General features: G+C 72.1%; 48 protein-coding genes and 1 tRNA gene (1 of these 49 cut by a window edge). 24 read left to right on the plus strand and 25 right to left on the minus strand.

From position 1 onward, the window contains the following. Positions 1–159: the beginning of a hypothetical protein gene (locus tag ACFVS9_RS04560; protein ID WP_383118348.1), read on the minus strand. 1,374 nt of this gene lie to the left of the window's left edge; the window shows 159 of its 1,533 coding nt (coding positions 1–159); it begins with the start codon at positions 157–159; its stop codon lies off the left edge, out of view. A gap of 342 nt (positions 160–501) precedes the next feature. On the opposite strand from ACFVS9_RS04560, the gene ACFVS9_RS04565 reads away from it, so the two are divergent. From ACFVS9_RS04565 to ACFVS9_RS04620, 12 genes are all read left to right on the plus strand, one after another. Then, on the plus strand, positions 502–2,124 hold the full coding sequence (locus ACFVS9_RS04565; protein WP_383118347.1) for a phage tail sheath family protein: 1,623 nt from the start codon (positions 502–504) through the stop codon (positions 2,122–2,124). A gap of 76 nt (positions 2,125–2,200) precedes the next feature. Further along, a complete protein-coding gene (locus ACFVS9_RS04570) occupies positions 2,201–2,644 on the plus strand; it encodes a phage tail protein (protein WP_033298593.1) in 444 nt (147 codons plus the stop codon). Beyond that, entirely contained in the window at positions 2,644–3,126 is a 483-nt protein-coding gene (locus tag ACFVS9_RS04575) for a hypothetical protein (RefSeq protein ID WP_383118346.1), read from the plus strand. Before ACFVS9_RS04570 ends, ACFVS9_RS04575 begins: the two co-directional genes overlap by 1 nt. Continuing rightward, positions 3,123–3,281: a DUF6760 family protein gene (locus ACFVS9_RS04580; protein WP_383118345.1), complete on the plus strand. Its 159-nt coding sequence runs from the start codon at positions 3,123–3,125 to the stop codon at positions 3,279–3,281. Before ACFVS9_RS04575 ends, ACFVS9_RS04580 begins: the two co-directional genes overlap by 4 nt. A 3,425-nt stretch (positions 3,282–6,706) precedes the next feature. Continuing rightward, complete coding sequence (locus tag ACFVS9_RS04585; RefSeq protein WP_383118344.1) at positions 6,707–7,084, plus strand: hypothetical protein; 378 nt, start codon at positions 6,707–6,709, stop codon at positions 7,082–7,084. Positions 7,085–7,186: 102 nt separating this feature from the next. Continuing rightward, entirely contained in the window at positions 7,187–7,624 is a 438-nt protein-coding gene (locus tag ACFVS9_RS04590; protein WP_014153878.1) for a phage tail protein, read from the plus strand. Positions 7,625–7,627: 3 nt separating this feature from the next. Continuing rightward, a complete protein-coding gene (locus tag ACFVS9_RS04595) occupies positions 7,628–8,350 on the plus strand; it encodes a peptidase M23 (protein ID WP_383118343.1) in 723 nt (240 codons plus the stop codon). Next, positions 8,350–10,248 carry a VgrG-related protein gene (locus ACFVS9_RS04600; RefSeq protein WP_383118342.1) on the plus strand — a complete coding sequence of 633 codons (1,899 nt, stop codon included), beginning with the start codon at positions 8,350–8,352 and terminating at the stop codon, positions 10,246–10,248. Before ACFVS9_RS04595 ends, ACFVS9_RS04600 begins: the two co-directional genes overlap by 1 nt. Then, the gene (locus tag ACFVS9_RS04605) at positions 10,248–10,691 is read left to right on the plus strand and encodes a GPW/gp25 family protein (RefSeq protein ID WP_383118341.1); all 444 of its coding nucleotides are present in this window, start codon (positions 10,248–10,250) and stop codon (positions 10,689–10,691) included. The genes ACFVS9_RS04600 and ACFVS9_RS04605 overlap by 1 nt, the downstream gene beginning before the upstream one ends. Further along, positions 10,691–12,649, plus strand: a complete 1,959-nt coding sequence (locus tag ACFVS9_RS04610) for a putative baseplate assembly protein (protein WP_383118340.1) — start codon at positions 10,691–10,693, stop codon at positions 12,647–12,649. Before ACFVS9_RS04605 ends, ACFVS9_RS04610 begins: the two co-directional genes overlap by 1 nt. Positions 12,650–12,711: 62 nt before the next feature. Next, positions 12,712–13,308 carry a phage tail protein gene (locus tag ACFVS9_RS04615; RefSeq protein ID WP_383118349.1) on the plus strand — a complete coding sequence of 199 codons (597 nt, stop codon included), beginning with the start codon at positions 12,712–12,714 and terminating at the stop codon, positions 13,306–13,308. Further along, positions 13,305–14,600 carry an NADase-type glycan-binding domain-containing protein gene (locus ACFVS9_RS04620; RefSeq protein WP_389929987.1) on the plus strand — a complete coding sequence of 432 codons (1,296 nt, stop codon included), beginning with the start codon at positions 13,305–13,307 and terminating at the stop codon, positions 14,598–14,600. The genes ACFVS9_RS04615 and ACFVS9_RS04620 overlap by 4 nt, the downstream gene beginning before the upstream one ends. A gap of 95 nt (positions 14,601–14,695) precedes the next feature. On the opposite strand, the gene ACFVS9_RS04625 is transcribed toward ACFVS9_RS04620, so the two are convergent. The 11 genes from ACFVS9_RS04625 to ACFVS9_RS04675 all read right to left on the minus strand — a co-directional run bounded on the left by ACFVS9_RS04625 (position 14,696) and on the right by ACFVS9_RS04675 (position 25,358). Beyond that, positions 14,696–15,937, minus strand: coding sequence for a M23 family metallopeptidase (locus tag ACFVS9_RS04625; protein WP_389929990.1), 1,242 nt, complete (start codon positions 15,935–15,937; stop codon positions 14,696–14,698). A gap of 114 nt (positions 15,938–16,051) precedes the next feature. Beyond that, positions 16,052–16,918 carry a hypothetical protein gene (locus tag ACFVS9_RS04630; protein ID WP_389929992.1) on the minus strand — a complete coding sequence of 289 codons (867 nt, stop codon included), beginning with the start codon at positions 16,916–16,918 and terminating at the stop codon, positions 16,052–16,054. A 496-nt stretch (positions 16,919–17,414) separates the two neighbouring features. Continuing rightward, entirely contained in the window at positions 17,415–17,744 is a 330-nt protein-coding gene (locus ACFVS9_RS04635) for a putative quinol monooxygenase (protein WP_389929995.1), read from the minus strand. A gap of 171 nt (positions 17,745–17,915) precedes the next feature. Further along, entirely contained in the window at positions 17,916–18,632 is a 717-nt protein-coding gene (locus ACFVS9_RS04640; RefSeq protein ID WP_383118966.1) for an urease accessory protein UreD, read from the minus strand. Further along, positions 18,629–19,360, minus strand: coding sequence for an urease accessory protein UreG (ureG, locus tag ACFVS9_RS04645; protein ID WP_383118967.1), 732 nt, complete (start codon positions 19,358–19,360; stop codon positions 18,629–18,631). The genes ACFVS9_RS04640 and ureG overlap by 4 nt, the downstream gene beginning before the upstream one ends. Then, positions 19,353–20,018 carry an urease accessory protein UreF gene (locus tag ACFVS9_RS04650; protein WP_383118968.1) on the minus strand — a complete coding sequence of 222 codons (666 nt, stop codon included), beginning with the start codon at positions 20,016–20,018 and terminating at the stop codon, positions 19,353–19,355. Before ACFVS9_RS04650 ends, ureG begins: the two co-directional genes overlap by 8 nt. Further along, positions 20,018–21,721 carry an urease subunit alpha gene (locus ACFVS9_RS04655; RefSeq protein ID WP_383118969.1) on the minus strand — a complete coding sequence of 568 codons (1,704 nt, stop codon included), beginning with the start codon at positions 21,719–21,721 and terminating at the stop codon, positions 20,018–20,020. Before ACFVS9_RS04655 ends, ACFVS9_RS04650 begins: the two co-directional genes overlap by 1 nt. 1 nt (position 21,722) lies before the next feature. Continuing rightward, positions 21,723–22,052 carry an urease subunit beta gene (gene ureB / locus ACFVS9_RS04660; RefSeq protein ID WP_383118970.1) on the minus strand — a complete coding sequence of 110 codons (330 nt, stop codon included), beginning with the start codon at positions 22,050–22,052 and terminating at the stop codon, positions 21,723–21,725. Continuing rightward, complete coding sequence (locus ACFVS9_RS04665) at positions 22,049–22,351, minus strand: urease subunit gamma (RefSeq protein WP_383118971.1); 303 nt, start codon at positions 22,349–22,351, stop codon at positions 22,049–22,051. Before ACFVS9_RS04665 ends, ureB begins: the two co-directional genes overlap by 4 nt. A 416-nt stretch (positions 22,352–22,767) precedes the next feature. Further along, positions 22,768–24,138 carry a cellulase family glycosylhydrolase gene (locus ACFVS9_RS04670; protein ID WP_389930002.1) on the minus strand — a complete coding sequence of 457 codons (1,371 nt, stop codon included), beginning with the start codon at positions 24,136–24,138 and terminating at the stop codon, positions 22,768–22,770. Between the two features lie 590 nt (positions 24,139–24,728). After that, on the minus strand, positions 24,729–25,358 hold the full coding sequence (locus ACFVS9_RS04675) for a TetR/AcrR family transcriptional regulator (protein ID WP_383117850.1): 630 nt from the start codon (positions 25,356–25,358) through the stop codon (positions 24,729–24,731). Between the two features lie 70 nt (positions 25,359–25,428). Between ACFVS9_RS04675 and ACFVS9_RS04680 the strand changes: the two genes are divergently transcribed. After that, positions 25,429–26,301, plus strand: a complete 873-nt coding sequence (locus tag ACFVS9_RS04680) for a ketopantoate reductase family protein (protein WP_389930005.1) — start codon at positions 25,429–25,431, stop codon at positions 26,299–26,301. A gap of 332 nt (positions 26,302–26,633) precedes the next feature. On the opposite strand, the gene ACFVS9_RS04685 is transcribed toward ACFVS9_RS04680, so the two are convergent. The 3 genes from ACFVS9_RS04685 to ACFVS9_RS04695 all read right to left on the minus strand — a co-directional run bounded on the left by ACFVS9_RS04685 (position 26,634) and on the right by ACFVS9_RS04695 (position 28,184). Next, positions 26,634–26,993: a hypothetical protein gene (locus ACFVS9_RS04685; protein ID WP_389930008.1), complete on the minus strand. Its 360-nt coding sequence runs from the start codon at positions 26,991–26,993 to the stop codon at positions 26,634–26,636. 61 nt (positions 26,994–27,054) lie between these two features. Continuing rightward, positions 27,055–27,366 (minus strand): DUF397 domain-containing protein, encoded by a 312-nt coding sequence (locus ACFVS9_RS04690; protein ID WP_383117853.1) that lies wholly within the window; start codon positions 27,364–27,366, stop codon positions 27,055–27,057. Then, positions 27,363–28,184: a helix-turn-helix domain-containing protein gene (locus ACFVS9_RS04695; protein ID WP_389930011.1), complete on the minus strand. Its 822-nt coding sequence runs from the start codon at positions 28,182–28,184 to the stop codon at positions 27,363–27,365. Before ACFVS9_RS04695 ends, ACFVS9_RS04690 begins: the two co-directional genes overlap by 4 nt. Positions 28,185–28,295: 111 nt before the next feature. Between ACFVS9_RS04695 and ACFVS9_RS04700 the strand changes: the two genes are divergently transcribed. The 3 genes from ACFVS9_RS04700 to ACFVS9_RS04710 are packed head-to-tail and all read left to right on the plus strand — an operon-like array spanning position 28,296 to position 30,424. Then, positions 28,296–28,742: an ATP-binding protein gene (locus tag ACFVS9_RS04700; protein WP_383117855.1), complete on the plus strand. Its 447-nt coding sequence runs from the start codon at positions 28,296–28,298 to the stop codon at positions 28,740–28,742. A gap of 15 nt (positions 28,743–28,757) precedes the next feature. Further along, entirely contained in the window at positions 28,758–29,795 is a 1,038-nt protein-coding gene (locus tag ACFVS9_RS04705; RefSeq protein WP_389930014.1) for an NAD(P)/FAD-dependent oxidoreductase, read from the plus strand. Next, positions 29,792–30,424: an SAM-dependent methyltransferase gene (locus tag ACFVS9_RS04710; protein ID WP_389930017.1), complete on the plus strand. Its 633-nt coding sequence runs from the start codon at positions 29,792–29,794 to the stop codon at positions 30,422–30,424. The genes ACFVS9_RS04705 and ACFVS9_RS04710 overlap by 4 nt, the downstream gene beginning before the upstream one ends. 115 nt (positions 30,425–30,539) lie before the next feature. Here ACFVS9_RS04710 and ACFVS9_RS04715 read toward each other — a convergent pair whose 3' ends face one another. Continuing rightward, entirely contained in the window at positions 30,540–31,154 is a 615-nt protein-coding gene (locus ACFVS9_RS04715; protein WP_383117858.1) for a YceI family protein, read from the minus strand. A 240-nt stretch (positions 31,155–31,394) separates the two neighbouring features. On the opposite strand from ACFVS9_RS04715, the gene ACFVS9_RS04720 reads away from it, so the two are divergent. Then, entirely contained in the window at positions 31,395–31,919 is a 525-nt protein-coding gene (locus ACFVS9_RS04720) for a hypothetical protein (protein WP_383117859.1), read from the plus strand. 164 nt (positions 31,920–32,083) lie between these two features. On the opposite strand, the gene ACFVS9_RS04725 is transcribed toward ACFVS9_RS04720, so the two are convergent. Then, on the minus strand, positions 32,084–33,295 hold the full coding sequence (locus tag ACFVS9_RS04725) for a glycoside hydrolase family 64 protein (protein WP_389930091.1): 1,212 nt from the start codon (positions 33,293–33,295) through the stop codon (positions 32,084–32,086). 629 nt (positions 33,296–33,924) lie between these two features. Between ACFVS9_RS04725 and ACFVS9_RS04730 the strand changes: the two genes are divergently transcribed. Together ACFVS9_RS04730 and ACFVS9_RS04735 are read left to right on the plus strand one after the other, a co-directional pair. Next, positions 33,925–35,508, plus strand: coding sequence for an acyl-CoA carboxylase subunit beta (locus ACFVS9_RS04730; protein ID WP_383117860.1), 1,584 nt, complete (start codon positions 33,925–33,927; stop codon positions 35,506–35,508). Positions 35,509–35,562: 54 nt separating this feature from the next. Further along, a complete protein-coding gene (locus tag ACFVS9_RS04735) occupies positions 35,563–35,766 on the plus strand; it encodes an acyl-CoA carboxylase subunit epsilon (RefSeq protein ID WP_383117861.1) in 204 nt (67 codons plus the stop codon). Between the two features lie 92 nt (positions 35,767–35,858). Here ACFVS9_RS04735 and ACFVS9_RS04740 read toward each other — a convergent pair whose 3' ends face one another. The 8 genes from ACFVS9_RS04740 to ACFVS9_RS04775 form a co-directional block, all read right to left on the minus strand. Further along, positions 35,859–36,440 carry an ATP/GTP-binding protein gene (locus ACFVS9_RS04740; protein ID WP_014048542.1) on the minus strand — a complete coding sequence of 194 codons (582 nt, stop codon included), beginning with the start codon at positions 36,438–36,440 and terminating at the stop codon, positions 35,859–35,861. Then, positions 36,421–37,092: a DUF742 domain-containing protein gene (locus tag ACFVS9_RS04745; protein ID WP_383117862.1), complete on the minus strand. Its 672-nt coding sequence runs from the start codon at positions 37,090–37,092 to the stop codon at positions 36,421–36,423. The genes ACFVS9_RS04740 and ACFVS9_RS04745 overlap by 20 nt, the downstream gene beginning before the upstream one ends. Positions 37,093–37,181: 89 nt before the next feature. Further along, a complete protein-coding gene (locus ACFVS9_RS04750; protein ID WP_383117863.1) occupies positions 37,182–37,595 on the minus strand; it encodes a roadblock/LC7 domain-containing protein in 414 nt (137 codons plus the stop codon). A 10-nt stretch (positions 37,596–37,605) separates the two neighbouring features. Continuing rightward, positions 37,606–40,788, minus strand: a complete 3,183-nt coding sequence (locus ACFVS9_RS04755) for a nitrate- and nitrite sensing domain-containing protein (protein ID WP_389930022.1) — start codon at positions 40,786–40,788, stop codon at positions 37,606–37,608. Between the two features lie 349 nt (positions 40,789–41,137). After that, positions 41,138–41,719: an ATP/GTP-binding protein gene (locus ACFVS9_RS04760; RefSeq protein ID WP_015611636.1), complete on the minus strand. Its 582-nt coding sequence runs from the start codon at positions 41,717–41,719 to the stop codon at positions 41,138–41,140. After that, the gene (locus tag ACFVS9_RS04765) at positions 41,700–42,107 is read right to left on the minus strand and encodes a DUF742 domain-containing protein (protein WP_003966010.1); all 408 of its coding nucleotides are present in this window, start codon (positions 42,105–42,107) and stop codon (positions 41,700–41,702) included. Before ACFVS9_RS04765 ends, ACFVS9_RS04760 begins: the two co-directional genes overlap by 20 nt. Before the next feature lie 134 nt (positions 42,108–42,241). Continuing rightward, positions 42,242–42,655, minus strand: a complete 414-nt coding sequence (locus ACFVS9_RS04770; RefSeq protein ID WP_006127850.1) for a roadblock/LC7 domain-containing protein — start codon at positions 42,653–42,655, stop codon at positions 42,242–42,244. A 9-nt stretch (positions 42,656–42,664) separates the two neighbouring features. After that, positions 42,665–46,396 carry a nitrate- and nitrite sensing domain-containing protein gene (locus ACFVS9_RS04775; protein ID WP_383117865.1) on the minus strand — a complete coding sequence of 1,244 codons (3,732 nt, stop codon included), beginning with the start codon at positions 46,394–46,396 and terminating at the stop codon, positions 42,665–42,667. A gap of 608 nt (positions 46,397–47,004) precedes the next feature. Between ACFVS9_RS04775 and ACFVS9_RS04780 the strand changes: the two genes are divergently transcribed. From ACFVS9_RS04780 to ACFVS9_RS04800, 5 genes are all read left to right on the plus strand, one after another. Next, positions 47,005–47,190, plus strand: coding sequence for a hypothetical protein (locus ACFVS9_RS04780; protein WP_383117866.1), 186 nt, complete (start codon positions 47,005–47,007; stop codon positions 47,188–47,190). Positions 47,191–47,289: 99 nt separating this feature from the next. After that, entirely contained in the window at positions 47,290–48,066 is a 777-nt protein-coding gene (locus tag ACFVS9_RS04785) for a fumarylacetoacetate hydrolase family protein (protein WP_383117867.1), read from the plus strand. Beyond that, on the plus strand, positions 48,059–49,531 hold the full coding sequence (gltX, locus tag ACFVS9_RS04790) for a glutamate--tRNA ligase (RefSeq protein WP_389930027.1): 1,473 nt from the start codon (positions 48,059–48,061) through the stop codon (positions 49,529–49,531). Before ACFVS9_RS04785 ends, gltX begins: the two co-directional genes overlap by 8 nt. Positions 49,532–49,617: 86 nt before the next feature. Further along, complete coding sequence (locus ACFVS9_RS04795) at positions 49,618–50,337, plus strand: HAD family hydrolase (RefSeq protein WP_383118948.1); 720 nt, start codon at positions 49,618–49,620, stop codon at positions 50,335–50,337. 85 nt (positions 50,338–50,422) lie between these two features. Beyond that, positions 50,423–50,494, plus strand: a tRNA-Gln gene (locus ACFVS9_RS04800). Positions 50,495–50,518 lie beyond the last annotated feature (24 nt).

Here is a 50,518-nt window from a genome sequence, read left to right on the forward strand (position 1 = left end):
CGGCGGTTCCACCGAGACGTACGGTGCGACGTCGCCGACCGCCTCGAAGCGGTACTCATCGACGACGTCACCGGTGTTGCGCAGACGTAGCCGTACGGTGGTGCTGCTGCCCGGGTCGACCGTGGTCGAGGCGGGCTCCAGGGAAGTCCAGGTGGTCACCCGACGGACGCTACTGCGCAGCGCGGTGGCGGTGTCAGAGGCTGCGGGGTAGTACCGCTGCCCGAAAGGTAACGCCCGCTGCCCCGGATTCCCCCGTGCGCGGTCCGGGCCGCAGGACACGGGACCCGGCCCGTGGCCGCCCGCCCCGGTACGGAGCCCGGGGCCGCACCGCCGCGTCCCGACGGGAACCCTGGTGGACGGGGGAGACACCGGGCCGTGCCCGCGTTGCCCCTGGGGGCAGGTTCCGTGCCCTTGATGAGGCACTGGAGGACGTTTACCCGCCCGCGCCCCGCCCGCGAGGCTGAGTCTGGTCTTGTATCGGTACCCCGAGGAGAGCAGAGCATGCCGTCATACCTGTCGCCGGGCGTGTACGTGGAAGAGGTGGCCAGCGGCTCTCGTCCGATCGAGGGGGTCGGCACCTCGGTGGCCGCATTCGTCGGGCTGGCGCCCGACGGACCTCTGAACGAGCCGACGCTGGTCACCAACTGGACCCAGTACGTCGCCTCCTTCGGTGAGTTCACCGACGGCTACTTCCTGGCGCACTCGGTGTACGGCTTCTTCAACAACGGCGGTTCCGCCGCCTACGTCGTCCGGGTGGGCGGAGCGCCCGGCGGAGTCACCGGCTCGGCGGGCGAAGGCACCGACGAGGAGGCCGGCCGGCGCGGCCGCTCGGCCGTGGCCGGCGGTGCCGCGCCCGCCGCGCTGACCGCCGGGAAGGCCCAGGCCCTGGGCACGTTCAAGGTGTCGGCCGTCGCGCCCGGCGAGAGCGGCACGCTCAGCGTCGAGGTCACCGACGCCGAGGGCGAGGGCCCCGCCGAGCGTTTCCGCCTGGTCGTCAAGGACGGCGCGAAGGCCGTCGAGACGTTCGACGTCTCGGCGAAGAAGAGCGCCCGCAACTACGTGGTCACCCAGGTCAAGGAACGCTCCAAGCTGATCTCCGTGCAGGAGGCGGCCGCGGCCGCGCAGCTGGCCCGCCCCGACAACCAGACGGTCGCCCTGGAGGCGCCGGTGGCCGCGCAGGCCCCCGCCGTCCCGGACGCGGCCGAGAGCGGGTCGGTCGGGATCGCCGAGTACCTGGGCGACTCCTCGGACCGCACCGGCTTCGGCGGTCTCGAAGCGGTGGACGAGATCTCGATGGTCGCCGTCCCCGACCTGATGGCCGCCTACCAGCGCGGTGCGATCGACCTGGAGGCCGTGAAGGCCGTACAGCTCGGCCTGATCGCCCACTGCGAACTGATGGGTGACCGGCTGGCGATCATCGACCCGCCGCCCGGCCTCAACGCCAGGCAGATCCGGGTGTGGCGCCAGGAGACGTCCAACTACGACTCCAAGTACGCGGCGCTCTACTACCCGTGGATCAAGGTCTTCGACCCGGCCGGCGGCCAGACCCGCCTGATCCCGCCGAGCGGCCACGTCGCCGGCATCTGGGCCCGCAACGACTCCGAGCGCGGTGTGCACAAGGCCCCCGCCAACGAGGTCGTGCGCGGCGCGGTCGACCTGGAGATGCAGATCACCCGGGGCGAGCAGGACCTGCTCAACCCGATCGGCGTCAACTGCATCCGCACCTTCCCCGGCCGCGGCATCCGCGTCTGGGGCGCGCGCACCCTCTCCTCCGACCCGGCCTGGCGCTACCTCAACGTCCGCAGGTACTTCAACTACCTGGAGGAGTCGATCCTCAACGGCACGCAGTGGGTGGTGTTCGAGCCGAACGACCAGGCGCTGTGGGCCCGGATCAGGCGGAACATCTCCGCGTTCCTGGTGACGGAGTGGCGCAGCGGCGCCCTGTTCGGCGCGACGCCGGAGGACGCCTACTACGTGAAGTGCGACGCCGAGACCAACCCGCCGGAGTCGGTGGACCTGGGACGCGTCATCTGCCAGATCGGCGTCTCGCCGGTCAAGCCCGCCGAGTTCGTCATCTTCCGGCTGGCGCAGTTCTCCGGCGGCAGCGGCGAGCTGGAGGAGTAGACGTCACGCGCCTCCGACCCCCGCTTGATTTCGCGTACAGCCACAGGTCCCAGCACCAGCAGAAGGAACGGCTTTCATGAGTCTCTCCCAGGGTGATGCCCTCACTACCCACAACTTCGGCCTCCAGATCGACGGCGTGATGGTCGAGTACCTCCACGCCGTGGGCGAGGTGGGGATGGAGCAGGACGTCATCGAGTACCAGCAGGTCTCGGCGAACGGCCAGCCGATCACCAAGAAGATGCCCGGCGTGAAGAAGGCCGGCGAGACCACCGTGACGCGCGGCATGGAGCAGTCCACCGCCTTCACGGAGTGGATCAACGCCTCGCTGCGCGGCGACATGGGCTCGGCCCGCAAGAACGCGAGCATCATCTACATGGACTACCAGTACAACCCGGTCAGGCGTCAGCACCTGCGCAACGCCTGGTGCACCAAGGTGATGGGCGCGGCGGCGACCGCCGGCGAGGCGTCCGTGATGACCGAGACCGTCACGATCGTCTACGAAGAGCTGGTCACCGAGTAATGCGCCGCGGACCTGCCAGGCCCGCCACCGACGCCGTCGCCGCCCCGTCCGCACCCGCGGACGTGGCGGCCCCGGCCGTCGCCCCGGCGGAAGCACAGCCCGTACGGCAGCAGTTGCGGACCGAGTTCGCGTTCGAGCTGCCGCGCGGATACGTGGACGACATGGGTACGGTGCACCGCGAGGGCGTCATGCGGCTCGCGACCGCCCGGGACGAGCTGATCCCGCTGCGGGACATGCGGGTGCAGGAGAATCCCGCGTACCTCTCGGTGGTCCTGCTCGGCCGGGTCATCACCCGGCTGGGCACCGTGGCACACATGCACGACGGCGTGGTGGAGAACATGTTCGCCTCCGACCTCGCCTTTCTGCAGGACTTCTACCGTCAGGTCAACGCCGAGGGCCACACCCGGGCCGGCGTGTCCTGCCCGCACTGCGAGCAGCCGTTCGAGGTCGAGCTCGGCGGGAGCCGCCTGGGGGAATCGTGACGTACGCGACCGACCGGATCCATGAGGAGATCGCGTACATCGCCTACCACTTCCACTGGAACCTGGACGACATTCTGGACCTGGAACACCGTGAGCGGCGGCGATACGCCGACCAGATAGCCACGTTGGTGACGCGGGCTGCGACGGAGCGCTGATGGGCATGTTCGACCGGCTCAAGGGCCGGGGCCGAGGTGGCAGCCAGGGACAGGACCTGGGCCGAGGGCCGAGTGCGGGCGGGGACGGTACGGCACCGGGCCCCGCCCCCGAGGCGTCTCCCGGCGACGGCGGCCCCGTCGCCGGCCGGGGACAGGGCTGGGCCGGCCTCCCGCCGATCCGGCGCGCGATGATGGCGCCGGGGAGGCAGACGGTCGCGTCCGCGGAATTCGGCGGCGCGCTGGCCACCTGGCAGAACCACTCGTTCTCCGGGACCCTCTCGCACGCCGTCCTGGACGACGCGCCGACCGGGCTCATCAAGGACGTGGCGTCGTTCGCCCCGGGGTCCGGTCCCGCGGCCGTCGGCGAGGCCCGGGTGTCCCCGGCTCCCGCCGTCGGCGACGGCGCCGGTGACAGCGGCGCTCCGGGCGGCCGGGGCGAGTGGCAGGGACCCTCGGTCCAGCGCGCCCTGGGCCCGCGCGTCGCTCCCGTACGGCCGACGGCCGCCGCACCACCCGCCCTGACCCGGGCCTCCGCCCCGGCCGCGGTCCAGCGCAGAGTGCTGCCCGCCGCCCCGAGCAGGAAGACGCCCGTCCCGAAGCCGGTGTCCGCGTCTCCGGTGTCCCCGTCCCCTTCGTCCCCTTCGTCTCCGGCGTCCTCGCCCTCCCCGGCTCCCGCCCCGAAGCCGGTGTCCTCGCACGCCGTCAGCCCCGCACCGGGGCCCGTGCCGTCGCCCGGCACCGGATCCTCCCGGGCACCCGCACCCGCACCCGCACCCCGCCCTGTCCTCCCGCCCTCCTCCGTGACGCCGGCTCCGGTCCGTCGGCCGGAGGATGACCAGGACGGCCCCCGAGGGGGCTCCGCGCGGACCGAGCCGCCGGGCCCCCGCCGGCCCGGGCCGACGGGGGCGCCCGGCGCGGTGCGCCCGCCGGACCGGACCCCTGCGGCTGACACCACGTCATGGCCCGTACGGCGACGGGAGGCGAGCACTCCCGGCCGGGCGGCCGGGCCGACGGCCTCCACTCCGCCCAGGCGCCCGCTGCTCGGGTCCCCGCTGTCCGGGCCGGCGGTCCCCCCGGCCCCACCCACGGCACCGGCCTCCCCGGCGCAGCAGCGCCCCGGTGCCGCCGCCCCCGTCGTGCGACCGTCCCCGCGCACACCGGAGACGCCGTCAGCCACGCCCCCGGGCATCCCCGGGGGCGGCGTGCCGTCGGGGCGGGCTCCGGTGTCCGGTGCCGCGACGGGCGCGACACCCCCGGTGCGCGGCACAGCTCCGGCCGGCGGACCGGAAGCCGTGGTGCGCCCGGCCGGTACGCCGGGGACGGCCCCGTCCCGGCCCCTCGGGCCCGTCACGGCCGCACCCGCGTCGCGTCCGGCCGTCAGGCCCGGGCTGGGTGCCCCGTCGAGCCGGCCCGTCGAAGGACCGTCGGCGAACCCGGCCGCTCCCGTGGCGCGCCGCAAGGCCGCGCCCCCCGCTCCCGCACCCCACGTGCAGCGCGCACCGGCGTCCGGCGTCCGGCCGGGCACCCCGCCGTCGCCGCCCGCGCTGCCCGCGTCCGCGCCCGTGGCGCCGCCCGCTGCCGCACCGGCACCGCCCGTACAGCGGCGCGGTGGCGCCGACGCAGCGTCGGCGAACGGGCCCCGGCCTGCCGCGGGCACCGGGTCCGTCCCGGCTCCCGGTCCTGGCCCCTCCAGCACCGTCGGGCCCGCCAAGTCCCCCCGGCCGTCCGGCACGTCCGGTCCCCGTACGAGCGCCGGCCCTGTCACGGGCACCGGTACGAGCGGCACGGTGCCGGGCCCCGGCGCGGCCGCCGGGCGCCCCGTCGTCCAGAGCGTCGTCCAGAGGCGCGCTTCCACGGCGGCTGCCGATCCGGCTGCGGGGCGGACCGGCGGCTCAGCCCCGGTGCGGCGTCCCGCCACGCCGGGGCCCGGCGCCGTGCCGACGCCGAGCGCTCCCGCCGCCGGGTCCGGCCCCGTGGGCGGGACACCGGTGCGCCGGCTCTCCGCGCCCGGCCCCGCAGGTGGCCCCGCGTCCGTGCCTCTCTCCGTCTCCCGCGAAGTCTCCGGCTCCGCGCCCGTCACCGTCTCCCGCCCGGTCTCCGGTCCCGCACCCGGCCCGCGTGCCGGAGACGGTCCGGAGCCCGGGAGTCCGCCCGTGGTGCGCCCCGTCGGCCCGGCTGCCGCCGTACCGTCCGCTGACACCGGTGCGCCCGTGTCCGGCGCGCCCGTCCGGCCGCCGAGCGGCCCGTCGGGAGGCGCCCCCGCCGACGGCGCCTCCCAGCCGCCGCGTCCCGCCCGTCCCGTGGTGTCCGCAGGATCAGGGGCGGCCCGCCCGGTTGCCGCGCCGCAGGTACAACGGGCGGCCCTGCCCGCCGTGCCACCGCGACGGCGGGCAACGCCTCCGGCCGTCCCGCCGGTGACCCCCACCCGGTCGCTGCCCCTCTCCGGCGGCGGCCCCGCACCCGTGTCCGGCGCCGGGATCGCGCCTGTTTCCGGTACCGCTCCGGGGCCTGGCTCCGTGGGACCCGCGCCGGTTCGTGCCGTCCCCGCCGCACCCTCCGGACCCGGCCGTCCGGGCAGCGCGCCGCCCGTGCAGCGGTCGGCCCACACCCGGGCACCGTCCCGGCCCCGGCCTTCGACCCGGATCCCCGCCCCGGCTTCCGCCCCGGCCTCGGGCACCCCGGTGCGTTCCGCGTCGCCGGCCCCCGCGCCCGCGAGGAGCGCCCCGGCCGCCGCGCCCCCGGCGGGACGGCCGCGGACCCTGCCGGTCGCCCCGCTCGTGGGTTCCGCGCCGCCGGTCACCGCCGTCGGGTTCACGCCGGCACCCGGGGCAGCGGCCCCCGGCGGGACGGCGGTCGTCCAGCGGCGCGGCGACGGTGCCCCGCCGCCCGGTGGCTCTCCCGCCGCCTCGCGACGGGCCGCCGCTCCGGAGGCGCCCGCGCTCCCGGGCATGCGCGGTGCCGCTCCACGCCCCGCCCCGTCGCCGGCCCCTACGCCCGCGCCCGCGAGGAGCGCCCCGGCCGCCGTGCGTCTGCGCCGTGTCCGGGCCGACGGCGCGGCGGGCCCGGCGCCCGGGGCCACCGCCCCGGCCGGCGCCCCCCGCCCGGCGGTACAGCGTTCCCCGGCGCCGTCGTCCGCGCGGCCCGCTCCCGCCCGGCCGCAGCCCCGGCCGGCGGCCGTCCGCCCCGTGGCCCCTCCGGTCGTGACCCCCCCGCCCCCGCAGTCCGGCGGCGAGGGTCACCGACCCCACGGCGTCCCCGCCGCCGTCCCGGTCGTCCAGCGCTCCGCGTCCGCCCCGCTCGTCCCGGGCGGCGCGGCCCGCACGCCCGCGGCGGTGACTCCCGGAGCCTCCCGGATCCCCGGAGACCCCGGAGACCCCGGAGCCCCGGCCGCCCCGGCGGCCCGGCCTGTCCGGAGCAACCCCGTCGTGTCCCTGGCGCCCGCCCGGCCCGCACCGGCCGCCGCGCTCCCCGTGCAGCGGATGGCCGCGGCCCCGGCCGAGCGGCCCTCCGCGCCCGTGGCGCCGGTCCGGGCGCCCGCACCCGCGCGGGTGACCGCACCGGGCCGCGCCACGTCCGTCCCGGTGCAGCGCTCCGGCCTTCCGGTACAGCGCTCCGGCGGAGGCCAGAGCGCGCAGGACAGGCCCGTGCCCTCCGTGACGAGCCGGCTCAAACCGCGTGAGCTGAAGGAGGACCAGGTCGCGGAGCTGGTCAACCGGCTGATCGGCCCCATGACCCGGCTGCTGCGCACCGAGCTGCGGCTCGACCGCGAACGGATCGGCAAGCTGCGCGACCCACGCCACTGAGAGGCCCCACCGGAGCCGCCCCGCACCACCCGCAAGCCCGTCCGTCCGGCCCCGCCGGAACCCGCCCCGACCGTACGTGGAACCGCAGGAAGGCCCCACCCGATGCCCCAGGAACTCGACGCAGGCTCCACCATCTTCTTCAACCTCACCATCGACGGTGAGAGCCTGGGCAACTTCAACGGTTGTGAAGGGCTCTCCTCCCAGGTCGAGATCGAGCAGCGGCAGGAGGGCGGCAACAACGGATTCGTCTGGCAGCTGCCGTCGCGTGTCACCTTCTCCAACATCACGCTCACCCGGCCCCTCACCGAGGAGACCGCGAAGGTGGCGGAGTGGATCTCCTCCGTGACCACGGGCGTGACCCGGCCCACCGGGCAGATCGCCGCGCTGCGCGCCGACGGTTCGATGGTCGCCCAGTGGGGCCTGATCGACGTACTCCCGGTGAGCTGGCGCGGCCCTTCCTTCGACCCGGCGAGCCCCGCCGTCGCCACCGAGGTCCTGGAGATCGCCCACCACGGGTTCACGGACGCGGGGGAGGCGTAGCCGATGAACCTCTCCAGCTTCGGTATCGGTGACAGCCTGGTGCGGGCGACGCTCGCCATCCACCAGCCGCCGATCGGCAGCAGCACCAGCCCCGGCGCGCTCATGAAGACGTTCAACTTCGACTTCAACCCGTCCCAGCTGTCGCTGACCCGCCGGGCCCAGTGGAAGACGACACCCACCGCCGCCGTGCGCGACGGCGCCGTGCCGGAGTTCATGGGGCCCGAGCCCCGGGAGATGACGGTGGAGATCTTCCTCGACCGCTCCGACGACCCGGACAGCAACGACGTGCGCAAGAAGGTCGAAGCCCTCTTCTCCTGCTGCGAGACGACCACCGCCAGCATCGCGGCCAACCAGCCCTCGACCCCGTGGGTGGTCTTCGAGTGGGGCGCCTTCTCCACGGCCCGCTTCAACGCGTACGTCAGCTCCGTGGAGGCCCAGTACACCCTCTTCAACACCAACGGGATGCCGATCCGCGCCGTCTGCCAGGTGACCCTGCACGAGATCCCGAGCAGCACCCTCGGCCAGAACCCCACCTCCGGCGCGCTCACCACCCGCCGGGTCCACCGGGTGGTGGCCGGCGACACGCTGCCGCTCCTCGCCTGGCGCGAGTACGGGGACGCCACCGTGTGGCGCACGATCGCCGAGGCCAACGACATCGACGACCCCAAGGCGCTGACGCCAGGTGCCGAACTGATGCTCCCCGCGGCCGAAGAGGTCGGCGCCTGATGCCCGACATCGGTTTCTCCAACATCCTCACGGTGCAGATCGCCGGCACGAAGCTCAAATCACCGGAGAACACGAAGCTGGTCGCGGGACGCGTCGACTTCGGCGCCGGGGTGCCCGGAGCCTTCCAGCTCACCTTCCGTGACGAGAAGAAGGACATCCTCGCCAAGCTGAACGTCGAGATCGGCGTGCCCGTGGTCATCGCGCCCCTCTCCGACGGCCAGGGGACACCGCTGATCACCGGGGAGGTCACCGCCCTGGAGACGGACTACGACCGCACCGGAACCTTCACCGTCATCCGGGGGTACGACAAGGGCCACCGCATGCTCCGGCAGCGCAGGGTCGCCGCGTACCGGAACAAGACGGCCACCGAGATCGCCGTGGAACTGGCGCGCAAGAGCGGCATCCCGCTGGGCAAGACCCAGCGGACCAAGGGCCAGTACGAGTTCATCAGCCAGGCCAACGTCACCGACTGGGACTTCGTCCAGCGGCTCGCGGACGAGAACGAGATGGTGATGTCCATCAGTTCCAAGGGCCGGTTCCAGTTCGTCAGGCGGCAGCACGCGGCGCTCGCTCCCCCGGAGAGCATGCCGAGCCGGCAGAGCGCGCTCCTGCTGAAGGGCGGCGAGGAGATCCTGCGCTGCCGCGCGGCGGTCACCTCCGCCGACCAGGTGGCCGCGGTCGAGGCCCGCGGCTGGAACGTCACCACCAAGCAGCCGCTGGTCTCCAAGGCGCCCGCTCTGGACAACACGGGCTTCGCGATCGGCACGACGCCGGCCGAGGTGTCCAAGACGTTCGGCAAGGCCGAACTCGTCGTGACCGACACGCCCTACGACAAGCTGGACGAGGTCAAGCACGCCGCCGACGCCGTGGCGGACGACGTGACCTCCTCCTTCGCCGAGGTGGAGATCACGGCGCGGGGCAACACCGAACTGCGCCCCGGCGTCGCCGTCACCCTCAAGGACGTCGGCAAGCCCTTCCAGGGCAAGTACACGATCACGGCCGCCCGCCACAGCTTCGGCGACCAGGAGCACTACGAGACGTTCCTCAACGTCAGCGGGCGCCAGTGGCGTTCGCTCTACGGGCTGACCTCCGGAGGCGGCGGGGCGGGCCCGGCCGGCCTCCCGAGCGTCGCCAACGCGCTGGTCACCGACATCAAGGACCCGCTGCGCCAGGGCAGGGTCAAGCTGAAGTTCCCCTGGCTGGACGACATGTACGTCAGCGACTGGACCCGGACCGTGCAGCTCGGCGGGGTCAAGGGCGGCAGCATGATCTCCCCGGACGTCGACGACGAGGTGCTGGTGGCGTTCGACCGCGGCGCCCTGGACCACCCGTTCGTCATCGGCGGTCTCTACAACGGCGTCGACAAGCCGGACCCCGTGGACGTACCGGTGTACGACGCGACGCGCGGCAAGGTCACCCGGCGCACCCTGTCCGACCGCAGCAACAACCGCCTCGACCTGCTCGACCAGAGCGTCGGTCTCAAGCGCGGGGTGCGGCTCTCCACCGGCGACAACCGGCTCACCATCAACCTGGACCGGACGAAGACCGAGATCGTCGTCGACAGCAAGGGGAAGGTCTCCATCAGGGGGACCGGTGCCGTGGCCATCAACGCGGGTGGCAACCTGTCCCTGAACGCGGTGGGCTCCCTGACGATCCGCAGCGGCGGACCGATGAACATCAACGCGGCGAGCGCCCTCTCCGTGAAGACGGGCGGTGTCACCTCCGTGACCTCCGGCGGGGCGCTCAGCATGACGGCCGGCGCCGCCATGTCCCTCACCGCGGGGATGTCCCTCCAGATGACCGCCGCGATCAACATCGGGCTCCAGGCGGCCACGATCAAGTCCACCGGCCTCCTGACGTCCAACATGAAGCCGGTGCTGACGGTAGGAGGAATCTGATGGCCGAACAGTTCGTCGGCAGCGGCTGGGCGTTCCCGCTGCGCATCAGCCCCACCGGCGGCATCGCCATGGTCAGCGGGGAACGCGAGGTCGAGGAGGCCATCCGGCTCGTCCTGTCCACCGCGCCCGGTGAACGGCCGATGCGCCCCGAATTCGGCTGCGCCATCCACGACATGGTCTTCGCACCCGTCAACGAGGCCACCGCGGGCCGGATCCAGCACGAGGTGCACACGTGCCTGGACCGCTGGGAACCGCGCATCGAGGTGGACGAGGTGACGGTGACCGCGGGCGCCGAACAGGGCGTCCTCTTCATCGACGTCCGCTACTCGATCACGGGCACCAACAACCCGCGCAGTCTGGTATTCCCGTTCTACGTGATCCCCTCCCACGACGGGCCCGAGGGGTCCGGCACGTCCGACGAGCACCTTGGAAGCGACCGCTGATGGCCCTGCCCTCCCCGAACCTCGACGACCGGCGCTTCCAGCAGTTCGTCGACGACGCCAAGCGCTACATCCAGCAGCGCGCCCCCGAGTGGACCGACCACAACGTCTCCGACCCGGGTGTGACCCTCGTCGAGACGGTCGCCCACATGGCCGACCAGATCGTGTACCGGCTGAACCGGGTGCCCGAGAAGAACCACCTCGCGTTCCTGGACCTCATCGGGATCACCCTCTTCCCGCCCTCCGCGGCGCGCGCCGACGTCACCTTCTGGCTGTCGGCGCCGCAGCAGCAGCCCGTCGTCCTGGCGACCGGCACCGAGGTGGCCACCGCCCGTACCCAGACCGAGGACGCGGTGGTCTTCGCCACCGAGCGCGAACTGACCGTCGTACCGTGCGAGCTGTCCTACCTCGTGGTCCAGCGGACCGACCAGGAGGCGGTCGACCGCACCTCGGACCTCGCCGAGTCCAAGGACGTGCACTGCTTCACCGAGGCCCCGCTCGCCGGTGACCGCATGCTCTTCGGGCTCAGCGCCGCCGTACCGGAGTGCGTGGTCGTCCTGGAGCTCGACAGCCAGGTCGACGGCGTCGGTGTCGACCCCAGGCAGCCCCCGCTCGCCTGGGAGGCGTGGACCGCCGACGGCTGGGCCGCCTGCGACGTCGAACGGGACACCACCGGCGGACTCAACCGCCCCGGCGAGGTCGTGCTGCACGTCCCCGGCGGCCACGCGCTCTCCCGCACCGGGCGGCGCGAGGCGGGCTGGCTGCGCTGCCGGGTCACCGAGCCCGAACAGGGCCAGCCCTTCTACACCACCTCGCCCACCATCCGCTCCGCCGAGGCGTTCAGCATCGGCGGGACCACCGGCGTCGTGCACGCCGAGACGGTGCGCGACGAAGCGCTGGGCGAGTCCACCGGACTGCCCGGCCACCGGATACGGCTGGCCAACAGCCCGGTCGTCGGCGATGCGCAGCCGCTGCTCCTCCAGGTCGCCGAGCGCGACGGCTGGGTCGACTGGGAGACCGTCGGCCACTTCGCCGCCTCGGGCCCTGCGGACCGCCACATCACCCTCGACGCGACCACCGGCGAGATAGCCTTCGGCCCCTCCGTCCGCGAACAGGACGGCACCCTGCGCCAGTACGGCGCCGTCCCGCCCAAGGGCGCCCCCATCCGGGCCCGCCGCTACCGCACGGGCGGCGGAAAGGCGGGCAACGTCGCCAGGGGTGCCATCCAGGTGCTGCGCGACTCCGTCCCGTACGTCTCCGACGTCGTCAACCGGGAGGCCGCGCGCGGCGGGGTCGACGGCGAGACCGTCGAGGAGGCGAAGCGCAGGGCGCCCATCGCGCTGAGCGCCCAGGACCGCGCCGTGACCCTGCGGGACTACGAGGAACTCGCGCGCCGCGCCGCCCCCGAGACCGCGCGCATCACCTGCCTGGCGGCCGAGCCGGACGAGCACGGCGCGCACGCCGTACGCGTCCTCGTCGTCCCGCAGGCCGTCTCCGACCCCGGCGGCCGGCTGCGCTTCGAGCAGCTCGTCCCCGGGGACGCCCTGCTGGGGCGCATCACCCGGTACCTCGACGAGCGGCGTCTCATCGGCACCCGGCTCGCGGTCGGACCGCCCTTCTACCAGGGGGTGACGGTCGTCGCGACGGTGCACGCCTTCCGCGGCACCGACACCGACCGGGTCAGACGGGAGGCCCACGACGCCCTCTACCGCCACCTCGACCCGCTGACCGGGGGAGCCCACGGCACGGGCTGGCCCTTCGGCCGCCCCGTACAGGCGGGCGAGGTGTTCGCCGTGCTCCAGCGGGTGCCCGGCGTCGAGCTCGTGGACGAGGTCCTGCTGCACCCCGCCGACCCGCTCAGCGGCAAGCGCGGCGACCCCACCGAGCGCATCGACCTCGAACCCCCCGCGCTGGTCTTCTCGTTCGACCACCGTGTCCGGGTGATCGGGGACGCCTCGTGACCACGAGCGGGAGCACCCGCGGCTCCGTCGACGGGCTCGGCTCCTCGGCGCCGCTGGGCGTGATGCTGCCGGCGGTCTTCGCCGACGACGATCTCGCCCAGCGTTTCGTCGCGGGCCTCGACGAGGTCCTCGCCCCGATCCACAACGTGCTCGACTGCCTGGACGCCTACTTCACGCCGTCCCTCGCCCCCGCCGACTTCACCCGCTGGCTCGGCGGCTGGGTGGGCGCGGAGACCGAGGGGCCCGAGACGGCCGGGCGGGCCGGAGGACCCGCAGGCCCGGTGGAGGCGGCCGCCCCCGGCGCCCCGTCCGCCGGCCACCCTCAGGACACCGAGGCGACGGCCGCGCTGCGCGCCGCGGTGTCCGCCGCCGTCCGGCTGCACCGCATCCGCGGCACCCGGCGCGGACTGTCGGAGGCGGTACGGCTCGCCTTCGGCGTGGAGCCCGAGATCACCGAGAGCGGCGCGGCCGCCTGGGACGCCAGGCCCCTGGGCCCGGTCCCCGGCGAGGCCCGCCCCCATCTGCACGTCACCGTACGGCTGCCGGAACCCGGCCCTGCCGCCGAGCACCGGCTGGAGCGCCTCGTAGCGGCAGCTCGCCCCGCCCACATGCCTTACACGGTCCACGTGACCACCGCCGAAAGGACTTCCGACAGGTGACCAGTCAGCAGGCTTCTCCCTCCACGCCACCGTCTTCCGGGGCTGCGGGAGACGCGGGGGTCAAGCCACGCCACTGTGCCGAGTGCGGCACGCTGCCGACGCCGGGACAGTCCTTCTGCGACAGCTGCGGCGCGGTACTGAGCTGGACCCCCGACACGAGGGAGCGGCGGACGGCCGCGGCGGACCCGGAGCCCGGCGCGGACACGTCCGGCGCCCCGACCCCCGACCCCGCCCCCGCCACGCCGGCCGGGGACGAGCCCGACACCCACGCCCGGAGCACGGACCCGGTGAACGAGCCCGCCCGCGCCGACGCGCCGAGGGTGACCCCCGAGGACGACGACACCCTGCCCAGGATGCCGGCGGCCTCCACCGCCCCGGCGGAACCGGACCCGGACGCGAGCGCACGGGCCAGGGCACTGCTCGTGCCGGTCGCCGACCAGCGCGCGACCACCCCGGTACCGGAGGTCGCCCCGGTCCTGCCCGGCATGCCCGCCGCGGCCCGCCCCCGGGTCCAGGCCCCCGCCGGTGAACCCGCCGACGAGACCGGCCCCCCGTGCCCCTGGTGCGAGGTCGGCAACCGGCCCGACCGGCACTTCTGCCGGCGCTGCGGCATGTCCCTCGCGGAACGCCCCGGCGTACCGGAGGCCCGGCGCCCCTGGTGGCGCCGGATCCGCGACTTCGGCAACCGCCCGACCCCGTGGGCGGGCGACCGGCCGAGGCTGCGCCGGGGGATCGGCCGCGTCTTCACCTGGATCGCGTACGGCCTCGCCCTGGGGCTGGTGGTCTACGGCGCGTTCAACGTGGGCACGGCGTGGAACGCGGCGCGCGACCACTTCGCCAAGCGGGCCCAGATCACCCCGGACGCCGCCGTGGCGTCCCGCTCCTTCGGCGGCCACCCGCCGAAGGCGCTTTTCGACAAGGTCAGCAACAGCTGGTGGGGCCCGGGTGTCTCGGAGTCCGCCGAGGGCGAGTGGGTCGAGGCGCGGTTCATGGAACCGACCCGCCTGCTGGACATCCTCATCACGGCCGGCATCTCCGCGAAGGCCTCCGACCTCTCCGAGGCCGCGCTGCCGCACCGTATGGACGCGGTCATCACCACGGCCGACGGGAAGAAGACCACGCGTCACATCAAGCTCGACCAGATGAGCGGCCCCCAGCAGCGCAAGTTCCGGGCCGAGAACGTCGTCAGCGTCCGCTTCGTCATCCGCTCGGCGTTCAACGCGGGCGCCGACAAGCAGGTCTCGATCGCCGAGATCGAGTTCTTCACCCGCGCCACGACCAGCGGAACCTAGGGCCCGGGACTCGCCCCCGGACACTCCCGCCTCCCCGTCGGCCCTTCCCCGGAAGGCCCGACGGGGAGGCGTTTCGCGTCAGGCCGCCGGCCTCCTCAGAGGATCAGGCCCTTGGAGCGCAGATACGGGACGGGGGAGACGTCGGACCCGAACGCGGGCCCCGTGCGCACCTCGAAGTGCAGGTGCGGCCCGCTGGCGTTGCCGGTCGCACCGGACCAGCCGATGAGCGTGCCGCCCTGGACGCTCTGGCCGGCCACCGCCTTCACCTCGGAGAGATGGGCGTACTGGCTGAACGAGCCGTCCTCGTGGCGGATGACGACCTGGTTGCCGTAGTCGCCGCCGTCCCCGGCCGTGACGACCTCGCCGGGGCCGATGGCCTGGACCGGCGTCCCGGTGGGGATCACGAAGTCGACGCCGGTGTGCAGACCGGTGGACCAGGACGAGCCCCTCTGGTGGTACGGCGTGCCGGCCGGTCCTTCGACCGGCAGGGTCCATCCGTCCGACGTGCCGCCGCCGGCCGGGACGACCATCTGGGCGGAGGACGTCACGACGGCCTTGACGTACTCGTACGTCTCCCCGTCCGCCCCGCTGGCCCGCGGCACACCGCCGGACTTCTCCACGGTGCTCCAGCCCGTGTGGGAGGCCGCCAGGGCCACTTCCAGGGGGGTGCCCCGGTATCCGGGGTGCTCCTTCGCGGTCCCCAGCAGCCCGCACATCCTCCTGCCCTGCGACGGTATGGCGTCCGCCGGGTCCAGGACGTCCTTGACGCCGTCGTTGTTGCCGTCGATCCCCTCGGCCGCCCAGTCGGCGTCGGAGAACTGCGCGATGCCCCTGGTGACGGGCCGTTCGGCCCGTGCCGCACCGGGCAGGTCCCCGGCGGGCGGGGCCGCTTCGGAGCCCGCGTCCGGGGCGTTTTCCTCCGGCTTCCCGTCCCGGGCCCGCTCCTCCTCGCTCCGCGGGTCCGTCAACGAGCCCTCGTCGTCCGCCGGAGCGTCGGCCGCGACCGACCTGGCCCTCGGGTTGAAGTTGCTGTCCCGCTTCAGCTGCGCCGCCAGCACCGGCGCGGTGAGCAGCTTGTCGTCGCAGTTGGCCGCGGCGTCGCGTATGAGCTTCGCGTACCTCACGGGGACACCCACGTCCCCCGCCTTCAACTCGGTGCTCACCGGGGCGGTAACGTCCGGACCGGCCGCCTCGCTGTCGTCGAAGGTCCCGAGCAGGACGACCCCGAGTCCGATCGACACCGGCGTCACCACGGCCCCGACGATGACCGGCACCATCCAGCGGGCGATCCTCACAGGTCCGACACTCCCCTCAACGACCGTCGCGGCGAGGATCACTATGCCATCCGCCCCGGAGGCCCCCGCCGGGCCCCCGCAACGCGCGTCGGGCAGGGCCGCGGAACGCCCTGGGGCGGCCGACACCGTTCTCCCGCAGGGGAGTTGGGCCGCAGGTCAGCGGGAGTACAGAAGGATCAGCTGGTAGGGCACCAGGAAGTACGCGAGGACCAGCAGGGACGTGCCGCCGACGCCGACACCGATCGTCCTGAGCACCCATGTCCGTGCGGGCAGCACGGCCTTGACCCGCGCCGGCTTACGGGGGTCGTAGACGGCCGCCACCCGCCGCGGCGCGATACTGACGGGCTCGGCCGCCTCGTCGGGCTCGAAGAACCGCCGCACGCCGTCCGCGTCGACGAAGGCGAACACCTCCTTCTTGCCCTGGGTGTGGTCGGACGTCGCCAGGACGGAGACGCCCCGGCGGCGCAGGAGCCACCGGTCGTACAGCGCCGCGGCCGACAGGCCGTACAGGAACAGTCCGAAGGCGAGGGGCTTCAGGCCGAGGATCCAGAGGATCACGCCCAGCACCGCCCCGTTCACGATGAGCACGACCAGTCCGGCCAGGTAGAGGGCGACGGGGGTCAGGAACGCCGCGATCGTCAGCCACTCGCGGGCCGTCCTGCGTTCCTTCTCCGCGTCCGGCGGAAGCACCACGACCCGTGCCGTACCGTCCTCGCGCGGTGCGCCGGGGTCCCTGGCCGGCAGCGCCCGGCCCGCCGCGTCCACGAAGGCCGTCGCGGAGGCGGTGTTGCGGCAGTCCACCCGGTAGACGGTGCCCGGCGTTCCGGTGGGGGCGGTCAGGACGACCCGCACCGCCGGCCGGCGGCCGCCGTCGAGGCCGACCTCCTCGACGGCGGCCAGCGGTATCCGCTGTCGGACCCCGTTCTGTTCGAGGAGTATCGACCGGGTCTCCAGCGCGAGGGAGCCGGAACGGCCGCGCACGGTGAGCGAGGGCGGGGCGGGAGGATTCGGACCAGTCGTCATGGCCGGACTCTAGCGACGTTGCCGGGGTGTGGCCCGCCGATTCCGTTACCGGCGGGGCGAGTTCCTCCGTCGCACCGACCGGAGGCCCGCCGTCCGGGCGCCCACCGTCCGGGCGCGTGGCCGTACGACGCCGCGCGGCTGCCCCGGCCCGGCGGCGGAGGTCGGGGACCGGTACGGGCCGACGGTGCGGGAGTGCTGATTCCGGCGTGCGGGGGGGCGCGCACACCGAACCGGGCACGGCGCCCGTCGCCGGTCCGCCCGGTCCGGGGCTCACCGGCGGCCCGCCGTCCGGTGCGAAGCCCCGGCGTGGGCGTACCCCTGTCCCGGGGGCGGCGTGCCGGAGGAGGCGCGCGGGACGGGTACCGGCGCCGGAGGCCGCCCCCGGATTCGTGCCGGGTCCGGACACCCGGACGTCACCACGGCCGCCTGACGTCCGGGAGGCCCCGGGAGGCCCCTGCGGGCTCCCGGGGCCTCCCGGACGTACGCACGGGCCGGGTCAGCCCTCCTCGACCGCCATCTCCCCGAGCAACGACCAGTCGTCCTGCGGGACCTTCACGTTGACGATCCTGGGCGTCGCGGCGAGATGCGGCGGCAACGTCCGCTGAGCGGCCTTGAAGTGCGCGGAGCCGACGTGCGCGGCACCGGCCTCGTCGTCGCGGAACGCCTCCACCAGGACGTACTCCGCCGGATCGTCGAGGCTGCGGGACCAGTCGAACCACAGGCATCCGGGCTCGGCGCGCGTATCCCGGGTGAACTCCTCCACCACCTCGGGCCACCGGTCCGCGTGCTCGGGGAGTACACGGAACTTCACGGTGATGAAAATCAAGGGGCCACTTCCTTCGTGATGCGGGGGGACACTGCTGTGGGACAAGGATCGCGCGTCCCCGGCCCGCCCGCCCAGGAGGCCCCCCCCGCCAGGGAGCCCCGGAAGCGCCCCGGCGGCGGTACGCGGCCGTCCCCGCCCCCCGTACGCACGTCCCGGTGCGCGGAGCGCGGGTCAGCAAGGCAGCCAGGACTCCCAGACCGCGCTCAGCTCCGCCTCGACGGCCGGCGCCACCGCGTCCAGCAGCCGTACCTGCGCGCCGGGGCCCGCCAGCTCCGTCCGGTAGGGGTGCGGCGGTCCGGGAGGGGTGGCGCCGAGCGCGCTGACCGAGCCGATGACGCGGTTCGCCCCCAGGATGCCGGGGAGTTCGCGTACGTCCGGGTCCCTGAGGTCCAGGTCCTCCACCAGGAGTTCGCCGTCCTCGTACGTCACCCGGGTGGTGGCCCGGATCCGGCCGCCGCGTTCGCCGGAGCGGCCGAGGACCAGCGTGTCGCGCCACAGCATGCGGGCCCCGGCCGCGAGCCGGACGTCCATCGCGCGCTCGACGTCCGCCCCCTCGGACACCACGAACGGCAGCCCGTTCCAGGTGAGCGTGCCACCCTCGGCGACGTCGACGCGGGCCCGCCACCGGGAGGTACCGCCCCGGTGGTCGTAGGCGACGAGCCCCGTGGGTTCGACCAGCTCCAGGCGCGCCCCCGGGCCGACCGAGATCCGCAGGACCGTCTCGTCCCCCGCCAGCAGCCCGGCCCGGGTGCCGGCCAGCGCGATCCGGGCCCGGCCGGGGCACGGCAGCAGGGGTCGCGGGGCGAAGAAGGCCCCGGGGCGCAGGTCGCGTACGAGGTGGCGGCCCGTGCCGTCGCGCTCCACGGCGACGACGGTCGGGTCGTTCACGGGTGGCTGTGGCTGTGCGGGGCCATCGGGCCGGGGTCGGTGGGGACGTGGGTGCCCGAGCGGTGGCGCACCAGCAGGGCCCGCACCCAGTCGGCGAGTTCGCGGACCGAGCCGGGGTCCTTCCTGGAGAGGGCGAGGACCGGGAGTCCGCCGCGTGCCGCCTCGGCGTCGGCGACCATGGCGGCCGCGTCGACCTCCACGTAGGGGGCGAGGTCGGTCTTGTTGACGATCAGCAGGTCGGCGCCCGTGATGCCGGGGCCGCCCTTGCGGGCGACGTCGCCGCCGCCCGCCACGTCGATGCAGAACAGCTGCGCGTCGGCGAGCGCCGGACTGAAGGTGGCGGTGAGGTTGTCGCCGCCGCTCTCGATGAGGACCAGGTCCAGCGGGCCGTACGCCTCCTCCAGGTCCTCCACCGCGTCCAGGTTGGCGCTGACGTCGTCGCGGATCGCGGTGTGCGGGCAGGCGCCGGTCTCGACGGCGCGGATGCGTTCGGTGGGCAGGACGCCGGCCGAGCGCAGGAAGCGGGCGTCCTCGTCCGTGTAGATGTCGTTGGTGACCACCGCCATGGAGAGTTCGCCGGCCAGCTCGCGGCACAGGGTGGCCAGGATCGAGCTCTTTCCGGTGCCGACCGGTCCCGCGACACCCAGACGCAGGGCGCGCGGCTGGTTCAGCGGCTCGTGGAAGTGGGGGTTGGACGGCTGCTCGGGGGTGGTGCCGTTGTCAGGCAAGGAAGAGTCTCCGTTCGCGTCGTGCGTGTTCGAGCGCCCACTGCTCGGTGAGCGGGGCGGTACGGGCGGGCAGCCGGCCGGGGGCCCGTACCGCGAGGGCGGCGGTGACCGCCGACGCCGCGTCGGGTCCGGCCGCCAGGATCCAGGCGACCGAGTCGAGCGGGTCGCCGGGCAGCAGTTTCAGGGCGGCGGAGGCGACGGTCTGGAGCTCGTCGTAGACCACGGCGTACGCCAGCTCCCGTTCGGACACCCCCAGTACGGCTCCGAGCGCCCCGAGCGTGACCGGTCTCAGGGGCCGGGTGCGCAGCGCGGCCAGGGCGGTGACGGCCGGGTGGTCCGGGGCCAGCCGGCGGGCCAGCCGGTGCACGCCCCGGCCGAGCTTCGCCGACGCCTCGCGCTGGGGGGCGGCCGGGGTCCGGGCGGCGAGGGCCTGCTGCACGGGCCGGTAGTCCACCGGATCGCCCGCCGCGGCCCGCAGCGCGAGGACCGCGGCGGCCGCCTCGGTGACGGCGGTGGTGTGCAGCCGGGCCCGCAGCAGGGCGGGGACGCGGTCGCGGGTGAGGCCGGCGGCGACGGCCGGTTCGAGCCCCGCGCTGTAGGTGTACGCGCCGACCGGGAGCCGTCCGTCCCCGAGCAGCAGTGGTGCCAGTGCGCCCATCAGAACATGGAGTACCGCTGGGCCAGCGGCAGTTCGGTGGCGGGCGACGGCTCCACGAGTTCCCCGTCGATCCGGATGGCGAAGGTCTCCGGGTCCACCTCGATGTCGGGCAGCGCGGTGTTGTTCGGCAGGTCCGCCTTGGTGAGGTGACGGGTGGGGCGCACGGCGACGAGTTCGCGCACCAGGCCGAGGCGTTCGGCCAGGCCGTCGGCCAGGGCGGCGGGGGAGACGAAGCTGACCGAGAGGTGCGGGGCGGCCTCGGCGGCGGCCGTCGGACGCAGCAGGACGGGCTCGGTCGTGGGGATCGCGGCGCCCGCGTCGCCGAGCGGGGCGTACACCACCATGCCGCCCTTGATCACCGCGGCCGGGCGGATGCCGAAGAACGCGGGGTCCCAGAGCACCAGGTCGGCGAGCTTGCCGGGCTCGACGGAGCCGACGACGTGGTCGATGCCGTGGGCGACGGCCGGGCAGATCGTGTACTTGGCCACGTAACGGCGGGCGCGTTCGTTGTCGGCGGGCAGATCGCTGCCCCGGTCACCGAACCGCTGCTTCATGACGTGGGCCACCTGCCAGGTACGGCAGACGACCTCACCGATGCGGCCCATGGCCTGGGCGTCGGACGAGGTGATCGAGAGGGCGCCGATGTCGTGCAGGATGTCCTCGGCCGCGATGGTGGTGGCCCGGATGCGGGACTCCGCGAAGGCGAGGTCCTCGGGGACACGCGGGTTGAGGTGGTGGCACACCATCAGCATGTCGAGGTGTTCGTCGACCGTGTTCACCGTGTGCGGGAGCGTCGGATTGGTGGACGCCGGAAGGATGTGGGGGTGCGAGGCCACGGTGATGATGTCGGGGGCGTGGCCGCCGCCCGCGCCCTCGGCGTGGAAGACGTGGATGCCGCGCCCGGCGACGGCGTCGAGCGTCCCCTCGACGAACCCGGCCTCGTTGAGGCTGTCGCCGTGCAGCGCGACCTGGAGGCCGTAGGTGTCGGCGGCCCTCAGCGCGGCGTCGATGGCGGCCGGGGTGGCGCCCCAGTCCTCGTGGACCTTGTAGCCGCCCGCGCCGCCGAGCGCAGCCTCGCGCAGCGCCTCCTCGCCGACGGTGGACCCCTTGCCGAACAGCATGACGTTGAGCGGTACGCGGTCCAGGGAGCGGTGCATCATCGCGAGGTTCCACGCGCCGGGGGTGACCGTGGTGGCCTTGGACCCCTCGGTGGCTCCGGTGCCGCCGCCGATGACGGTCGTGGTGCCGGTGGCCAGGGCCTCGTGGAGGGTCTCCGGCATCAGGAAGTGGACGTGGGTGTCGACGGCCCCGGCCGTCAGGATCCGGCCCTCGCCGGAGACGACGTCGGTACCGGGCCCGATCACCAGAGCGGGGTGGACGCCGTCGGCCGTGTCGGGGTTCCCCGAGCGCCCGAGGGCGACGATCCGGCCCGCCCGGATGCCGATGTCGGCCTTGACGACCCCCCAGTGGTCCAGGACCACGGCGTTGGTGATGACGAGGTCCAGGGCGCCCTCGGAACGTGGCGTGGTGGCCTGCCCCATCGACTCGCGGATGGACTTGCCGCCGCCGAAGACCGCCTCGTCGCCGCCGAAGCAGCGGTCCTCCTCGACCTCGATCCAGAGGTCGGTGTCGGCGAGCCTGACGCGGTCCCCGGTGGTGGGTCCGTAGAACGCCGCATAGGCGGCGCGGGTCAGCTGGGCCATGTCACTCCGCCTCCGTCTGGGTGGCGCCGGACCCGGGGGAGGGGCGTACGACGATGCCGGGCACCGTCCCGCTCCCGCCGAGGGCGACGAGGGTGATCTCCGCACCGACGCCGGGCTCGAAACGCAGCGACGTGCCGGAGGGTATATCGAGCCTGAATCCCTCTGCGAGGGAGCGGTCGAAGGAAAGCGCGGGATTCACGTCGGAGAAATGGAAATGCGATCCGACCTGAATGGGGCGGTCGCCGTCGTTCACCACGGTGAGCCGCAATTTCGGGCGTCCCGAATTTATGTCGAGCACACCGGAACCGGTGCGGATCTCGCCGGGGATCACGGGATCGGCGAGGTGATCGTGACGAGCTTGCGCCCGTCCGGGAAGGTCGCCTCGACCTGGACGTCATGCAGCATCTCGGGTACGCCTTCGAGCACGTCAGCCCGGGTGAGTACGGACCGTCCCGCACTCATCAGCTCGGCCACCCTGACCCCGTCGCGGGCCCGTTCCATCGCCCAGCAGGCGAGCAGGGCGACCGCCTCGGGGTAGTTGAGGCGCACGCCCCGCTCCCGCCGGTCGCGGGCGACCATTCCCGCGACGCTCAGCAGCAATTTCTCCGTGTCGGACGGAGTGAGAAACATGGAAAACCTCCATGGCGGCAGTCTCCCGGAATTCCCGGAATCGCCTTCACCACGTTCCTCTTATAAACCTCCGGGACGTGCCGTGGCAACTTGCGGCGCACCGCAAAAAATCCCCTTCTTGCATCATGACCCACTATATACGGGCAAAGAGGACAAAAATTGGCCGTCATCGGACCGAAGGGAAGGGCGGCCGCGCACCCCGGGCGGGGGTGCGCGGCCGCCCAGGAGGGGGTCGTGGCGGGCGACTTCGGGCACGCAGGCCGGGACGGGGCCCCCGGCCCTGTCCTCCTCCCGTACGGGGGGGCGACTCACGGGGGCGAGTCACGGCGGGCGGCTCGCCCGCGCGGCACGTGAGGCCGGACCGCCGGGGTGCGGGCCGCCCGGCCCGCGTCACTCCCGTGCCCGCCGGCCCGAGGTCAGCTCGTGGGGAAGCTGTCGGGCGTACTGATCCGGTTCTTCAGCAGCGCTCCGGACTCCGTCAGCACGCCGCTGCTGCTGTAGTCGCCACCGCCGCAGGTGCCCGGCCGGAACGCCGCGCTGCTCTCGGGGGCGTCCGAGTAGGTCCAGTTGGCATAGCTGATCTTCAGCTGGTCCAGCAGGTCCAGCCAGGCCGTGGTGCTCGCCACGTCCAGCGCCCCGCCGCCGGTGGCGCTCACCGTGCCGAACTCGGTGACGAACAGCGGCAGTCGCGAGGCCGCCCGGCCCAGCGTGGTGCGGTAGGCGTCCTTGTGGCTCGCGGCGTAGAAGTGGAACGCGTACATGATGTTGGTGGCGTTGACCGGGCTGCTGACGACCTCGTTCTCGTTGGAGCCGTCCGAGACTCCGAGCGAGGACCAGCCGCGGGTGCCGACGATGACGACGGCGTCCGGATCGGCGGCCCGGATCACCGGGATGACCTGCTCGGCGTAGCTCTTGATGGCCGGCCAGCTGACACCGTTGGGCTCGTTGGCGATCTCGTAGATCACGTTCTTCTTCTGCGCGTTGCGGGCGGCGACCGACGCGAAGAACGTCTTCGCCCGGTCCAGGTTGAAGTTCGGGTCGCCCGGCGTCAGGGTGTGGAAGTCGATCAGCGCGTACATGCCCCGGGCCTCGGCCATGTCGACGAGGCCGTTCACGCGGCTGGTGAAGCCCGCCGGGTCGGTCTCGTAACCGTCCTCCTGGACGTACATGGCGATGCGCAGCAGGTCCGCCTTCCAGTCGTGGGCCAGCGCGTCCAGGGAGGCGGCGCCGTAGCAGGCGCCGAACCACTGGATGCCGTGCGTGCTCATCCCCCGCAGCTGGACGGGGCGGTCGTGCTGGTTGCACAGGTTCACGCCGCAGACGTGGAGCGAGCCGTTGGCCTCCAGCGGGGTTCCCGGGTCCGGGTCGGGGGTGGGCCCCCCGGTGGAGCCCGTGCAGGCGACACCGTTGAGCGTGAACGCCGTGGGCTTCGGGTTGGCGCCGGTGAGCGAGCCGGAGAAACCGAGGTCGGCGGCCGCGCCGGTGGCCAGGGTGCGGTTCCAGTCGACGGCGACGGCGGTGACCGCGGAACCGGACTGCGACCAGGTGGCGTTCCAGCCCTGCGTGACCCGCTGTCCGGCGTCCGGCATGGCGAACCGGAGCGTCCAGCCGGTGACGGGGTCTCCGAGGTTGGTGACCTTCACCCCGGCCTGGAAGCCGCCCTGCCACTGGCTGGCGACGGTGTATTCGACCTTGCAGCCGGCGGCGGCCACCGCCTGCGGACCGAATGCCGCCGTCAGGCCCAGGACGGTCGCGAAGGTCGCCAGTAAGGCGAACAGGCGTTTCATGGTGGTCCTCCTCGTACGAAGCGGAATCTGAGTGGGAGCGCTCCCAAGGGGGTTCGGCCGCGACCGTACACCGGAGGCCAGATGCGCGTACAGACATTCGACAGGCATTCGACAAAGGCGACGGGTCCCGGGCGCGGGCCTGGGCGTCGTGTCCGGCGGCCTCGCCGGCGCTGCTCCCGTCGAGGCGCCCCTGGTCGGTGGCGTCGCGGGTGGGCCCGTAGCCGACCTGCCCTCCCGCAGTCGCGGCACGGAAACGCTGCCCGCCCGCCGCACGGAAACGCCGCCCGCCCGCCCGCCCGCCGGGCACAGGCGCTGCGGCTCCGGGTGAACTGCCCGTGCACGCCCCGGACATCGAGTCCGCGGTAGCGGATGAGGGCGTGGGTGATGCCCGTGAAGGTGAGGAAGCGCTCGTGGTGTCGGTGGAGCCGGCGGGACGGGACACCGTGGGTGTAGCGGTCCACCGGTGGCGTCCCAGCCGCGGTGATGACTCGTCGCTTACGGGCGACGCACTGCCGGATGCCACACCCGCACGGCCATCGGCGCAGGTGAACGAGTCGTAGCCGTGTCTGGGAAAAACGGGGAGCTGGTGGTCAGGTCCCCGTCGGTGGTGCGGTCATCGCCGCCGTCAGGAACGTGATCGCCCAGTGCCGGGCCGTCTCGCCCGTCGCCGGGGACGGGCAGGCCGGGGAGTGCTGCTGGTGGACCTCGACGCGGTCCATGGCCGTCACGGCGAGGATCCCCCGCAACCGGAACCGCAGTTCCTCCGGGGAGAGGCCGGGCAGCGCGCGCCCGAAGGCCGCCAGGTAGCGCTCACCGACCGTGTCCTCGGCCGGACCGGTCCAGCTGCGCACCTCCTCGGCCGGGTCGCTGAGGATCGTCACGATCAGCCGGGATCTCCGGGCACCGCCCTCGTCACCGGCCGGCATCCCGTCGAACAGCGGCCCCGCGAACGCCTCCACCAGTTCGGTGACCGCGGGGTCCGGAGTCCTGGCGAGCAGTCGGTCGAGCCCGGCGCACTGCGCGGCGTTGACGGGCTCGATCACACGGCGGGCGACCGCGGCCAGGAGTTCCGCCTTCGAGCCGAAGTGATACCCGACGGCGGCAAGGTTCGCTCCGGCGAGGTCCGTGATGGCGCGGACGGAGGTGCCTCGGTAACCGCGCTCGGCGAAGAGGCGTTCGGCCGCGTCGAGGATCTGGGTGCGGGTGTCAGATGGCGCCATGTCTGCGTACACTACAGACGTTTGATTCAAACGAACGTATGACTGAAACGAACGTACGGAAAAGGGAGCCATGAGACTGCTCGTGTACGGCGCCGGGGTTCTCGGCAGCCTGTTCGCCGCCCACCTGCACGAGGCCGGGCACGACGTCGCGCTCCTCGCCCGGGGCGAGCGCCTGGCCGCCCTGCGCCGACACGGCGTGCAGCTCGCCGAGGCGGGCAGCCCGGTCGTCAGGCGGGTACCGGTGCCCGTGGTCGAGCACCCGGCCGACGGGTACGACCTGATCGCGGTCCTCGTGCGCACCCACCAGGTGGACGCGGTGCTGGAGTCACTCGCCGGTCTCGACGGCGACGTGCTGTTCCTGCTCAACTGGGCGGCCGGCCCGGAGCCGCTGGGCGCGGTGATCGGCCATGAGCGGGTGCTGCTCGGCTTCGGCGCGACAGGCGGCACGATGGACGGCGACGTGGTCCGCCACCGCGCGGCCGACTTCATGACCCGCCGGGTCGCGATGCCGATCGGCGAACCCGACGGCCGGACCACCCCGCGACTCGAACGGATCGTGCGGACGTTCCGCACCGCGGGTATGAACGCCAGGCCCGAGCCGAAGATGGACGCCTGGCTCAAGACGCACGCCGCGTTCGAGGTGCCACTCGGTCAGGCGGTGCGCACGGCGGGCGGCCCGGTGGCGCTGGCCGACGATCCGGACGCGGTCCGCGACATGCTCCACCTCATGCGGCAGAACCTGGCCGCCATGCCGACGCCGCTGGTCCCTCGCGGGTTCGCCGCGTTGCGGACCCTGCCGGAAGGGCTGCTCGTGGCCACGCTGCGGCGCTTCCTGCGGAGCCCGACGGCCGTACAGAGCGGACTCAGCGACGCCTCGCCCGCGACGGCGGCCGAACTCGCGCGGCTGGCCGAACAGCTCCGCGCCTGCGCGAAAGTCCGGTAGGCGACAGGCGGTCGCGCCTCTTCGGCCGGATCACACGTGAGTACCGCTCCGGTACGTTCCGGGCGCTCCTCCGCCGTCGGCCCCGCCCGCTGCTCCCGCGTCCCTCCCGGCGTCCTCGCCCGCTGACCGGCCCGACCGGCCCGACCGGCGTCACGCGTCGCCGGTGGCGGCCTGCTCGCCCGGCGGGGACTCGGCCGCCCTGTGTGAGGGGTTGATCAGGGGCTTGCTGCGGGCCGACTCGGCGGGCAGGGCCTCACGAAACCGTTCAACGATCCCCGCCCCTGGACGGCGGCCTGCGGCCTCCACCGAACGAGGTGACTCCAGGGGTCGATTCACCTGGTGAGGGCACTGAGACGGGACCGGATCAAGGGGCCTGTTGCGAGCACGAGCAGGGTGAACACGGTGAGCCGTCGCAGGCCCGGTTCTGCGAAGAAGTCGCTGTGCTGGATGCCGTAGGCCGCATACCAGTTGGCCGTCAGATCAGTCGCCATGATCACGCACGTGAGGTCCACGTCCGCTCGCTTTCCGCTGACCAGAAGCAGGGCCGCCAGCGAGTCGAACACGGCCGGCGAGGACCAGTACAGGTTCAGCCGGTCCGGAGCCCAGCCGTACGGATGCGGTCCGCTGCGGGCGAGGTCGGCGATGTGCGAAGCGGCGCCCACGAGGACCAGCGCGACGACATACACAGCCACCAGAGCCACCACCCACCGCGGGGTCCGGTGTATCCACCGGATCGGGACGGGACCCGCGTGCTCAGACCGCCGCACCGACGAACGTGGCCCAGGCGGCCGGGGGCACGGTCAGGACCGGGCCGTCGGTGACCTTGGAGTCACGGATGTGCACGGCGGCGGGGTGGGCGGAGACCTCGACGCAATTGCCGCCTTGGTCGCTGCTGTGGCTGGACTTGCGCCAGTCGTACGCGACTTCGACGCAGTTGCCGCCCTCGCTGCCGCTGTGGCTGGACTTGCGCCATTCGTAGGCGACTTCGAGGCAGGCGCCGCCCTGGTCGCTGCTGTGGCTGGACTTGAACCACGAGAGATTCGTGCCGTGTGCCGCGCGAGTCATGACTCTCCAAGCAGATCATCCAGTAGGCGCGCACTGTTCTCGATGGAAAGCGCCTGCGAACGCAGCATCCCATATTTCTGGTGAAGGACACTGACGGTCTCCGGATCGTCGTGGAGCACGCTGGTCAACTGCGCCTCCACATAAGCCAGGTGGTCGTGATCCGGTGTCTCCAGCAGGACCATCGGGCCGGCCAGACCGGCGTGTTTGGCGAGCTTCATCGGCATGATCTGTAGCCCCAGGAAGGGAAGCTCCATACTCTCCCGCAGGCGCTGGATCTGCTCCCGCCGCATGCATGGGTCACCGATCTCGCTGCGAAGGATGCTCTCCTCCAGGATGAAGTGGAGCATGGGGCGCGGCCTGCGTTCGAGGAGCTGCTGCCGGTCGATCCGGGCGGCCACCCACTCCTCGCGCTGTCCGTCTTCGAGCGGCGGATAAAGACAGGAGAACACGAACCGCGCGTACCCCTCGGTCTGGAGTTGCCCAGGCACCACCTGGTTCTCGTACGACAGCAGCGTCACCGCTTTCTGCTCGTACTCCACGAAATCCTGCACGAACGCCGGGAACCGCTCCTTCTGCGGCACCTTCGCCACAGCGACCTGCAACACGCCCTTCGTCTCCAGCAGTTCGTCCAGCTGGGCCGCGAAGTCCGCCTGGAGCGGCCGGCGGCCCTGCTCGATCGAGGCGATCGTGTCCTCGCCGACGCAGAACCGGTCGGCCAGCGACGTCTGCGTATGCCCGGCCGCCCGGCGGAAGGCGGCGAGCTGTGCGCCGATGAGGTGCCAGGACGTGACCCGCTTGCTCTTCTTCGCCGACTGCATGAAGTGCCTCTCCCCGTACGTGCCCCCGCCGGACCCGTCAGCACTCGTACAGAAGCGGTGTACGACCTGACGCGGTGACCCACAGTAGTGACGTGCTGTGACAGTCGTCCTGTGAATGAATCAACGCAACTCGTCCACTTCCGCGAGGCGTTCTACCGCCGTGAGCGCAGGTCCGTCCCCCTCGTGCGCCAGTTCGTCCGTGAGGCCCTGCTCGACTGGGCGTGCGAGGTGGACCTCGACGACGTACTGCTCTGCGTGAGCGAACTCGCCACCAACGCGCTGGTCCACGGAGTCCCGCCCGGGAGGGGGTTCCGGGTACAGCTGACCTGGAAGGACGTGCTCCGGATCGAGGTGCACGACAGCGGGGGCGGCGAGGTCCGCGGGGAGTCCGGCCCCGGTCCGTACGCGGAGTACGGGCGCGGCCTGCTGCTCGTCGGGGCGCTCGCCGGCACCTGGGGGGTGGGGGAGCGGAACCCGGGGAAGACGGTGTGGTGCGAGTTTGCCGGTTCGGCAAACAAACTTGTCGAGCCGGGGGCTCACGCGCACCATCTTCCGTAACAGGAGGTGATCCGCATGAGCGAGACGAACCAGCGGTACGACGTCGTGGTGATCGGCGGCGGGGCGGCCGGGCTGAGTGGGGCGCTGGCCCTGGCCAGGGCACGGCGTTCCGTGCTGGTGATCGACGCGGGCAGCCCGCGCAACGCAACCGCGTCCCACGCCCACAACTACCTGGGACGGGAGGGAATACCGCCTCTGGAGCTGCTGGCCATCGGCCGGGCCGAGGCGGCGGAGTACGGCGCCGACATCGTCCGGGGCGAAGTCGTCTCGGCCGAGAAGCTGGCCGGGGGATTCCGTGTCGCGCGGGCGGACGGGGGAGCCGTCGAGGCCCGTCGCCTGCTGGTGACCACGGGAATCGTGGACGAGCTGCCGCCGGTGGAGGGCGTCGCCGAGCGCTGGGGCAACGAGGTGCTGCACTGCCCGTACTGCCACGGCTGGGAGGTGCGGGACCGGCCGGTCGGTGTGCTGGCGCTCAGCCCCATGGCTGTCCACCAGGCGCTGCTCTGGCGGCAGTGGACCGACGACGTGGTGCTGTTCCGCCACGAGCAGGCCGACTTCGGCGACGAGGAGTACGAGCAGCTCGCCGCCCGGGGGATCTCCGTGGTGGACGGCACGGTGGAGGGCCTGGAGGTGGCCGACGACCGGCTCACCGGTGTGCGGCTGGCCGGGGGCACGGTGATCCCGCGCGAGGCGGTCGTCGTCCAGCCCCGCTTCACCGCACGGTCGGCGGTCCTGGAGAGCCTGGGGCTGGTGCCCACCGAGATGGTGATGGGCGAGCACGTCGTCGGCTCGTACATCGCGGCCGACCCGGCCGGAGCCACCGACGTGCCCGGCGTGTGGGTGGCCGGTAACGTCGCCAACCTCATGGAGCAGGTCGTCGGAGCCGCGGCTGCGGGGCTCAAGGCGGCGTCGATGATCAACATGGACCTCGTCACCGAGGACACCCGCCGCGCGGTGGACGCCCGCCGCGCACCCTTCTCGGCCGAGGCCGAACGCCAGGTCACCGAGCGTGTGCTCGGGGACCGCCGTCACGGATTGCAGGAGACGCGATGACCACCGACAGCACCCGCACCGACGCCGAGATGTGGGACGAGCGCTACCGCGAGAGCAACCGGATCTGGAGCGGCAACCCCAATGTCGCCCTGGTCCGGGAGGTGGAGGGCCTCAAGCCCGGACGCGCTCTCGACCTGGGCTGCGGCGAGGGAGCCGACGCGGTATGGCTCGCCCGGTGGGGCTGGAGGGTCACCGCGACCGACATCTCGCGCGTCGCCCTGGAGCGCGCGGCGGTCCACGCGGCCGAGGCCGGTGTCGCGGACCGGGTCGACTGGCAGTGGCACGACCTGGGGGCCTCGTTCCCCGAGGGGGAGTACGACCTGGTCTCCGCCCAGTTCCTGCACTCCATGGGCGACCTGCCCCGCGAGCGCATCCTGAGGCGGGCCGCCTCGGCGGTCGCCCCGGGTGGCGTCCTCCTGATCGTCGGGCACGCCGGCTTCCCCTCCTGGGAGCACGACCACGCGGACATGGAGCTGCCGACCACGGACGAGGTGCTCGCCTCCCTCGAACTCCCGGAAGGGGAGTGGGAGGTGCTGCTCAGCGAGGAGCACGAACGAGTCCAGAACGACCCCGAGGGCAACCCCACGACCCGCACCGACAACGCGCTGAAGGTCCGCCGCAAGGAGTGAGCCGCACCGGCCCCGGCGGTGAGTGCGCCGGGTCCGGCCGCCGTCCCGTGAACGCCGAGCGCCCGCCGTCCTCCCCCGAAGGGAAGGGCCGGCGGGCGCGCTCGGTTCCGGAGGATCAGGCCTGCGGGGCGGCCTTGATCGCGGAGATGTCGAAGTTCAGCTTGACCTTGTCGCTGACCATCACGCCGCCGGTCTCCAGCGCGGCGTTCCAGGTCAGGCCCCAGTCGGAGCGCAGGATGTCGGCGCCGCCCTCGAAGCCGACGCGCTCGTTGCCGTAGACGTCGGTGGCGGAGCCGTTGAACTCCAGGTCGATGGAGAGCGGACGGGTGACGTCCTTGATCGTGAGGTCGCCGGTGACGCGGTAGGTGTCGCCGCCGAGCTGCTCGGCCTGGGTCGAGCGGAACGTCATCAGGGGGAACTTCTCGGCGTCGAAGAAGTCGCCGCTGACCAGGTGGCCGTCGCGGTCGGCGATGCCGGTGTCGACGCTGGAGATGGTGACGTCGATGGAAGCCGAGGAGGCGCCGGGGTCCGTGCCGTCCAGCGTGAGGGTGCCCTCGTGCTCACCGAAGGAGCCCCGCACGTTGGTGACCATGGCGTGGCGCACGGTGAAACCGATGCTGCTGTGGGCCGGGTCGATCGTGTACGTGCCGGTCAGGGCGGCCAGCGCCGGGTCCACGGCGAGGGTCGCGGTGGTGGACGGGGCGGTGTTCTTGCGGTTGAACAGAGCCATGGCTCCTCCTCGGGGACGTGTTCCGACGCGCTCTGTACGACAGACCGCCGAACGTTTGGTTTAACCTTCAACGAGATTGACTGTAGACCTCTTTTGTTCAAAGTTCAACATCAAGGGTCCAGGCCGGTCCGAAAGTCATGGAGAGTTCCCTTCCGCGCCACCCGGCCTCTGGCGGACGCGCGTAGAACTGCGGCAGTATCTGCCTCGCCCGTATTTGTCATGAGCAGGAGGATTCCCCCCATGCTGACCCGTCCCAGGCTCCGCTCGGCCCTCACCGCCCTCGCGCTCGTCCTCGGTGTGCTCTTCGCCCCCGGAGTCGGCGTCCTGGGCGGCGGTGCGACCGAGGCCCACGCCGTCACCAAGCTGACCCACTCCCAGGCGACCTCCCGCTTCAGCTCGTCCGGAGTCACCTGGTCGTCCTCGGGCGGCTGCTCCAACCGGAACGTCTCCACCTGTACGTCGTTCGACCAGCTCAACCTGACCAGCGCCCAGGGCGCCCAGACGCTGAAGAGCGCCACGGGCTGCGCGCTCAACATCACCGGAGGCACCGAGACGGGGCACGCGAGCGGCACCTACTCGCACTGGAACGGCTACAAGCTCGACTTCGGCAAGAGCACCTGCCTCACGAACTACGTGAAGGGCGTGTTCACCTACATCGGTGTGCGCGGCGACGGCGCCCCGCAGTACCAGTCCGGCTCCGGCAACGTCTACGCGGACGAGGGCAACCACTGGGACGTGACGTACTACAACTGCGGCGGCTGCTGAGCCCTCGGGAGCGAGCCCTCCCCGCACCGGGCCCGCTCGTGCGAGGTGCCCCCGTCCACGGTGGACGGGGGCACTCCCGCGCCGGGCCGCACGGGGAGGGGTGCGGCCGTGCCCGCCCGCCGCGGACGGGGGGCGGGCACGGGTGTCACGGCGTCACGGCGCGGTCAGGAACCCACGCTCACCGTGAAGCGGCGGGGGTTGCCGTCGTGCGCGGCCCCCGACACGTCCGGCTCGCCGTCCGGGCGTACGTCGTCGTAGGGGAAGGCGTAACCGATCGGCGAGTTCGCGTGCACCACGCGCGACCAGTGGTTCGTCACCCCGCCCTGGTAGTAGTCCCCGACGGTCGTGCCGTTGGGCTGCTGCGGGTGGCTGAGCATGATCGAACGGTTGAAGCCCGCCGCGATCCTGGCCAGCAGCGCCTTCTTGTCGTCGGAGTCGTTCGGGTCGTTCGTGAACGGGCCGTGGTTGCAGGTGAAGATGTCCTTCGACGTCGGCTTGACGAACGTGTGGCCGCCCTCGAAGGCCAGGGTGTCCCCGCTGACGCGGCCCGCCAGGGTGCCCCGGCCCCCCTGCAGGTCGATCCGCAGGTCCGTGGAGCGGTACTTCTCCCAGACCTCGTCGATCTGCGCGGTGAACAGGTCCCGGAACGGCATCTCGTCCGGCCGGTCGAAGAACGGCGCCATCAGGTTCTGCGGCGAGACGACCCGCAGGACCTGGCCGTCCGGGCCCCGGGTGACCAGCTCGTCCCAGGGCTGCCCGTCGGAGGCCGCCTGCGCCGTCAGGTCGTCGGCGATGCGCTGGACCGCGCCGTCCGGGAGCGGGGCCACGGTGTGCGTGCCGTCCCCCTCCAGGGTCAGCCCGATCGGCAGGGCCGTCACGAGGTCGACGTAGCTGATGTTCGCGTACAGCTGCTGCGGGTTGAAGGTGAACTCGCAGAACGACCAGGTTCTGCCGTAGTTCGGGTCGGTGGGCGTCGCGAACGCCGGCTCCACCAGGGAGGGGCCCGGGTTGAGGTAGAAGTCCAGCTTGTCGTCGCGCACGAAGTAGACCCTCGCCCCGTACATCTGGGGCAGGGTCAGGACGACCGGGTCCCCGCCCGCGCCGTTCAGGGGGATGGCGCAGTCCACCGGCAGGGGGGTCTGCGGGGCGCCGGGGGAGTCGGGGCGGTAGACGCTGCCGTCCGGGCGCAGGAGCACCCAGCGGTCCGTGCCCTGTTCGTGGCCGGTGACGTAGGCGTGCACCGTGCCGGGCAACGAGCGGTTCTCCAGGGCCAGTTCGCAGGTGGCGGCGGCCGCCGACGTACGCGGGCTCAGGGCGCTGCCCCAGAGGGGGTAGGTGAGGGCGGTCGCGGAAGCGGCGGCGCCCGTCAGGAACATTCTGCGCGAAATCACGAGGGAACTCCCGAGGTGTGGGGGGTCGCAGACGGGGGTGAGGGGATGCTGTGGGGGTGAACCGGGGCCGTCTGCGGTCCGGACCACTCTCGCGACGGCACCGGTGAGCGTCAAGAGTTACGACTGAGAGCGCTCTCAGGAACGGCCCCTTCTTCACAACTCGACGCTGCGGAAAGGGTTTTGGCCACAGCTGGTCCACCGCCGCATGCGGGGAGTGAACAGGAGGTGAAGGCGGCTCGGGGCCGGGCCCCGCTCCCGAGGCCAGGACCCGGGCCGTCCCGCCCGGCGCCGGACGGGTACGGTCGTTCCTCGTCCCGGTGCGGTGCGGCCCCGCGCGGAGCCGGCCGCCACGGGCGGGCGCTCCGGTGCCCGCACCCCTGCCATTGCGGTGGACCCGTCGCCCGCCCCGGTGCATCCGCGGCGTGGCGCGCGGGCCGGGATGTGGCGGGCGCCACACCCCCGGCTTTGTCGGACACCTACAACGCGAGCGCCCCACGAGCTGGCGGATGGGCTGCATGGTGCCCGGCTTCTGTCAGGTGCCACCAGGAAACCGGGCAGGAGACTGTCCGGAGTGAACGGCAGGGTTTCCGCGGTCGGGTTCGTAGGGTCGACGTATGACCGTTGTGGACGAAATCCCGGGCGAGCCGAGCGACACCCGTGGCCGGGTGGCCGAACTGCTGGCGCTGCGCGAGCAGGCCCGGCGTGGACCGAGCGACCGGGCGACCGAGGCGCAGCACGCCAAGGGCAAGCTGACGGCGCGGGAGCGCATCGAGCTGCTGCTCGACGAGGGATCGTTCAAGGAGGTCGAGCAGCTGCGCCGGCACCGGGCGACCGGCTTCGGCCTGGAGGCCAAGAAGCCGTACACCGACGGTGTCATCACCGGCTGGGGCACGGTCGAGGGCCGGACGGTCTTCGTCTACGCGCACGACTTCCGGATCTTCGGCGGGGCGCTGGGCGAGGCCCACGCCACGAAGATCCACAAGATCATGGACATGGCCATCTCGGCCGGTGCCCCGCTGGTCTCGCTCAACGACGGCGCCGGCGCCCGCATCCAGGAGGGCGTCTCCGCGCTCGCCGGCTACGGCGGCATCTTCCAGCGCAACACCCGCGCCTCCGGCGTCATCCCGCAGATCAGCGTGATGCTCGGCCCGTGCGCGGGGGGCGCGGCCTACAGCCCGGCCCTGACCGACTTCGTGTTCATGGTCCGTGAGACCTCGCAGATGTTCATCACCGGACCGGACGTCGTCAAGGCGGTCACCGGCGAGGAGATCACCCAGAACGGCCTCGGCGGCGCCGACGTGCACGCCGAGACCTCGGGCGTCGCGCACTTCGCGTACGACGACGAGGAGACCTGCATCGCCGAGGTCCGCTACCTGATCGGGATGCTCCCCTCCAACAACCGGGAGAACCCGCCCGTCGTCCCGAGCGACGACCCGGCCGACCGCCGCGGCGACGTCCTGCTGGACCTGGTCCCGGCCGACGGCAACCGCCCGTACGACATGCACAAGGTCATCGAGGAGCTCGTCGACGACGGCGACTTCCTGGAGGTCCACGAGCGCTGGGCGCGCAACATCGTCTGCGCCCTGGCCCGGCTCGACGGCCAGGTCGTCGGCATCGTGGCCAACCAGCCGCAGGCGCTGGCGGGTGTCCTGGACATCGAGGCGTCCGAGAAGGCCGCGCGGTTCGTCCAGATGTGTGATGCGTTCAACATCCCCATCGTCACTCTTCTGGACGTACCCGGCTTCCTTCCGGGCGTCGACCAGGAGCACGGTGGGATCATTCGGCATGGCGCGAAGCTGCTCTACGCCTACTGCAACGCCACCGTGCCGAGGATCTCGCTGATCCTGCGCAAGGCCTACGGAGGCGCGTACATCGTCATGGACAGCCAGTCCATCGGCGCCGACCTCACCTACGCGTGGCCCACCAACGAGATCGCGGTGATGGGCGCCGAGGGCGCCGCCAACGTCATCTTCCGACGGCAGATCGCCGAAGCCGAGGACCCCGAGGCCATGCGCGCCCGCATGGTCAAGGAGTACAAGGCCGAGCTGATGCATCCCTACTACGCCGCGGAGCGCGGCCTGGTCGACGACGTCATCGACCCCGCCGAGACCCGCGAGGTGCTGATCGCCTCGCTCGCGATGCTCCGCAACAAGCACGCCGACCTGCCGTCCCGCAAGCACGGCAACCCTCCGCAGTAGCCGCGGCGGCGCGTACCCGGCCCCGCCCACCTGCCCCAGAAGACGGAGACACCCATGAGCGTCACCCCCGCCGATTCGGTCCTGCGCGTCGAGAAGGGCCAGGCCGGCCCCGAGGAGCTCGCCGCCATCACCGCCGTCCTGCTCGCCCGCGCGGCCGCCCGGCCCGAGGCCCCCGCCCACCGGGGCCGCAGCACCGCCGGGTGGCGCCGTCTGGAGCGCACCCCCGGCTTCCGCGCCCCGCACAGCTGGCAGGGCTGAGAAGGGCCGCCGAGGCGGCCCGCGGTCCCGCGCACGAAGAAGGCCCCGCACTCCTCCGAGGAGTGCGGGGCCTTCTCCGTGCCACGGCCGGGTCAGCGCAGGCGTGCCATCAGGGCGTGCTCGACCAGCGTGATCAGCGCGCTCTTGGCGTCCGCGCGGTGCCGCGCGTCCGTGGTGAGGATCGGGGTGTCCGGACCGATCTGGAGTGCTTCGCGTACTTCGTCGGGTGTGTAGGGCTGGTGTCCGTCGAAGCCGTTGAGGGCGATGACGAAGGGGAGGCCGCTGTTCTCGAAGTAGTCGACGGCGGGGAAGCAGTCGGCGAGGCGTCGGGTGTCGACGAGGACGACGGCGCCGATGGCGCCGCGGACCAGGTCGTCCCACATGAACCAGAAGCGGTCCTGTCCGGGGGTGCCGAACAGGTAGAGGATCAGGTCCTGGTCCAGGGTGATGCGTCCGAAGTCCATGGCCACGGTGGTGGTGGTCTTGTCCCCGGTGTGGGTCAGGTCGTCGATGCCCGCGGACGCGGACGTCATCACGGCTTCGGTGCGCAGCGGATTGATCTCCGAAACGGCACCGACAAACGTGGTCTTACCCACGCCGAAGCCCCCTGCCACCACGATCTTCGCCGAGGTAGTGGAGCGGGCCGCTCCGCCGCTAGAGCTTGCGAAGTCCACTGAGCACCCTTTCGAGCAGTGTCACATCTGGTTGGCCGCCGGCGGTCTCGTCGCCGCCGGGCTGATGGATAGCGACGAGTCCGGCCTCGGCCAGGTCGGCCACGAGGATCCGGGCAACGCCGAGGGGGATCGAGAGCAGGGCCGACACCTCGGCCACCGACTTGATCTCGATGCAGAGCCGGCAGATCCGCTGGTGCTCGGGCAACTGCCCTTGCAGCCGGGCGGGATCGGCCGTGGTGCTGACCAGCGCCTCGATGGCGAGCTGGTACCGCGGCCGGGTCCGGCCGCCGGTCATGGCGTACGGACGGACCAGCGGGTTGTGTGCCGCGGGCGCCGGAGGCGTGGGGGCCTGACGCTGGACAGGCTGGATGCGCGACGGCGGCGTCTCGTGCCACTGCGGCTGCTGCGGCTCCTGCTGCTGGTGGTGGGGCTGCTGCTGCCACCCGGAACCCGGCTGCTGGGGCTGAACCGGCCAGTCGTCCTCGTACGAGCCCCGGTGCTGCCGGTGGGGCGGGTACGGCTGCTGCGGCTGGTAAGGGTCCTGCGGACCCTGTCTGCCGGGTACGGAGGGGATGTCGAAACGGTTGTCGCCTTGGTCACCCGGAACCCGCTGACCGCCCTCGTACGGGTGTCCGCCTGTAGGTGCTGCCACGTTTCCTCCTCCGACTGCCGGTCGCCATCCCAGTGGTGTCGCGCCACCGCACCTTATGGCGCGGTGACGAGAAACGCACTGTCTGTCTGTTAGTTAAGAAGACTTCCCTGGAGTTCGGCGCGGAGATCCGGGGTGAGAACACTTCCCGCACGGTCCACGAGAAGTGCCATTTCGTACCCAACCAGACCGATGTCGGCGTCCGGGTGGGAGAGTACGGCCAGTGAGGATCCGTCAGAGATGGACATGATGAAGAGGAATCCCCGCTCCATCTCCACAACGGTCTGGTTCACGGCGCCGCCCTCGAAGATCCGTGAGGCACCCGCGGTGAGCGACGTCAGACCGGAGGCGACAGCCGCCAGCTGATCGGCGCGGTCCCGTGGGAAACCGTCGGACATCGCCAGCAGGAGTCCGTCGGCGGAGACCACCACCGTGTGCGACACCCCGGGGGTGTTGTCCACGAAGTTGGTGATCAACCAGTTGAGATTCTGCGCCGCCTGGCTCATCGGGCTCACACTAACGCTCCTGGTTGTAGGTGTTACTCGTGTCCGACCCCGCGGTACGTCCCCTCAGGACGCCGCGCCGCAGGTTGCTCAACCTGCCCCGCACGTCCTCGGGGGCGCGGGAGACCTGTGGGCCGCCCTGCTGGGTCTGCTCGGCCGTGCCCTCGACCAGGTTGGCCTTGGGCACGCGTCGGGGGAGTCCGGAAGGGGTGATCCCGCCGGCCTTCGGGTCCCGGAGCTTCTCGGCCCGCTCCCAGCGCTCGTCGTTCGCCGAGCGCCAGTCGTCGGTGCCCTCCCCCTCGGAGGGCTCCGGCTGCTGCCGCTGCCGCTGCTCCGGCGGCGCGGGATGATCGTTTCCTCTGCCGGTCGGCTGCCAGTGCTGCTGGCCCGCGCCCCGGCGCGGGAGGCCCGCCTCGGTCAGGTCGTGACCGGGGTTCGGGGTGGGCCCCGGGCGGTCGAAGCCTACGCTCTCCCGCTCTTCGGCGGGAGCGCCCGGCGCGGATTCCGCTTCGGGCCGCACCGGAGGCTCGAAGCCCCCCTGGTACGCACCCTGTTCCGGCCAGCCGTCCTGCTGGGGAGGGCTGCCCTGCCCGGCGAACGGGTCGGCGTACTGCTCCTGCGGGGCATCCGCGGCGGCGTACCCGGCTTCCGGATAGGCGTCCTGCCGCACTTCCTGGTAGCCGTTGCCCGCGTACGGGTCGTAGCCGGTCGCGTAACCGGACTGCGGGTGGCCCCGCTGCTCCTGGGCGTACTGCGCCTGGCCGTACTGCTCCGGCGGCGCGAACTGCCCCTGGGCGTAGTCCTGGTGCTGCCCGGAGCCGCCCTCCTGGAACAGCGGGGGCTCGGCGCCCGTCTGGGCCTCCAGCGCGGCCCGGCGCTCCTCACGCATCAGCGAACGGCCGACCGGGTCCAGCTGCGGGGAGTCCGCAGCCGGGGTGTCGTAGCGGGAGTCGTCGAAGCCGAGCTCCGCCGCCGTACGCATCGGGAGGGGCTGGGGCATCGGGTCGAAGGCCTGCTGCTGCGGCTGCTGCTGCGCGGGCATGATCGAGGAGACGGTGAAGTCGCCCTCCTGGACCGACTCGCCCCCGCCACCGTGGGTGATGGCGTCCGGCAGCATGACCAGCGAGGTGGTGCCCGCCTGCTCGCCCGAGGGGCGCAGCTGGACGCGGATGCCGTGCCGGTCCGCGAGGCGGCCGACCACGAACAGGCCCATCCGCTGCGACACCGCGGCGTCCACCGTCGGCGGGTTGGCCAGCTTGTGGTTGATGTCCGCGAAGTCCTCGGCGGTGAGGCCGATCCCCTTGTCGTGGATCTCGACCATGACGCGGCCGTCGGGCAGCCGGGTCGCGGTGACCCGGACCTTGGTCTGCGGCGAGGAGAACGTGGTGGCGTTCTCCAGCAGCTCGGCCAGCAGGTGCACGAGGTCGGTCACGGCCTGGCCGTGGATCTCGCTCTCCGGCACACCGCTCAGCTCGATGCGCTCGTAGGACTCCACCTCGGAGGAGGCGGCCCGCAGCACGTCGACCAGCGGTACCGGCTGGTTCCAGCGGCGGCCCGGCTCCTCGCCCGCGAGCACGAGGAGGTTCTCCCCGTTCCGGCGCATGCGGGTGGCCAGGTGGTCCAGCCGGAAGAGGCTCTCCAGCTGGTCCGGGTCGGCCTCGCTGTTCTCCAGGCCGGTGATGAGGGTCAGCTGGCCCTCGATGAGCGACTGGTTGCGGCGCGACAGGTTGGTGAAGATCGCGTTGACGTTGCCCCGCAGCATCGCCTGCTCGGCGGCGAGCCGTACGGCCTCCTGGTGGACCTGGTCGAAGGCACGGGCGACCTCGCCGATCTCGTCCCGGCTGTTGATCGGGATCGGCTTGACCCGGGTGTCCACCCGGCCCGGCTCGGTCCGCGACAGCTGGTCGACCAGCGCCGGCAGCCGCTGCTCGGCGATGCCGAACGCGGCCGTACGCAGCCGTTGCATCGACCGGCTCATCTGGCGGGCCATGAGCCCGGCGATGACGAAGGCGGCCAGCAGGGCGACGATCACGATCGCGGCGTTGAGGACGGCGGCGTTGCGGGCGTCGGCCGATATCTCCGCGGCCTCGGTCACGGCCTTGTCGACCAGCTCGTTCTCGACCGTGGTGTAGCCGTCGAACTTGGCGGTGGACGCGGCCATCCACGTCTCGGGTGTGATGCCCTTGGCCCGCAGCTCGTCCGGCTGCTTGCCCTGGCCGATCTGCTGGGCCATGCCGTCGAAGACCGAACCGTCGATGCTCGGCGGCGCCACGAAGGGCTTGCCCGCGGCCTTGGCCTGCTGCTCGGCGGCCTTCAGCTGCTCGGCCCCCTCGGCGGCCTTCCCGGCCATGACCTCCTTGAGCCGGGCCGCGTCGGCCTCCGTACCACCGGAGACGAACTCACCGAGGGCGATCTGCTCCAGGTAGTTGTACGAGCTGAACGCCGTGACCTGGCCGTTGAGCTTGCGCTCCTCCTGGCTCGGCCGCACCAGCAGGTGCATGCCGATGGAGCGCTGGAGCGATTCGGCGGCCTTGGCCAGCTCCAGCGCGTACACCGTGCGGCCGTAGCTGGTGATGTTGCCGGTACCCAGGCCGAGCTCGTTGGAGAACTCCATCAAGGAATGCTGGACCTTGGTGTAGCCCTCCTCGGTCTTCACCGGGTCCATCGCCTCGGCGTACGCGGCCTTGCGCAGCTCGGGGAGCGTGGGCTCCTCCACCCTGAAGAGCTTCAGCCGGCGGTGGAGGCCCTCCTTGTCCGGCATGTTCTTCACGGCGGCGTCGAACTTCGACGCGGCGCTGTCCGTGGTGGCGCGTACCTTCTCCACCTCGGGGGCGTCGCGCTCGTTGGAGAGCAGGGGCTGGGCGGTGAGGTCACGCTCGTTCAGCAGGGCCTGTCCGTACGCCGAGGCGGCGCGGACGACCAGCGCCGTCCTCTCGGCGTCCTGGGCCTCGTTCCAGGTGTCGACCGACCCCTTCACCTGGAAACCGCCCATGACCAGACCGACCAGCGCCGGGATCAGGAGGATCGCGTTCAGCCGGGTGGGCACGCGCCAGTTCCGCGGTGACAGCCGGCTCGTGCTGCCGGGTTCCGGCTCCGCACCCGACGACGCGCCCGCGGGCGGGGACACGGCGGTGCGCGGCGGCGTGAAATTGCCCCGCTCCGGCTGCGCCGCGGAGCCCTCGTTGCTTCGCCTCACTCGACCAACAACCTCTCGGCGTCGGCACCTACGTTGTGCCGGATTATCGTTCACGGGCCGTACTGCTGGGTAGTTCGAGGCATTGCAGCACGCGGACCGGTCGCGTTCCAAACAGTCGGAATACGTGATTCCGGCTGTGGACGAGCATCGATAAAACGGGCATAAAGAGCGAGCCCCGTCAAAAGGCGAGGCTCGTATGAGCACAGCGGTACCGGTCGTGCGCGTCGGGTGTCGACGGGCCCCCGATTGTCTGTCGAAATGTTATGAACGCGGGGGCGGAGCGTGTCAAAGGACACAGCCCGCCCCCGCGTGACTACGGCAACTTCCGTAGATCGATACCGACTTGTGGCTACTTCAGCCGGGCCATCAGAGCGTGCTCCACCAGCGTGATCAGGCCACTCTTGGCGTCCGCGCGGTGGCGGGCGTCGGTCGTGATGATCGGGGCGTCGGGGCCGATCTGGAGTGCTTCGCGTACTTCGTCGGGTGTGTAGGGCTGGTGTCCGTCGAAGCCGTTGAGGGCGATGACGAAGGGGAGGCCGCTGTTCTCGAAGTAGTCGACGGCGGGGAAGCAGTCGGCGAGGCGTCGGGTGTCGACGAGGACGACGGCGCCGATGGCGCCGCGGACCAGGTCGTCCCACATGAACCAGAAGCGGTCCTGTCCGGGGGTGCCGAACAGGTAGAGGATCAGGTCCTGGTCCAGGGTGATGCGTCCGAAGTCCATGGCCACGGTGGTGGTGGTCTTGTCCCCGGTGTGGGTCAGGTCGTCGATGCCCGCGGACGCGGACGTCATCACGGCTTCGGTGCGCAGCGGATTGATCTCCGAAACGGCACCGACAAACGTGGTCTTACCCACGCCGAAGCCCCCTGCCACCACGATCTTCGCCGAGGTGGTGGCACGGGCCGTACCGCCGCTAGAGCTTGCGAAGTCCACTGAGCACCCTTTCGAGCAGTGTCACATCCGGCGCGCCGCCGGCCTCTCCGTTGCCCGGCTGGTGGATGGCCACCATGCCGGCTTCCGCCAGGTCCGCCACGAGGATCCGCGCCACACCGAGCGGCATGGACAGCAGGGCCGAGACCTCGGCCACCGACTTGACCTCGCGGCACAGGTGGCAGATCCGCTGGTGCTCGGGGAGCAGCGTCCCCAGATGGGCGGGGTCCGCAGTCGTGCTGACCAGCGCCTCTATCGCGAGCTGGTACCGCGGCCGGGTCCGGCCGCCGGTCATGGCGTACGGACGGACCAGCGGCTGGTCGCCTTCACCGTCGTACGACGCGTGGTGCAGTGCGCCGTACGGATCAGGTGAGGCGGGTGGCGGGGTCATAAATCCTCCGGGCGTGACAGCAGGGTGTCGGCTTGCCGTCTGAAGGTGGCCGGTGCGGGGCTGTGTCGGCCGGACGGGTGAGGGTTTTGAGTAGTACCTGGGGGGATCGTGTCAGGTGTCTGCCGCATGGCCGTCTAGTGCAGCAGACTGCCTTGTAGTTCGGCACGGAGGTCAGGGGTGAGGACGGTCCCCGCGCGGTCCACGAGGAGAGCCATCTCGTACCCGACCAGGCCGATGTCGGCGTCCGGGTGGGCGAGAACGGCCAGCGAGGAACCATCGGAGATGGACATGAGGAAGAGGAACCCCCTCTCCATCTCCACAACCGTCTGGCTGACGGCGCCGCCTTCGAAGATCCGGGAGGCACCTGCCGTCAGCGAGGTCAGGCCGGAGGCGACGGCCGCCAGCTGATCGGCGCGGTCGCGCGGGAAACCTTCGGACATCGCCAGCAGCAGGCCATCCGCGGAGACCACCACCGTGTGGGACACCCCTGGGGTGTTGTCCACGAAGTTGGTGATCAGCCAGTTCAGATTCTGCGCGGCCTGACTCATGGGGCTCAACTAACGCTCCTGCTGGTGAGTGGGGCCGAGTTGGAAACTGCCGGTAGACGAGCCGGTGTTGGCCTGTCGTCCCTGCTGGATGCCCCGGCGGAGATTGGTCAGACGGCCGCGTACGTCATCGGGCGCACGCGAGACCTGAGGTCCGGACTGATGATTCTGCTGCTGAGCGGTGCCCGGCACCAAATTGGCACGTGGAACGCGGCGAGGCAGTCCGGAAGTGGTGATCCCGCCCGCGGCGGGCTTCTTGACACGCTCCGCCTGCCGTACGAGCTCGTCGTTGGGCGAAGCGCGCCACGAACTCGTGGCGCCGGTGTCGGCCGCGCCACGGCGGGGCATGGGCGGCGGTGTGCCGGCGTGCTGAGGAGCGGCCGGTTCCTGCGGCTCGGCGGCGGGCGGCTGCTGGCCGCCCTGCTGCGGGCCGTGGAACCAGTTCGTCTCCAGCGTGTCGTACAGCGGCGTACGCCCGTCACCGGGACCGGCCGGCGGCAGCATGTCCGACTGCGGCTGCTGCGGCAGGGCCGGGAGCTGCGGAAGGTCACCCGCGGCGGGGGCGGGCGGACGCGGAGCCCCGAAGTCGCCGAAGTCGGCGTTGTCACGGCGGGGCGCGGGCGCCTGCGGGTACTGCGGGGCCTGGGCGCCGAAGCCCTGGTCCTGGTGCAGGGGATTGCCGAAGCCCTGGTCCTGCGGCGCCCCGGCGTTGTACCCCTGGTCCTGCGGGACCGGGGGGTTGTAGCCCTGGTCCTGCGGCATCGGGGCGTTGAAGTCGGGACGGGCGAACTGCGCGGTGCTCGCCGGGTCCGGTGCCTGCGGGGCCTGGGGCGCCTGCGGAGCCGAGAAGTCCGGGCGGGCGAACTCGGCGGTGGCGGCCGGTCCCTGACGGTCGTTCACCGGTGAGCCGAACGGCTGGTTCGGGCCGGAGGTGCCGGGCCGGGCGAACCGGCCGGCGTCGTGCTCCTCGTGACCGCGCGGGGAATCCGGCGTACGGCGGGGGCCGCCCTGCTCCTCGACGCCCCAGCTGGTGCTCTGGGGGCGCTGGGGCTGCGGGTTGCCACCGGGCAGCTCGGCCCGGGGTCCGCCGGAGGGCGGCAGCTGGCGGCCGGGGCCACCGGGCTGCTGGGGCCCGCCCTGGCCGGGCTGGCCCTGCTGAGGCTGAGGGTTCTGCCGCGCGGGCGGACCCGAGTGGCCGAAGAGGTTGGGGCGGCCCGAGTCCGCGCCGGCCGAGGGGTCCTGCGGGGGGCGCGCGTTGGCCCGCGCGCTGCCGGAGAAGGCGCCGGCGAGGCCGCCGCCCTGACGCTGGGTCTCGGGCCGGCCCTGGTTGGGCAGGCCGGGGGTCTGCTGGCCGGGGCCCTGCTGCTGACGCCCTCCGGTGTCGCGCGAGGGCAGCGCGGCCCGGGGAGCCGAGCCCGCGCCGACCTGTCCGCGCGGGGCGGACGAACCCAGCCCCTTGGCCGGGGCGGCGGGCGGACCGGAGAGACCGGGACGGGGACCGCCGCCCGCGGCGGGAGCGCCGCCGCCGGCGAGGAGACCGCCCGGGGCGCCGCCCGGCTGGCCCTGGCCCGGCTTCGGCGGCGGCTGCTTGCCGCCGTGCGCGACCTCCATGGGCAGCATGACCAGCGCGGTCGTACCACCGGAGTCGGAGGGGCGGAGCTGGATGCGGATGCCGTGACGCAGGGACAGGCGGCCGACCACGAACAGACCCATGCGGCGCGACACCGAGACGTCCACGGTGGGCGGCGAGGCGAGCCGCTCGTTGATCGCGGCCAGGTCCTCGGGGGAGAGGCCGATACCGGTGTCGTGGATCTCGACGAGCACACGGCCGTCGGGCAGCGCGTGACCGGTGACCCGGACCTTCGTCTGCGGCGAGGAGAACGACGTGGCGTTCTCCAGCAGCTCGGCGAGGAGGTGCACGAGGTCGTTGACGACGCGGCCGGCGACCTCGGTGGCGGGCACCGCGGCCAGTTCGATGCGCTCGTACTGCTCCACCTCGGAGGCGGCGGCGCGGAGCACGTCGACCAGCGGCACGGGCCGGGTCCAGCGGCGGCCGGGCTCCTCGCCCGCGAGGACGAGGAGGTTCTCGCCGTTACGGCGCATACGGGTCGCGAGGTGGTCGAGCTTGAACAGCGAGGACAGCTGGTCCGGGTCGGCCTCGCGGGACTCCAGCTCGGAGATGAGCGAGAGCTGGCGCTGGATGAGGCCCTGGCTGCGGCGCGAGAGGTTGGTGAACATCGCGTTGACGTTGCCCCGCAGCAGCGCCTGCTCGGCGGCCAGACGGACGGCCTCGCGGTGCACGTCGTCGAAGGCCGCGGCCACCTGGCCGATCTCGTCCCTGGAGTGCACACCGACCGACTCGACGGAGGTGTCGACGTCCTGCGGGTCCGTCTCGGAGAGCTGCCGGACGAGCTCGGGCAGACGGTCCTGGGCGACCCGGGTCGCGGTGTCCTGGAGCCGCCGCAGCGAACGGATCATGGACCGTGCCACGACGAACGCGCCGACCAGCGACACACCGAGGACGATCAGGATGATCGCACCGTTGAGGATCGCGTCGCGCTGCGACTCCTCACGCAGCTCGCGGGCCTTGCTCTCCATCTCGCCGAGGAGCGTCTCCTCGATGGTCTTCATGGCCTGGATCTTGTTGGAGCTCTGGTCGTACCAGTCCATGTACGTACGCGTCTTGCCGCTGCCCTCCATGCCCAGGGGGCTGTCGAGCACCTTCTTCGCGTACATGTCCGCGGCCGTGATCTCGGGGTTCCCGTTGTCCAGCGGCGCGAGCAGCTCGGCGGAGCTCCTGCCTGTGGACTCGTAGGTCGTCTCGAAGGTGGTCAGCGTCGTGCTGGCCTTGTTGAGCGCGTTGCGCCCGAACGCCTGGTCGTTGTCGTTCAGGTGCGTCTCGTTGCTGTCACCGCCGGGCAGTGCCGCGGCGATGATGGCGCGCTCGACGGAGGCGTACTCCTTCGAGGAGGAGAAGGCGGCCAGCGCACGCGTCCGCTTGATCATCTCCGGGTTGCTGGTGGCCTGCGCCATGTCCTGCGAGAGGCTGAGCAGCGAGGTGATCAGCTGGCTGTACTGGTCGATCGTGTTGAGGCTCGGGCTGTCGGCCGAGTAGGCGTCCTTGCGGATGCTGGTGATGTTGCCCAGCTGCCTGCCGATCTGGCTGACGCTCGCGTGGATGCTGTCCAGGGCCGCGTCGCCCGGGATGTTGCCGATCTCGTCGGTCGCCTCGAAGAAGGCGGCCTTGGCCCGGTCGGTGCGCTCGCGGGGCTGGGTGACCTTGTAGTCGGTGGCCTTCACGCCGTTCGACAGCGGGCCGGCCGACTTGTCGCGCTCCTCCTGGAGCGCGTTGGCGAGCGCGGTCGCCTGCTTGGTCATCTTGGTGAGCAGCTGCATGTGCTCCAGCTGGTCCATGTCGTTCATGGACTCGTTGATCCGCAGCCCGCCCAGCGTGGTCGCCGCGACCACGGGGAGGGCCAGCAGCGAGACCAGGCGCGTGCTGATGCGCCAGTTACGCAGAGCTATGCGTGAGCCTGTGGAGGGCGGACCGGCGGGTGCGGGGGGCGGCTCCACGTCGGGGCTGCCGGCTCCCGGCTGGCCGGGGCGCTGCGCACGGTCGCCGCCGTCACCGATGGCACCGGGATTCTGGGCGTGCTGGGGCGAGGAACCGCGGTCGTTCGCTCCGCGCGGCTCCTGGTCCGCCGGGGTTTCCCCTCGGCCCTGGCGGGGCTGGGGCGACCCCATGCCATCCCTCTTGAAACGTCCCTGCACTAGCGTCGCAACCTCTGGACCAGGCGTCCCCTCGCGCGTGGCGCGACAGAACGGTGTCGGCGTCGTGGGGCGCTGGACGCGCCCCATGGTGGTCGTGAGTGACCGGCGTACTTCCCCCTCCCGCCGCCACTCGGCGCTGCGTTGCGCCCCTGCGCGCTGGGCCTGAAACCCGCGGCGGTGCGTGGAATTCCAGCACAGTGGAGGATCTCCAACAAGGCCCTCGTACCGGGCTGTGACCTGGATGACACGGTGTGACGGGCGGGTAACAAGGTGTGGAACGTGTTCACGGTCAAACCGGGTGATTAAGGGTGTACTCCCTGGGGGTGACAGGTGTCCCAGACGCCATGATCGGGAGCGGAATAGCTGATTCAGTAATGGATTGTCGGGTTTGCATCCCATGGTCAACTGCCCGCAATGGGCGGTTTGTCGGCAACTTCGTGAGCAAACTCACATGACGATCGCCGTCTCATCCCGGCCACGACGGGGAATCGGATGTTTAGCCTGGCGCTTTACAGGGATAGCGAATCCGACAACCGGCGCGCCTTCGGGCGGTGCCCCAGCGGCAAGGGTCCACACGGCAGATGAAGACGACGATGGTGTTCCGCAACATTGCCAACCCCCGGCGCACGACGCTGGCGCACCTCGAGGACGCCGCCGCGCTGCAGAGGCCGGAACAGCGTGAGCACGCCGTCGACCTGCCCACCCAGACGGCCAACCCGCGCCGCACGATCCTCATGGAAGCCCCGGTCACGGCGACGGACCGGTAGCGGCCCCCGGCCGTCGTACGCGCGGCTGTCCCCCTTCGCCCGCGTTAGCCTGGAGCGTCAGTCTTCAGCCAGCCAGCAAGTGAGGGGCGACAGCATCCCGTGCGCATCGCCAGGTTCTCCATCGACGGCAATGTCGCCTTCGGAGCGGTCGAGGGCGACAGCCCCGACAGCCTCGTCCTCGACATCATCAAGGGCATCCCGTACACCGACTTCGAGCTCTCCGGGACCAAGGTCCCGCTGAAGAAGGTCCGGCTGCTGCCGCCCGTGCTCCCCAACAAGGTCGTGGCCATCGGCCGCAACTACGCGGAACACGCCGCCGAGATGGGCAACGAGGTCCCCGATGTGCCCGTCGCCTTCTTCAAGCCGACCACCTCGGTGATCGGCGCGGGTGACTCCATCGAGTACCCCTCCTTCTCCGAGGAGCTCCACCACGAGGCCGAGCTGGCCGTGGTGATCGGCCGTATGTGCCGCGAGGTTCCGCGTGAGCGCGTCAAGGACGTCATCTTCGGCTACACCTGCGCCAACGACGTCACCGCCCGCGACGTCCAGCGGCGCGAGAGCCAGTGGGCCCGGGCCAAGGGGTTCGACACCTCGTGCCCGCTCGGCCCCTGGGTGGAGACCGACGTCGACCCCGGCGACCTGGCGATCCAGGCCACGGTCAACGGCGAGCAGCGTCAGCTCGGCCGGACGGGCGACATGATCCGCTCCGTCGAGGACCTGGTCGTCCACATCACGGAGGCCATGACGCTGCTCCCGGGCGACGTGATCCTCACCGGAACCCCCGCAGGGGTCGGGCCCCTGCACGTCGGCGACGAGGTCGCCGTCACCATCGAAGGCATCGGCACTCTCACCAACAAGGTGATCAAGCGTGGTTAACGCACCCGTCCGCGTCCGTTTCTGTCCCTCCCCGACCGGCAACCCCCACGTGGGCCTGGTCCGCACCGCCCTGTTCAACTGGGCGTTCGCCCGGCACCACCAGGGCACCCTGGTCTTCCGCATCGAGGACACCGACGCCGCCCGTGACTCCGAGGAGTCCTACGAGCAGCTGCTCGACTCGATGCGCTGGCTCGGCCTCGACTGGGACGAGGGCCCCGAGATCGGCGGCCCGCACGCCCCGTACCGCCAGTCGCAGCGGATGGACCTCTACAAGGACGTCGCCGCCAAGCTGCTGGACGCCGGGCACGCCTACCACTGCTACTGCACCACCGAGGAGCTCGACGCCCGCCGCGACGCCGCCCGCGCGGCCGGGAAGCCGTCGGGCTACGACGGACACTGCCGCGACCTGGGCGAGGAGCGGAAGGCGGCGTACGAGGCCGAGGGCCGCACCTCGATCGTCCGCTTCCGGATGCCCGACGAGGCCATCACCTTCACCGACCTGGTCCGCGGCGACATCACGGTCCAGCCGGAGAACGTCCCGGACTACGGCATCGTCCGGGCCAACGGCGCCCCGCTCTACACGCTCGTCAACCCCGTCGACGACGCCCTGATGGAGATCACCCACGTCCTGCGCGGCGAGGACCTGCTGTCCTCCACCCCGCGCCAGATCGCCCTCTACCGGGCGCTCATCGAGCTGGGCATCGCCAAGGACACCCCCGCCTTCGGCCACCTCCCGTACGTCATGGGGGAGGGCAACAAGAAGCTCTCCAAGCGTGACCCGCAGGCCTCGCTCAACCTCTACCGCGAGCGCGGCTTCCTCGCCGAGGGGCTGCTCAACTACCTCTCGTTGCTGGGCTGGTCGATCGCCGAGGACCGCGACATCTTCGGCCGCGACGAGCTGGTGGCCGCGTTCGACATCGCCGACGTCAACGCCAACCCGGCGCGCTTCGACCTGAAGAAGGCCGAGCACATCAACGCCGAGCACCTGCGGATGCTCGACGTGAAGACGTTCACCGAGGCCTGCGGCCCCTGGCTGAAGGCCCCCTTCGCCCCCTGGGCGCCCGAGGCCTTCGACGCGGAGCAGTTCGCCGAGATCGCCCCGCACGCCCAGACCCGTGTGACGGTCCTCTCGGACATCACGGCCAACGTCGACTTCCTCTTCCTGGACGAGCCGGTCGAGGACGAGGCGTCCTGGAACAAGGCCATGAAGGAGGGCTCCGACGCCCTGCTGGCCACGGCCCGCGCGGAACTGCTGGCCGCCGACTGGAACGCCGAGGCGCTCAAGGCGGCCGTTCTCACCGCCGGTGAGAAGCACGGCCTCAAGCTCGGCAAGGCGCAGGCCCCGGTCCGCGTCGCCGTCACCGGCCGCACGGTCGGCCTGCCGCTCTTCGAGTCCCTGGAGATCCTGGGCCGCGAGAGGACGATCGCCCGCGTCGACGCGGCGCTGGCGAAGCTCGCCGCGTAGCGCCCGTACACACCCGACGGGGTGGCCGCCCGAGCCGGGCGGCCACCCCGTCGGCATGCGGCGGATCTGCCGGTAACCTGGCCGGCATGCCGATCCGAGCGGTTCTCTGGGACATCGACGACACGATCTTCGACTACTCCGGGGCGGACCGCGCCGGCATGCGCAGGCACCTGGAGATCGAGGGGCTGCCCGCGGCGTACCGGTCCCCCGACCACGCCCTCGACGTCTGGAAGGCCGTCACGGACGTGCAGTGGACGCGGTTCTCCGCGGGGGAGATCGACTTCCCGGGGCAGCGGCGCGAGCGCGTACGCGCCTTTCTCGGACGGTGGCTGAGCGACGGCGAGGCCGACGCGTGGTTCGGCCGGCACGCCACCCACTACGAGGCCGCCTGGGAGCTCTTCCCGGACACCGTGCCCGTCCTGGACCGGCTGGCGGACGGGTACCGGCACGCCGTCCTGTCGAATTCGAGCATCCACAACCAGGACCGCAAGCTGCGCGCGCTCGGGGTGCGGGACCGCTTCGAGGCGGTCGTCTGCGCCGTCGAGCTGGGCATCTCCAAACCGGAGGCGGGAGCCTTCCACGCCGCCTGCGAGGTCCTGGAACTCGACCCGCACGAGGTGGCCTACGTGGGCAACGAACCCGACATCGACGCGGGCGGAGCGGTGGCCGCCGGGCTGACCGGCATCTGGCTGGACCGCGAAGGACGGGGCGGGCGTCCCGAACTCGTACGGATCACGGGTCTGCACGAGCTTCCCGGGCTGCTGGCGGGCGATACCCGTTTTGGAGCGCCGGACACCTTCAGGTAATGTTCTTCCTGCGCCGCCCGAGCGGGCCGAAAGATCCGGCCGGGAAGCGCAGACAGAAACATAACCCGCAGGGGTTGCGTTTCAGTGGGCTATGGTGTAATTGGCAACACTACGGTTTCTGGTACCGTCATTCTAGGTTCGAGTCCTGGTAGCCCAGCGCAAGACCGAAGTAACAAGCCCC

The sequence above is a fragment of the Streptomyces sp. NPDC058008 genome (genome assembly GCF_042886395.1).
In the GTDB taxonomy this organism is placed as follows: domain Bacteria; phylum Actinomycetota; class Actinomycetes; order Streptomycetales; family Streptomycetaceae; genus Streptomyces.

Bases quoted from the DNA above. Each gene is read 5' to 3' on its own strand.
- ACFVS9_RS04795 (WP_383118948.1), top strand. From the start codon at position 49,618: ATGCCGATCCGAGCGGTTCTCTGGGACATCGACGACACGATCTTCGAC.
- ACFVS9_RS04680 (WP_389930005.1), top strand. From the start codon at position 25,429: ATGAGACTGCTCGTGTACGGCGCCGGGGTTCTCGGCAGCCTGTTCGCC.
- ACFVS9_RS04600 (WP_383118342.1), top strand. From the start codon at position 8,350: ATGCCCGACATCGGTTTCTCCAACATCCTCACGGTGCAGATCGCCGGC.
- ACFVS9_RS04670 (WP_389930002.1), bottom strand. From the start codon at position 24,138: ATGAAACGCCTGTTCGCCTTACTGGCGACCTTCGCGACCGTCCTGGGC.
- ACFVS9_RS04710 (WP_389930017.1), top strand. From the start codon at position 29,792: ATGACCACCGACAGCACCCGCACCGACGCCGAGATGTGGGACGAGCGC.
- ACFVS9_RS04690 (WP_383117853.1), bottom strand. From the start codon at position 27,366: ATGACTCGCGCGGCACACGGCACGAATCTCTCGTGGTTCAAGTCCAGC.
- ACFVS9_RS04615 (WP_383118349.1), top strand. From the start codon at position 12,712: ATGCTGCCGGCGGTCTTCGCCGACGACGATCTCGCCCAGCGTTTCGTC.
- ACFVS9_RS04675 (WP_383117850.1), bottom strand. From the start codon at position 25,358: ATGGCGCCATCTGACACCCGCACCCAGATCCTCGACGCGGCCGAACGC.
- ACFVS9_RS04655 (WP_383118969.1), bottom strand. From the start codon at position 21,721: ATGGCCCAGCTGACCCGCGCCGCCTATGCGGCGTTCTACGGACCCACC.
- ACFVS9_RS04730 (WP_383117860.1), top strand. From the start codon at position 33,925: ATGACCGTTGTGGACGAAATCCCGGGCGAGCCGAGCGACACCCGTGGC.
- ACFVS9_RS04610 (WP_383118340.1), top strand. From the start codon at position 10,691: ATGGCCCTGCCCTCCCCGAACCTCGACGACCGGCGCTTCCAGCAGTTC.
- ACFVS9_RS04765 (WP_003966010.1), bottom strand. From the start codon at position 42,107: ATGACCCCGCCACCCGCCTCACCTGATCCGTACGGCGCACTGCACCAC.
- ACFVS9_RS04650 (WP_383118968.1), bottom strand. From the start codon at position 20,018: ATGGGCGCACTGGCACCACTGCTGCTCGGGGACGGACGGCTCCCGGTC.
- ACFVS9_RS04630 (WP_389929992.1), bottom strand. From the start codon at position 16,918: ATGACGACTGGTCCGAATCCTCCCGCCCCGCCCTCGCTCACCGTGCGC.
- ACFVS9_RS04720 (WP_383117859.1), top strand. From the start codon at position 31,395: ATGCTGACCCGTCCCAGGCTCCGCTCGGCCCTCACCGCCCTCGCGCTC.
- ACFVS9_RS04590 (WP_014153878.1), top strand. From the start codon at position 7,187: ATGCCCCAGGAACTCGACGCAGGCTCCACCATCTTCTTCAACCTCACC.
- ACFVS9_RS04780 (WP_383117866.1), top strand. From the start codon at position 47,005: ATGAAGACGACGATGGTGTTCCGCAACATTGCCAACCCCCGGCGCACG.
- ACFVS9_RS04705 (WP_389930014.1), top strand. From the start codon at position 28,758: ATGAGCGAGACGAACCAGCGGTACGACGTCGTGGTGATCGGCGGCGGG.
- ACFVS9_RS04725 (WP_389930091.1), bottom strand. From the start codon at position 33,295: ATGTTCCTGACGGGCGCCGCCGCTTCCGCGACCGCCCTCACCTACCCC.
- ACFVS9_RS04595 (WP_383118343.1), top strand. From the start codon at position 7,628: ATGAACCTCTCCAGCTTCGGTATCGGTGACAGCCTGGTGCGGGCGACG.
- ACFVS9_RS04750 (WP_383117863.1), bottom strand. From the start codon at position 37,595: ATGAGCCAGGCGGCGCAGAATCTCAACTGGTTGATCACCAACTTCGTG.
- ACFVS9_RS04605 (WP_383118341.1), top strand. From the start codon at position 10,248: ATGGCCGAACAGTTCGTCGGCAGCGGCTGGGCGTTCCCGCTGCGCATC.
- ACFVS9_RS04695 (WP_389930011.1), bottom strand. From the start codon at position 28,184: ATGCAGTCGGCGAAGAAGAGCAAGCGGGTCACGTCCTGGCACCTCATC.
- ACFVS9_RS04665 (WP_383118971.1), bottom strand. From the start codon at position 22,351: ATGTTTCTCACTCCGTCCGACACGGAGAAATTGCTGCTGAGCGTCGCG.
- ACFVS9_RS04735 (WP_383117861.1), top strand. From the start codon at position 35,563: ATGAGCGTCACCCCCGCCGATTCGGTCCTGCGCGTCGAGAAGGGCCAG.
- ACFVS9_RS04770 (WP_006127850.1), bottom strand. From the start codon at position 42,655: ATGAGTCAGGCCGCGCAGAATCTGAACTGGCTGATCACCAACTTCGTG.
- ACFVS9_RS04775 (WP_383117865.1), bottom strand. From the start codon at position 46,396: ATGGGGTCGCCCCAGCCCCGCCAGGGCCGAGGGGAAACCCCGGCGGAC.
- ACFVS9_RS04715 (WP_383117858.1), bottom strand. From the start codon at position 31,154: ATGGCTCTGTTCAACCGCAAGAACACCGCCCCGTCCACCACCGCGACC.
- ACFVS9_RS04570 (WP_033298593.1), top strand. From the start codon at position 2,201: ATGAGTCTCTCCCAGGGTGATGCCCTCACTACCCACAACTTCGGCCTC.
- ACFVS9_RS04565 (WP_383118347.1), top strand. From the start codon at position 502: ATGCCGTCATACCTGTCGCCGGGCGTGTACGTGGAAGAGGTGGCCAGC.
- ACFVS9_RS04575 (WP_383118346.1), top strand. From the start codon at position 2,644: ATGCGCCGCGGACCTGCCAGGCCCGCCACCGACGCCGTCGCCGCCCCG.